The organism is Leifsonia aquatica H1aii, assembly GCF_000633535.1.
GTDB classification, from domain to species: domain Bacteria; phylum Actinomycetota; class Actinomycetes; order Actinomycetales; family Microbacteriaceae; genus Leifsonia; species Leifsonia aquatica_A.
The window spans coordinates 230,687-286,783 of sequence record NZ_AYMR01000001.1; the positions used below are offsets into that span (position 1 = coordinate 230,687).

Consider the following 56,097-nt stretch of genomic DNA (forward strand, 5'->3'; position numbering starts at 1 on the left):
AAGTCGACTGGTGATGCCCATGATGTCAGGGAGTCTAACAACCGTCCTGTCAGACGTTCCGCAGACGATAGCCAGGAATGACCAGGGTAAACTGTCGAGCGCTCATGACTACTCCTACACCCACAGACCGCGAGGCACGCGAGGCGCGATACGCCGCGCTCAGAACGGCTCCCCTGCAGACCGTCGGGTCCTCCGGCCCTTCGTTCAGTTCCTCGTGGGGCTCATTGCGCGAGATCTGGTCGCAGAGGCAGATGCTCGACCTGCTGATCCGGCGCGACCTGAAGGCTCGCTACAAGGACAGCGCCCTCGGCTTCCTGTGGTCGCTGGTCCGGCCGCTCACGCAGTTGCTGATCTACTACGTGGTCATGGGGCAGTTCCTCGGGGCGGCGCGCGGTATTCCGGACTTCGCGATTTACATCTTCTCCGGCCTGACCGCCTACACACTGTTCAGCGAGATCGTCAACGGGTCGACGGGGTCGATCGTCGGCAACTCGGGTCTGATCAAGAAGATCTATCTGCCGCGAGAGATCTTCCCCCTGGCGAGCGTCGGGTCCGCGCTGTTCAACTTCGCGATCCAGTTCGGAATCCTGGTCGCCGCGACGATCGTCCTCGGCAAGTTCCCTCTCGGACCGGGCCTCATCTATCTGATCCCCTCATTCCTCGTCCTCCTGGTGTACGCGGTGGCGTTCGGGCTGCTGCTCGCCGCTCTCAATGTGTACATGCGCGACATCCAGTACCTCGTCGATGTCGCGCTGATGGTACTGATGTGGGCGTCGCCCATCGTCTACTCATGGACGATGGTCAAGAGCGTGATCCACTCTCCGATCCTCCTCGAGATCTATACGAACAATCCGCTGACGTTGGCTGTTCTCGGCTTCCAGCGGTCGTTGTGGATCGGCGGTCAGGGCACGGCCGAGTACCCGGGTGAGCTGATGCTCAGGCTCGGAATCGCCGGCGTCGTGGGACTCGTGCTCATCGCCCTCTTCCACCGGGTCTTCACCCGACTTCAAGGAAATTTCGCCCAGGCACTATGACGAACCGAATCAATGCGGACGAGGAATCGATGTTCCCTCAACTCACGAGCCCGCCCGATGCGCGGCCCGACGTCATCGTCCTGGACGATGTCACCAAGCGATTCGTCATCCGAAAGGACAACTCGCTGAAGGAACGCCTGGTCACGTTCGGGCGGGCCGGTCGCAAGCACCGTGAAGACTTCTGGGCTCTGCGAGGTGTGACCGCGACGATCAAAGCGGGCACGACGATCGGTCTCATCGGTCACAACGGCTCCGGCAAGAGCACGTTGCTCAAGGTGATCGGCGGCATCATCGACCCGACCAGCGGATCCGTCTCCCGCCGCGGACGGATCGCTGCACTTCTCGAGCTCGGCGCGGGGTTCCACCCCGACCTGACAGGCCGGGAGAACGTTTTCCTCAATGCGGCGATCCTCGGACTGAGCCGCAAGGAGACGGAGGAACGCTTCGACGATATCGCTGAGTTCTCCGGAATCGGCGACTTCATCGACACCCAGGTGAAGTTCTACTCCTCGGGAATGTACGTCCGGCTCGCGTTCGCGGTCGCGGTGCACACCGACCCGGACATCCTCCTGGTCGACGAGGTGCTCGCCGTCGGCGACGAAGCATTCCAGCGCAAATGCCTCGACAAGATCCGCACCTTCCAGCAGGAAGGCAGGACGATCATCCTGGTCACCCATTCTCTGGCTCAAGTCATGGAGCTCTGCGACAAAGCCATCTTGCTGAACCGAGGCGAGGTCGTCTACAACGGCGAATCGCACGAGGCCGTGGCCCGTTTCCGAGACATCCTCGAAGAACGCCGAATCGACGACCTCGCCAAGCATGCCGACCCCGAGCAGGACCTGGTGGTGCCGCGCATCCTCGAGACGACCATCCACGCCGCCGGTCGTGCGGAGGGAGACCGGGTGGAGCACGGCGACGACCTCATCATCCGGACGACCTTCGAGTACCCGAGCCTCAGCCCGGAATGGGTGGCCGCCATCCAGATGGACAACGCGCACGGACAAGTGGTCTACGGTACCCGCAGCGATCTGATCGGCCACGACCTCGAACCGTTCGAGGGCCGCCGGACGGTGGAATTCCGCCTCAACAACGTGCAGCTCGGCACGGGGAAGTACTTCATCAACGTATCGCTGCTCGACCGGTCGAATCGCCATCTCGCCGACCACCCACAAGCTGTCGCATTCAACGTGGCGTATTATCCGAAGGCCACGGGGACGTCCTATCTGGAGCCGGAATTCAGCGATCTCGGTTCCGAGCAAGGCCCACTCGCAACACGATGACTGCGAGCATCCGCGTCGTCACGGTGACGTACAACTCCTCTGACGTGCTCGGGGAATTCCTCGACTCGTTGAAGGGAGCCTCGTCTTCGTCGCTCGAGACGACGGTCGTGGACAACGCGTCGGACGATGCGGAAGCGTCGCGGTCGATCGCAGAGAGCCGAGGAGCCCGGTTCATCGCGCTCACAGACAACATCGGATACGGGTCGGCGATGAATCGCGGTGTGCACGAGGGGCACACGTCCGATTTCCTTCTGCTGACGAATCCGGACCTCACTCTCGCGACCGGTGCCGTCGACGCGCTGCTCGAGACAGCGGAAGCCAACCCGCGAAGCGGAGCCCTCGGACCGGCCATACACAATCTGGACGGGTCGTTGTACCCCTCAGGGCGCCCTCTCCCATCGCTGAGAACCGGTGTGGGGCATGCACTCTTCTCGCGGAGCTGGCCGACCAATCCGTGGACGCGCGCCTACCGCACGACACTCGGAGCAGGACGGCCGACTCCGGTCGGCTGGCTTTCGGGCGCGTGCTTGTTCGTTCGCGGAGATGTCTATGCAGAGCTGGACGGGTTCGACGAACGTTATTTCATGTATTTCGAGGATGTCGACCTCGGCCGTCGCATCGGCCTGGCCGGCTACCAGAATGTGTATGTACCGCAGGCGAACGCCACCCACCACGGCGGCCACTCGACCTCATCCGCTGCGGGTCCCATGGAACAGGCGCACCACGAGAGCGCCTACCGCTATCTGGCCGAGGTGTATTCCGGCCCGTTCTTCCTGCCCCTTCGTGCTGCCCTTCGCGCCGGGCTTCGGCTGCGTGCGCGCGGCCCCCTTCGGCATCCGCGCTAGGAGGCCGCCCCGCGTACGATGGGATCAACCCTGCTCACCCCCGAACAGAAAACTCACACGTGAGACTAGCCATGACTCTGATGGTCCGCGACGAGGCGGACATCATCAGACCGATGATCGAGCACTCCCTCGCCCAGGGAGCAGACATCCTCATCGTCACAGACAACGGCTCCACCGACGGGACGACCGAGATCCTCGAGTCTTTCGGAGACCGGATCGACCTGCGCCACGACCCCGTGCACCACAAGCAGCAGCACAGTGTCGTCACGCGCATGGCCCGGGACGCTCACGACCGTTACGCCGCCGACTGGGTGATCAACGCCGATGCGGATGAGTTCTGGATGCCTGTCGCAGGAGGCGCTACGGTCAAGGACGTCCTCGCAGAGGTTCCCGCATCCCTCCGCGCGTTCACCGTGCCGGTGATCGACATGACCGGCGCACCCGCCCTCCGTGGCACAGGATTCGAACGCCTCCGATTCCGGGACAACCGACCCGTCGAGCAACTGCAGCGGATAGGCCTGCGCGCGCATTCCACGCCCGACGCCGTCCATGTGGGCGATCCCGACATCGAGGTCGCACAGGGCAACCACTTCGTCAGTCTGCCGACGGGCGAACTCCCCGTGGGACTAGAGCTGGAGGTCTTGCATCTCCCGTGGCGATCCTGGGAGCAGTTCGAAGGCAAGGTGGTCAAGTCCGGCCGCGCATACGAATCCAACCCCGACCTCGCCCCGAGTCCGAATCACCATGGGATGCGCGAGTACTGGCGCTGGACGTTCGGAGCGCTGCTTCCGTACTACGTGCTCCGGCACCCGAGTGCGGACGATCTCGCAACCGGTCTCGCAAACGGCACCTTCGTCGAAGACACCCGACTCAAGGCGATCGTTCCCGGGGTGGATGATGTGCTCTTGGATCAACGGGTCGAGGCCGAGGCGCGATACGCCGGTCCCATCATCGCCGCGATCGAGGATGCTCTGCGAACCGACGTCGCGGTGGAGCATGAGCGGTACGCCGTCGCCGTGCGTGCGGTCGAGGATGGACGAGGCCAGATCGAAGACCTGCGATCGCTCCTTCGTCAGGCAGAGGAGGCACGTGACGAGCTAGAGGCGCGTCTCGCCACCACTCAACAGAGTCTCGACGAGATCTCAGCGCGGCGCATCGTCCGCGCGACCGATGCCCTCACTCGCGGAATCAAGCGGCGCTGAGTTCACCGGACGGTCTCGAGGAGCACCGCCCGATCTGACCCGCCTGCGCGGCGGAACGAAGCCCCGCCCCACGAGCGCTCAGTCCACGCCGTGGCCACCGCCTGCTCGTCTGGGCGGTCGATGTCGTCCAAGACGACGAGGGCTCCGGCAGCAAGTCTGGCCGCGAGAAGAGGGACAGCCGGGAAACGCATCTGCGGGCCGAAGTGCGCAGGCGGCCCGTCGACGAACAGGAGAGTGATCCCGGAGAGGTCGGTGACGGCCTCCGGGGAGTACCAGAGCGCGTCCGCATCTCCGACGGGCACGCTCGTGAGAGGTGCGTATCGCACGTCCACCCAATCGGACAGGCCGAGGCGGGAGAGGGCAGCACGTGTAGCGGCTGCATAGTCGGGGTCGTTCTCCAGTGAGACGAGCCGTCCTGCACCGCGTGAACGAAGAGCCAGCGCGATCCACACCGTGGAGGTTCCGCTCCCGCACTCGACGACGAGCGGCGCCGTCTCGGCGGCCAATACTCGATCGACGAGCAGTAGAAGGGTGTCGGGGGTCGCCGCCCATCCACCGGGTGCCGGCACAGCTCCGGTCGGCGGCGCGATGCGATTCAGGACAAGCAGCGCCGACACGTCGCGTTGAACATCCCGCCGAAGCAGATCGAGCGGCTCTCCCGGCTCATAGCGGAGGACCTGGGGTTGCGCGCCCGCCGATGTCGCTCGCTCGGCGAGTGCGTTGACCTGATTGTGTGCGGACCGCGCAGCGACGACGGTGACGACCAGCACGACGACGACCAGGCCGCCCAGCGCCCACCCGATGTCGTGGGCTATGACAGCGACCGCCACCCCGCAGACGACCGCGATGGCGGCCACCGCGACGGAGAGGACACGAACTCGGAGACCTACGACTGGCCAGCGCATTCGCTCACGCTATCGGAAAGTGCCCTGATCGTGCAGATCCGCTCAGAGGAGTCCGGTGAGGTACCGGCCGTACCCGCTCTTCACCAGCGGACGCGCGAGCTCGGCGAGATGAGCGTCATCGATCCAACCCGCGCGCCAGGCGATCTCCTCGATGCACCCGATCTTGAAACCCTGCCGGTCTTCGATGACGCGCACGTACTCCGACGCCTGCATCATCGATTCGAACGTGCCCGTATCGAGCCAGGCGGTGCCACGATCGAGGACCTGCACCTGAAGTGTCCCCGCCTCGAGGTAGCGCTCGTTGACCGTGCTGATCTCCAGCTCTCCTCGGGCGCTCGGAGTGATCGTCTTCGCGATCTCGACGACGTCGTTGTCATAGAAGTACAGGCCAGGCACGGCGAAGTTGCTTTTCGGCTCCTGCGGCTTTTCTTCGATCGAGAGCGCCTTGAAATCGTCGTCGAACTCGACGACGCCATAGGCCGTCGGATCGCTCACCTCGTATGCGAAGATGAGCGCACCGTCGATGTCGCTGTGCGTCCGTAGAGCGGATCCCAGTCCCGTGCCGTGGAAGATGTTGTCTCCGAGCACCAGGGCCACCGATTCGTCGCCGATGAACTCCTCGCCGATGATGAAGGCCTGCGCGAGGCCGTCCGGCGACGGCTGCACGGCGTACTCGAGACGGATTCCCAGTTGGGAGCCGTCGCCGAGCAGGGCGCGGAACTGGTCGTTGTACTCCGGCGTCGTGATGATCAGGATCTCGTTGATCCCCGCCATCATCAGCGTGGACAGCGGATAGTAGATCATCGGCTTGTCGTAGATCGGCATGAGCTGCTTCGAGATGCCCTTGGTGATGGGCCACAGCCGCGTGCCGGAGCCGCCGGCGAGGATGATTCCGCGCATGTCTTGTCGTTCCTTACTTCTCGTCGAGCGACGCGTAGAAAGCGCGCGCAGCGTCCCAGGTCGGCAGGAGTCCGCTGTCGCGGGCCTCCAGCAGGCCGGGGGCCTCGGTGTCCTTCGGCGACAGCAGGGGTTCTCCCGCCTCCGGGGGGAAGACCAGCGCGATGTCGGGGTCGAGCGGGTTGATCCCGTGCTCGCGCGACGGGTTGTACGTGTCCGTGACCAGGTAGCTCACCGTCGCGCCCTCGGTGAGCGCCACGAAGCAGTGCCCGAGGCCCTCGGCCACGTAGACGGCGCGACGATCGACATCGTCGAGCAGGACGGTGTCCCACTGCCCGAACGTCGGCGAGCCGACACGGATGTCGATGATGAAATCGAGGACGGCACCGTGCGGAGCCATGACGTACTTGGCCTGGCTCGGCGGGATGTCGGCGAAGTGGATGCCGCGGACCGAGCCGCGCTTGGAGACGGAGAGGTTGCCCTGTCTCAGATCGAGCCGGTGGCCGACCGCCTCCTCGAGACGGTCGAATCGATACCACTCGGTGAACATGCCGCGGTCGTCGGCGTGCTGCTTCGGAGTGATCTCGTAGGCGTCGGGGATGGAGAGTTCGCGGATCTGCACCCCGGGAGTCTACCAATCAGGCTCGCACGGTAGACTCCTGCACGGTTCATCGACAGAAAGCACCCATTTCTCCCATGAAGATTCTCGTCACCGGCGGCGCCGGATTCATCGGCTCCAACTTCGTCCGCCGCACCCTGCAGGACGCGTACCCGGGCCTGGAAGGCGCAGAGGTCGTCGTGCTCGACGCCCTCACTTACTCCGGCAACCTTGCCAACCTCGCCCCGGTCGCGGATTCACCGCGCTACGCCTTCATCAAGGGCGACATTCGCGACGGCGCGCTCCTGGACCAGCTCTTCCCCACCGTGGACGCGGTCGTGCACTTCGCTGCCGAGTCGCACGTCGACCGCTCGGTGCGCGACGCGTCGATCTTCGTCGAGACCAATGTGCTCGGAACGCAGCAGCTGCTCGACGCCGCGTTGCGCAACGACCTCAAGCGCTTCGTGCACGTCTCGACCGACGAGGTCTACGGCTCGATCGCCGAGGGCTCCTGGACCGAGGACCGCCCGCTCGAGCCGAACTCCCCCTACTCCGCGTCGAAGGCCGGCAGCGACCTCCTCGCGCGCAGCTACTTCCGCACCCACGGCCTCAACCTGTCGATCACACGCTGCTCGAACAACTATGGCCCGTACCACTTCCCCGAGAAGGTCATCCCGCTGTTCGTCACGAACCTCATCGACGACAAGCACGTGCCCCTCTACGGCGAAGGCAACAACATCCGAGACTGGCTGCACGTCGACGACCACACCCGCGGCATCGCGATGGTGCTCGTGAACGGCCGCGCGGGCGAGATCTACAACATCGGCGGCGGAACCGAGCTCACGAACAAGGAGCTCACCCAGTTGCTGCTCGACGCGACCGGCACGGACTGGTCGTACGTCGACCGCGTCGCCGACCGCCTCGGCCACGATCTGCGCTACTCGGTGGACATCTCCAAGATCCGTAGCGAGCTCGGCTACGAGCCGCAGATGCCGTTCGAGCAGGGTCTCGCGGATGTCGTGCAGTGGTACCGCGACAACCGCGAGTGGTGGGAGCCGCTCAAGGCCCGCGCCGCGCTGGACGCGTGAGCACGGTCACAGTGACGCGCTATCTGATCGCCGGTGCGGCCGGCCAGCTCGGACAGGACCTCCAGCGGGCGCTCGCCGGTCGCGATGTCACCGCATTGAGCCGGAACGACCTCGACGTGACCGACCGCGACGCCGTCCTCGCGGCCGCCTCCGGGCACGACGTGGTGATCAACGCCTCGGCGTATACCAAGGTCGACGACGCCGAGACCCACGAAGACGACGCCTTCGCGATCAACGCGATCGGGACCGAGAACCTCGCGATCGCCGCAGCGCAGAACGGCGCAAAATACGTCACCGTCTCGACCGACTACGTCTTCGACGGGTTCGCGACCGAGCCGTACGCCGAGGACACGACGCGCGATCCGATCAACGCGTACGGCCGCACCAAGGCCGCCGGCGAGGAGCTCGCTCTCGCCGCTCATCCAGAAGGCACCTACGTCGTGCGCACTGCGTGGCTCTACGGTGCCGGCGGAGCGAACTTCGCGAAGACGATGGTGAAGCTCGCCGCGACCCACGAAACCGTCAGCGTCGTGTCGGACCAGATCGGCCAGCCGACCTGGACGGGCGACCTGGCGCGCCAGATCGTCGCCCTGCTCGACGCCGACGCCCCCGCCGGTGTCTACCACGGCACGAACGCAGGTCGTGCGAGCTGGTTCGAATTCGCGCAGGCGGTCTTCAGCGAGGCTGGTTTGAACCCTGATAGGGTCACACCGACCGACAGCTCGACGTTCGTGCGGCCCGCACCGCGACCCGCATTCTCCGTGCTCGGTCACGAAGCCTGGCGCCGAGCCGGACTCGAACCCATGCGCGCATGGGAGGAAGCATTGGCCGACGCGGCGCGTCACGGAGTCCTGGAGCAGAATGACAACCCTCAGGGTGGTGATCGATGAACTGATCGGCGAGACTCCCGGCGGCGCGCGCCGCTACACCGAGGAGTTGACCCGTCAGCTGATCGCGACTGCGCCGCGAGGGTGCGACGTGGTCGGGATCGTCTCGGCCGTGCCCGATGAGGAGCTCGCGGCCCTCCGCGCTGCGCTTCCGGGGATCGCCGACATCACCCGCCTCCCGCTCGCCCACCGTGAACTCGCCGTCGCACTGCCCGGTGGGGTCCCGATGGGCTCGGTACGCGGGATGCTCCACGCCCCCTCGCTGTTCGCGCCGCTGCGCAAGCGTCGCGACGAGGGGGACCAGGTGGCCGTCACGATTCACGACACGCTCGCCTGGACGCACCCCGAGTCGCTCGGCTCCGCAGGCGCACGCTGGACCAAGGCGATGGCGAAACGCGCACGCAAGCACGCCGACGCGATCGTCGTCCCGACACACGCCGTCGCAGCCCGGCTCTCCGACGAGCTCGACTTCGGCGACCGTATCCGCGTGATCGGGGGCGCACCGGCGACGACGCTGCGGCTTCCCGCCGACGCCGACGAGCGGGCCGCCCGTCTCGAACTCCCGGACTCCTACGCGCTCTCGCTCGGATCCATCATGCCTCGCAAGGGAGTCGCCCCGCTGATCCGAGCGATCGCGCGGCCGGAGGCGCACGGAATCCCCCTGCTGATCGCAGGCCCCGACCGCTACGGCGACGGCAGTGCGACCGGCGTTGCGGCCGCGGCCGGCCTCCCGGAGGACCGGGTGCGGGCTCTCGGCCGTCTCGACGACGCCGATCTGGCGGTCCTCCTGAGCCGGGCGACTCTTTTCGTCTACCCGAGCCTCGCCGAGGGCTTCGGCCTTCCCATCGTAGAGGCGTTCAAGTTCGGTCTCCCCGTCATCCACTCCGACGATCCCGCGCTGGTGGAGGTGGCAGGCGGCGCAAGCCTCGTGGTCGAGCGGGTCGCCTCGCCCGCCGACGACGCCGCGTATTCGGAGCGTCTCGCCGCCGCCATCGGCCGGGTACTCGACGATGACGCACTGCGCGAGCGACTGGGTGTGCTCGCCTCGGACCGGGCCCGCGCGTTCAGCTGGCGAGACTCCGCCGAGCGGGTCTGGCAGCTGCACGCCGACCTGTAGGGGTCGCCTCGCCGCAGTCAGCGGCGACCGGCGCCCTCACGCTCTCGCTCGACCTCGACACCCGCTGCCAGGGCGGGCGGCCCGGACTGCGCCGTCTCTTCCCGACCGAACCAGGCACGGTAGCGCTCAGACGCCCACGCCCCGGCCTTCTTCGACCAGCCGTGACTCCGCTTCTCGATCAGCCAGGTGAAGGCGACCGACACGGCGACCGAGACCGGGATTCCGAACAGCAGCGCGACGTACCAGGGCTCGTCGGCGAGAAGGTACGTGCTGAAGATCAGGATCGGCACGTGCACCAGGTACAGGCTGAACGAGATCGTTCCGGCGAACTGGAACGGCCGCGACTCGAACACGGTACGCAGCGGCTTCCAGCCGAGCACGGCGACGACGAGGCCGGCGGCGGCGAGCGGGACGAGACCCTTGAGCACATGCTGCAACTCCGGCATCGCGGTGATGCCGGGGCCGAACAGCCACGGGGCGATGAGGAGCAGGCCGCTGCCCACCGCGAGCCCGGCCCACAGCGGATGGCGGTACCAGCGGGCGTTGATGCGGTCCGCGACGTTGCGCACGGCATCCAGGCGAACGGCGATCACCGCGCCGACGAAGAAGGCGGGAAGGTACTCCAGCTCCCCCGAACCGGCGCGGGCGCCCAGCCAGGTGAGCGCGCAGGCGGCGGCGAGCCCACCGATCCACCACTTGCGGACGGCGATCGCGGCGATGGCGAACACCGGGAGCGCGAGTGAGAAGAGGAGCTCCCAGCGCAGCGACCACAGCGGGTTGTTGATCTGCCCGTCACCGCCGAGCAGGTCGATCGCTTTGACGATGTACTCCCAGCTGAAATTCGGCGTCGAAGAGTTGCTCAACCACGTGCCCGCGGCCTGAGTCGAGATCTGCGGGATCGCGGCCACCCAGACCGCCGCCAGGAGCACGGAGGCCGTCACCGGCACCATGAGCCGCACCACACGACGCGGAAAATAGGCGACCCAGTCGAAACCCCGATGGCGCACGACCGGCAGAGTCACCACGAGCCCCGACAGCACGAAGAAGACGATCACGGATTCCACGCCGGCCGTGAGGAACTTGAGCGGTGTGTAGCTGATCCACCACATCGCGGAGCCGACGGGTGCGTCGCCACCCCCGGGGGCACCGGGGAAGTCGGGGTTGGTGTACAGCGCATGGTGGAACACGACGATCACCGCCGCGAGGCCGCGGAGCCCGTCCAGCGCCGTCAGCCGGCCCATCGCCGGTCGTCGTGTCGTCGTCTCAGCCATTCGTCCAGCAGTACCCGTCATAGGCGGGCGACGCTACGGGTGGGGCCTGTGCAGTGCCTGTGACCCGTTCAGGGGTCAGCTGAATGCGGTCCGGGTCACTTCCCCGGCTTCGACGTGGCGGGCGCGACCGCCTGCTGCACGAGCTGGTGGATCTGGGAGTAGTCGGGCTTCGTCGGATCGATCGTGGGCGGGACGAGCTCGAGCTGGTCGACGGTCAGCTTCCTGGTCTTCATCCCCAGGTCGACGAAGTAGCCGAGCATGGACTGCGGGATGTCGGTCTTCATCACCTGGGAGCCGGCCTGGGCGATGCCCTCGAACTTGCTGACGACGTTCACCGGATTGACCTGCTTGAGGATGGCGTCCTGCAACTGCCGTTGCCGCGCCATCCGGTCGTAGTCGGTCGCCCCGTGGCGGGAGCGGGCATACCACTGGGCGTGATAGCCGTCCATGTGGTGCAGCCCGGGCTCGATCCACTCCGCCACACCGTTCAGCTGCTCGTCGCCGCCGATCGGGACCCGGTCGGTCACGGTGATGTCGACACCCCCCAGGGCGTCGACGAGATCGGAGAAGCCCTGCATGTCGATGAGGACGTAGTACTGGATGGTCAGCCCCGTCGCCCCCTCGAGGGCGTCCCGCATCGCCTCGATGCCCGGCTCGCTCTTGTTCTTCGTCGCGTTCGGATAGAGGTCCTTCTTGTAGACCTCGACCTCGGTGTAGATGGAGTTCAGCTGGCAGACGTCGACGTCGCATCGGTCCTCATAGCCGTATCCGTCCGGGTAGAGCGCGTGCAGCGGCGACGTCTCCCGGAAGGGCACCGGGTCCAGATCGCGCGGCAGGCCGATCGTGACGGCCTTGCCCGTCGAGGCGTCGATGCTGACGACGGACATGCTGTCGGGCCGGAGGCCCTCGCGGTCGGGTCCCGCATCGCCGCCGAGCAGCATGATGTTGTACCGGCCGTCGACCGGAGGCTCCGACGGTCCCGCCGAGAAGATGTCCCCGAGAGCGCCGCGCGCGGATCCGGCGACGACGGAGGCGTAACCGGCCGTGCCGGTGAGCCCGACGAGCACGAGCACCGCGAAGGCCGCGATCCAGCCCCGGGCGTTCGGTTTCGTCCGCACCAGGCGAACGAGACGGAGGGTGTCGAGGGTCAGGACCACCCAGAGCACCGCGTACGCGATGAGCAGGATCTGCAGCACGGTCAGGCTGCCGGCCTGCGTGAAGAAGGTGTAGATCGCGCTGGGAGCGACCAGGTAAGTGATCAGGACGACGATCGCACCGAGCCACAGAAGGCCGGTCGCGACGAGACCGACGCGCCCCAGTCGGCGATTGCCCGCAACGAGTTGCACCGAACCCGGCAGCAGGACGTTCAGGAGGACGAGCCACCAGGCCCGCCTGGTCATGACGGGCGCGGACGACGCGTCCGGGTGGCGCAGCGGGCTCGCGGAGTTCATAGCTTCGCGTGCAGTGCGGCGTTCTTCTCCTCGACGCTCGCCTCCAGGTCGGCGGCGAAGCGCTCGAGCGCCGCCGCCAGGGCCGGGTCGGCGGTGGCGAGGATCTTGACGGCGAGCAGGCCCGCGTTGCGGGCACCGCCGATGGACACCGTCGCCACGGGCACTCCGGCGGGCATCTGGACGATGGACAGCAGCGAGTCGAGCCCGTCGAGACGCGCGAGCGGGACAGGCACGCCGACGACCGGAAGGGTGGTCACGGCCGCGAGCATGCCGGGCAGGTGGGCGGCGCCCCCCGCGCCTGCGATGATCACACGGACGCCCCGGCCGGCGGCCGCTTTCCCGAAGTCGATCATCTTGACCGGCGTGCGGTGCGCAGAGACGACCTCCACCTCGTGATCGACGCCGAACTCGGTGAGCAGCCGCGATGCCTCCTGCATCACCGACCAGTCCGAGTCGGACCCCATCACCACGGACACCAGGGGTTGCGAGTTCTCGGGCATGCCCACCATCGTAAAGGCGGCCGTCCCGCGTACGGTTCGCGGCACGCGGGACGGGTCACACCCCGGCAATCAGCCCTCGAAGTACGCTGCCGCAGCGCGGGCGCGGTACACCACGTCGTCGAGGTCGTCGCCGCCGACCGTCACGTGGCCGACCTTGCGCCCCGGCCGCGGATCCTTCCCGTAGCCGTGGAACTTGGCCTCGGGATGGGCGGCGAGCGCAGCGGGGTATCGGTCCTGGAGCGTCCCCTCGGCCGGGCCGCCCAGGATGTTGACCATCACGGACCACTCGTCGCGCGGACGCGTCTCCCCCAGCGGCAGGTCGAGCACGGCGCGGAGGTGCTGTTCGAACTGGCTGGTCACCGCGCCCTCGATCGACCAGTGGCCGCTGTTGTGCGGGCGCATCGCGAGCTCGTTGATCAGGATGCGGCCGTCCGTGGTCTCGAACAGCTCGACGGCGAGCACACCCGTGACTCCGAGCCCGTCGGCGATCCGGACGGCGATGTCGGCTGCAGCCTCGGCCACCCGCCCGGCCGCGCCGGGCGCCGGAGCGATCACCTCGGCACAGACGCCGTCGCGCTGCACCGTCTCCACCACCGGCCAGGCGACCGACTCGCCGGACGGCCGACGTGCCACCAGCTGCGCGAGCTCTCGGCGGAACGAGACCAGCTCCTCCACCAGCAGGGCGCCGCCGCGGCCGTCCTCCGCGAGCGCGAGGAACCAGTCATCCACCCCGTTCGCCTCGGACACCATGCGGACGCCCTTGCCGTCGTACCCGCCGCGAGCGGTCTTCACGACAGCGCGGCCGCCGTGATCCGCCAAGAACCTCCCCAGCTCGTCCGCCGACTCCACCGCCGCCCAGTCCGGCACCGGCAGACCGAGCTCGCTGAGCTTGGCGCGCATCTGGAGCTTGTCCTGCGCGTACAGGAGGGCGTCCGGGCCGGGATGCACCGGGATCCCCCGCGCCACCAGCTCCCGCAGGATGGCCGGAGGAACGTGCTCGTGGTCGAAGGTGATCACGTCGACGGTCTCGGCGAACGCGAGCACCGTCTCGAGGTCCCGATAGTCGCCGACACCCGTCGCGGCGATCTCTGCGCTCATGCCCGCGGCCTCTTCGAGCACGCGGATGTCGATGCCGAGCTCCACCGCCGGGGGGATCATCATCCGTGCCAGCTGGCCGCCGCCGATCACTCCGACTGTCCTTCGCATCATGGCAGTCTACCCGGGGCGTCGCCACGGAGCGGCCGATACCGACCTATACTGTTCGACGGCCGGCCGACCGGCCGCCGACCCCTCTCCGCTCCCGGGAAGAAATGACGTTCCTCTCCACTCTGTACGAACGACTCGTGCGCTATGCACTGAAGTTCGGCGTCGTCGGCATCGTCGGCTACTTCGTCGATGTCGGGATCTTCAATCTGCTTCGTCTCGGCGCTGCGGGGAGCGACCATTTCTGGCAGTCACCGCTCGGGGCCAAGATCGTGTCCGTCACCGTCTCCACCCTGGTCACCTGGTTCGGCAACCGCTATTGGACGTTCCGCGAGCATCGCCGAAAGAACGTCGCGCTGGAGTTGCTCGAATTCGCCGTCATCGCGGTGGCGGGCCTGGGGATCAGCCTGCTCTGCCTCTACGTCTCGCACTACGTTCTCGGCTTCACCTCGCTGCTGGCGGACAACATCTCGACGAACGTCATCGGACTCCTCCTGGCGACGGCGTTCCGCTTCCTTCTGTATCGCTACTGGGTCTACGGGCATCATCGCAAGGATGGTCTGACTGCGAGGAGAAACGCGGAGGCCGAAGCCGCCGCCCTGTCGATCTTCGAGGACGACTCAACCGCGAGCGAAGACGCTGCCTCCCTGGACTCCCGGCGACACACGGGGACGGAAGCCGGCTGAGCGCGTTCTCACTGTGAGCCCCACCCGCACATTCTTTTGACAACCCGGTCGAGTATGGTGCGGGGCATGGCGCAGAGATCGACATCGCCCGAGCAACCGAACGCCGGGGCGCGCAAGGCGCGACTGCTTCCTCAGCTGATCAAATTCGGCGCGGTGGGTGCAGTCGGGTTCGTCGTAAACCTCGCGGTGTTCAACGGGCTGATGCTCACCGTGCTCTCGAGCGTTCCCCACAAGACGCTCATCGCCACCGCGATCGCCACCCTCGTCGCTATCGGCACGAACTGGGTGGGCAACCGGTATTGGGCGTTCGCCAACAACCGGCAGGACAACACCGCTCGCGAAGGCGCCGAGTTCTTCATCGTCAGCCTGGCCGGGATGGCGATTCCGCTGCTCTGCGTCTGGGTCTCGCACTACCTACTCGGCTTCACGACGCTGCTGGCGGACAACATCGCGAACAACGTCGTCGGCCTCGCGCTGGGCATGGTGTTCCGCTTCGCGTTCTACCGCTGGTGGGTCTTCTCACCGGAGCGCGCTGAACGGCGAACGGACCGCCACACGAACCGCACGATCAACGGTGATCAACCCGTCGATGCCGCAGCACTCACCGGTTCGACGCTAGCGGCTGCCCCAGACGGTGGTCTCGTCGGAGACTGATTCCGACTGCTGCCGCCGCACGGCGACGACGTTCTGGGCGTGCTCCATCAGCTCGCCGAGGGCGCGCTGCACCTGATCCGCCTTGGGAACGTCCTTCAGCACGACGGGACGATCGAGGCCCGCGTTGATCCGCACGTCGCCGGACCGGAAAGCGCTCTGCAGCCAGTTGCGTGTGACGCTCACGTCATAGCCACGGCTATGCAGCAGCTCCTGGCGCACCCGGACGAAGAAGCCGTGCCGGATGACGATGCGCCGGGTGGTGATCGTGTAGCGACGGCTCAGCCACGCCGCCAGCGGCAGCAGGAACAGCAGGAGCACCGCGACCGCGGCCGCGGACCAGAGGAGGACGATCTCCCAGACCTCGTCGACGCGGCCGGCGAAGAACCCGACGGCTCCGCTCGCGGCGATCAGGGCGAGGCTGGGCCAGAACAGCACGCGGGCGTTGCGGCGCAGGCGCGCGACCACCCGCTCCGGGGGCTGGCCGGGCACCCCGTCCGTCGTGTTGCTCATGCTTCCCATTAATACCGCAGGTGCGTCACGTCACCGGCTGCGACAGCCGTGCGTCCGGTTTCCGACTCCACGATCAGCCGGCCGTCGCGATCGAGCCCGACCGCGGTGCCGAGCAGCGCGCCCCCTCCGGGAAGCTCCACACGCACCGGGCGGCCGATGGTGTGGCAGGCCTCGACGACCTCGTCCCGCAGCGCACTGCGCACCGGATCGCCGCCCGCCGTCAGATACTCCCGGTAGAGGGCGGTGAGGTGGGTCAGGTACGACGCGAGCACTGCGTCGGCATCCGGGGCATCGGCTCCCGCCACCACGAGGGAGGTGGAGGTGTCGGTCGGCAGCTCTTCGCGCTCCTGGAAGAGATTCACGCCGACCCCGATCACCAGTCCGGACAGGTCCGGCAGCAGCTCGGAGAGGGTCCCGCTGACCTTCGCGCCGTCGATGAGCACGTCGTTGGGCCACTTCACCGCGACGGAGCCGGGTACCAGGGGTGCGATCGCCCGGCTCATCGCCAAACCGGCGAGCAGCGGGAACCATCCGAACGCCTCCGGAGCGAGCCCGTCCGGCTTGAGCAGGACCGAGATGGCGAGCGTCCGGCCCGGCGGGGCGACCCACACTCGGCCGAGCCGCCCCCGGCCGCCCGTCTGGTTCATGGTCACGATCGCGGAGAGGTCGCCGAGCTCCGGCGCGCGCGCCGTGAGCACGTCGTTGGTCGACCCGGCCTCGGGGAGCACATCGAGTGCGGGGACGACGGCACGGCTCCGCCGGAAGTCCACGGGATCGCTCTGCTGCATTGGCCCAGTCTGCCAGTGAAGCGGCCCGGATTTGTAGGATCCCGTCAACGGCATCGCCTCTGCACTGGCAGGTAGAGTGAACGGCGTGACCGACACCGAAGCACGTCAGACCCCCGATCTCTCCACCACCGCGGGCAAGCTCGCGGACCTGAAGGAGCGGTTCCACGAGGCCGTGACCGCCAGTGGACAGGCCGCGATCGAGAAGCAGCACGCCAAGGGCAAGCTCACCGCTCGCGAGCGCATCGACCTCCTGCTCGACCAGGGCTCGTTCGTCGAGTTCGACGAGTTCGTCCGCCACCGCACGCACGCGTTCGGCATGGAGGCCAAGCGCCCCTACGGCGACGCTGTCGTCACCGGCGTCGGAACCATCCACGGCCGCAACGTGGCCGTCTTCAGCCAGGACTTCACGATCTTCGGCGGGTCGCTCGGCGAGGTGGCCGGCGAGAAGATCATCAAGGTGATGGACCACGCCCTCAAGACCGGTGTCCCGATGATCGGCATCCTCGACTCGGGCGGCGCCCGCATCCAGGAGGGCGTCGTCGCCCTGGGCAAGTACGGCGAGATCTTCCGCCGCAACACCGCCGCCTCGGGCGTCATCCCTCAGATCTCGATCGTCATGGGCCCGGCGGCCGGTGGAGCCGTCTACTCCCCCGCCCTCACCGACTTCGTCATCATGGTCGACAAGTCCAGCCATATGTTCGTCACCGGTCCCGACGTCATCAAGACCGTCACCGGCGAGGACGTCGGCTTCGAGGAGCTCGGCGGCGCGCTCACCCACAACAAGGTCTCCGGCGTCTCGCACTACCTCGCGAGCGACGAGGAGGACGCCCTCGACTACGCGCGCAACCTGCTCAGCTACCTGCCGCAGAACAACCTCGCCGAGCTTCCCGAGTACGAGTCGGAGCCGGAGCTCGAGACGACGGACGCCGATCGGCGCCTCAACACCGTCATCCCGGACTCCCCGAACCAGCCGTATGACGTGAAGTCCATCATCGAAGGTGTCGTCGACGACGGCGAGTTCCTCGAGGTGCAGCCGCTGTTCGCTCCCAACATCGTCATCGGCTTCGCCCGGGTGGACGGCCGCTCCGTCGGCATCGTCGCCAACCAGCCGAGCGCGATGGCCGGCACCCTCAACATCGACGCCGGCGAGAAGGCGTCGCGGTTCGTCCGCTTCTGCGACGCGTTCGGCATCCCGATCCTCACCCTCGTCGACGTGCCGGGGTATCTGCCGGGCACGGACCAGGAGTGGACGGGTGTCATCCGCCGCGGCGCGAAGCTGCTGTACGCGTACGCGGAGGCCACGGTCCCGCTGGTGACGATCATCACCCGCAAGGCCTACGGCGGCGCCTACATCGTGATGGGCTCCAAGCAGCTCGGCGCCGACATCAACCTGGCCTGGCCGACCGCGGAGATCGCGGTCATGGGCGGCCAGGGCGCGGTCAACATCCTCTATCGCGGCGAGATCAAGCGGGCGGAGGAGGCGGGCGAGGACGTCGCCGCCGTGCGCACCAAGCTCGCCAACGAGTACACCTACAACGTCGCGAGCCCCTTCCTCGCCGCGGAGCGCGGCGAGTTGGACGGCGTCATCGAGCCCGCGGCGACGCGCGTCTCGGTCATCAAGGCCCTGCGGTCGCTGCGCACCAAGCGCGCGACGATGCCGCCGAAGAAGCACGGGAACATCCCGCTGTGAGCACCGAGCTCGACCCGTCGCAGATCCGTTTCGTCACGCGCGGCGTGACGGCCGAGGAGATCGCGGCCGTCACCGCCGTGCTGACGGCCGCAGCGGCCGAGCAGGCCGCCGCGGCTGCCGCCGCCCGCCCCGTCGCCGGACCGGATGCCTGGGTACGGAGCCAGCGCCGACTGCGCACTCCACTGAACCCGGGCCCGGGTGCGTGGCGGTCGTTCTCGGGCTGACCCATCCGCCGCTACGCTTCGGCGTCGTCCCCCGATTTGTACCCCGCCCACGACGTCCCCCACATGCGGGACAGCCTGGATTCGGGGCGATGCCACTCAGTGAGGACACCGAGTGTCCCCCGGTGTCCTCCAAAATGACGACTATGTAATCTCTGGGAATGTCGTCAATATAGTTATTGCTAGGTGTCTCTCCTCGTGAGTCACACCGCCGAATCACTCGTCGACTAGGGTAAGCAGGCGAGTGCTTTGGGGGCGAGTCAGGGCGATATTCGGGTTGTCGCCCTGACTCGGGGTTTGAAAAGGGGCCGACAATTCGGGTGTCGGCCCCTTTCTCCTATTAACCGGCCGGTCTCATCTCGCAAGCCATGCGATCGCCGTTCGGGAGCCACAGGCGGACGAGGCCTCAGCCACGGGCGGATACGATGGGAGGGCTCCAGCAGCGCTCTAAGAAACGGAGAACCAACCGAATGACCCGCGCTCTCATCACCGGCATCACCGGACAGGACGGCCTCTATCTCGCGGAACTCCTCGTCTCCAAGGGCTATGAGGTCTTCGGCCTCATCCGCGGCCAGAACAACCCCAAGTACGACCTCGTTCGGTCCACCGTTCCCGAGGTGACCCTCTTGACCGGCGATCTCACGGACGTGTCCGGCCTCGTGCGGGTGCTGGGGATCGCGCAACCAGACGAGGTGTACAACCTGGGCGCGATCTCGTACGTCGCATATTCCTGGGAGAACGCAGCGCTGACGTCCGACGTCACCGGCAAGGGCGTCCTGAACATCATCGAGGCCACGCGTCTGTACGCCGGCGACGACATCTCGAAAGTGCGCTTCTATCAGGCGTCCTCGTCCGAGATGTTCGGCAAGGTGCAGGAGGTCCCGCAACGTGAGTCAACCCTCCTCTGGCCGCGTTCTCCCTATGGCGTCGCAAAGGTCTTCGGTCACTACATGACCATCAACTATCGCGAGTCGTACGGCATGCACGCTTCCAGCGGCATCCTCTTCAACCACGAATCCCCACGTCGCGGACCTGAGTTCGTGACGCGCAAGATCAGCCAGTCCGTCGCCCGAATCAAGCTGGGGCTGCAGGACCAGCTGATCCTGGGCAACCTCGAGGCCAAACGGGACTGGGGGTTCGCCGGGGACTATGTCGATGCGATGTGGCGCATGCTCCAGCAGCCAGTCGGTGACGACTACGTCGTGGCGACGGGAGAGACGCACTCCATCCGAGAGGCACTCGACGTGGCTTTCCGCACCATCGGTGTGGACGACTGGAGTTCCTACGTCGGTCAGGATCCTCGTTACATGCGACCGGCCGAGGTAGACCTTCTCATCGGCGATGCGAGCAAGGCGAAGGAGGTTCTCGGGTGGACGCCTCGTGTCGGCTTTGAAGAGCTGATGACGATGATGGTCGAGAACGATCTGCGCGAGCAGACCGACCTTTCTCGCTGATCGTGGCTGCTGCCCAGCGAATCCTCCTCACCGGCGCAACCGGCCAGGACGGCAGCTACCTCGTCGACCAGCTCTCGGGCGAGGGGCACGAGATCCATGCCCTCGTTCGGCAGGCCGATCGTCCCCCCGCCGACGAGCGGGTGCAGTGGATACTCGGAGATCTGGCCGACCCTCCGAGTCTCACTCGCGTAGTGGACGAAGTCGAGCCGGACGTAGTCTTCAACCTCGCTGGAATCAGTTCGGTCGCGTTCTCGTGGGACCAGCCGCTGGCGACAGTCGAGGTGTCCGGCACCGCAGTGGCGGCTCTCGTCGACGCATCGTGGCGATTGCAGGAGCGTACGGGACGCATCGTCCGCTTCGTCCAAGCATCGAGTTCCGAGATCTTCGGATCCGCCATCGAATCGCCGCAGACCGAGATGACACCGTTGCGACCCGCCAGCCCCTACGGAGCAGCAAAGGCTCTCGGACACAACTTGATGGGGATCTACCGGAGCCGCGGCATGCAAGCGAGCTCGGCCATCCTGTACAACCACGAGTCGCCACGCCGTCCAGAGACATTCGTGACCCGAAAGATCACGGCTCGAGTTGCCCGGATCGCGACAGGCCTCGAAGAGACGCTGCAGCTCGGAAACCTCGAATCCCGCCGGGATTGGGGATGGGCGCCCGACTACGTCGACGCCATGGTTCGAATGTCGCGCGCAGCCAGCGCCGATGACTACGTCATCGCAACCGGACGTACCCATTCGGTTCGCGACTTCGCCGAAGCCGCGTTCGTACGCGCCGGAGTGTTCGATTGGCAGGATCGTCTCCAGGTCGATGACCGGTTCAAGCGTCCAGCCGACGTTGCGGAGATGCGCGGAGACCCGCATCGCGCAGGAACGAACCTCGGATGGTCGCCCACTCGGACCTTCGAGGATGTCGTCGGCGCGATGGTGGACCACGATCTGGCATTGATCCGCGCCGCGATGTAAGTCGCGGCGATATCGCGAGAACTACGCCGCGGGCTCAACCGGCCGCGGGATCTCCAGCCAGAGATCGACCTCGTCGTCATCGGACTCGGCACCGAGCGCATTGGCCGCACCGTCGTCCGACATGCGCAGACCCACCACGGTCACGGCGGTCTTCGACGACCGCGGCACCGTACGCACGATCAGCTTGTCCGTGGTCGTCCCACGGATCGCCTCGGCGAGGCGATGCAGCACCGTCTCCAAGCCGCGCTGGTCGATGTCGTCGATGCCGCCCTCGTCCAGCAGGCTGACGACCACGCCGCGCCGCCGGGCGTCCATGACCTCCCGCCGGACGTCGTCATTGAGCAGACGGCGCCCGCGGATCTCGTCGCGGATCGCGCCCTCCAGATACCGGCACTCGCGGCGCTCGGCCTCGGTGAGGTCCCCGCCCCGCCGCACGATCTCCGCGAGCATCGGAGCGGCCACGCGGTAGGTCTGCCGCAGTCGCAGCTGACGCTCCATGACGTGCGCCTCCTGGGCCGCCTGCCACTCGGTGGCCTCCCGCTCCGCGCGGGCGAACTGGAGTGCGTCGCGTCCAGCCTTGGCGAGCGAGCCGGCGATCACGACGGCGACGCCGACCCACACGACCGAACCGATCACGCCGAGGCCGGCCAGCGCCCCGGGGCCGGCCCAGAACACCGTCTGCACGGCGAGGAAGCCGACGCCGAGCCAGGCGAAGATCGACTGCCTGCGCACGGCGCAGATGGTCATCAGCGTGCCGACAGCGGCCACGTACCAGGTGCCGTAGCCGTTGTCCTTGGCCGGGTCGAGCTGGCTGGTGACCAGGATCGGGATGACGACGCAGACCGCGAGATCGAAGGCCGCCAGCCAGAGCGGCATCTTGGTCGGGCTGGTCGGCCAGAGGCTCAGCACGGTCGCGATCCCGTACAGCACCATCGCCGCCACCGGCGGCCCCGGATTGGCGGGGATGGACAGCGAGGAGAGCGCGAGGAACAGGTGGTACGCCGAGAACAGGGCGCCGAGGCCCAGGAAGAGGACGCGGTTGAGGGTGATCACTCGACGACCTCCGAATCCCGGTCCGACGACGGCCACAGGATGACGACGGTGGTCCCGCGCCCCGGCTCCGACTCGATCCGGGCGCGACCGCCCACCTTGGCGAGACGGTCCCGGATGCTCACGCGCAGCCCCAGCCGCTCCGCGGGGACCTCCTCGGCAGCGAACCCGCGCCCCTCGTCGCGCACGACGATGTGGACCGTTGCCGCCGGACTCCCGCCGCGGATGCTGATGCTGCGCTCGATCTCGGGGCCGCCGGCGTGCTGCATGCTGTTCACCATCGCCTGCACGCTCGCGGAGTAGACGGCCTCGGCCACGTTGACCGGGAGGCTGTGCACCTCCACGTCCTGCACCTCGATGGCGAACGGGGAGGAGAAGGCATTGGCGGCGGTGACCAGGCGGTCGCTCAGCCGGTCGAGCCCGACCAGGGACTGGTCCTCGGGCACGGAGGCCTCCGCCGCGTGCAGATGGCCGATCGCGTCGGCCGCCATCGTGGCCGCGAGCTCCTTCTGCTCCGGCGTACGCGCACTGGCCGCCGACAGCAGCGTGGTCAGCACGCTGTCGTGCACGATCGCGTCGACCTGCACGCGCTCCACCTCGGTGGCGTGCTGGCGGACGGCATTGGCGTACCGCGCGAGCGCCTGGCTCTGCGCGACATCGACGCCGGAGGACGCCTGACGCATCATGGCGATGATCGCCAGGATCGCGCCGCCCAGGATGATCGCATAGACCGCATCGAGTCCGGCGAGCTCGGCACCGACGCCGCCACCGGCCGGGAGCGCACGGATCACGCCGTACGCGATCGGGGCGACGAGCGTGTAGACGACGGCGAGCCACAGCGGATACGCCACGGCGGCGAACGCGGTGAACACGTTGCAGAGGAACCAGATCCACGGCTTGTCGGCCGTGAAGGCAGCCGGGTCGGAGACGACGAACGGCCAGGTCACGATCGCGACCAGGTAGAGCACAGCGAGGATCGCCATCGCGCCCTTGACCCAGCGCTGCAGGACGGCCAGCAGGACCGTCACGACGATCCCGCCGAAGATGACGGCCGTCATGACCAGACCCCACGGCTGCACCAGGATGGACTGCTGCGCGATGGCGGTCGGGATGGTCTGCAGACCGAAGACCACGCCGAAAGCGGCGACCGTGCGGTCGGCGATGCGCTCGATGCGCGCCCGGCTCAGCGGGTTGCGAGGCTTCGACGACTCGCGTGGAGCTCCCGGGACACTCGCGGGACGCGCCAGGTCAGGCGCGCTCATTGCCCGTGTCGGGATCGAGACCCGGCAGGATGCCGTCTTCCACCGCGCGCCGGAGCAGGTCGACCTTGGTCGGAGCCGGACGGCCGACCTCCACATACTTGACCCGGATGCGGTCGAGGTACTCGCGTGCGGTCGAGTTCGCGATCCCGAGCTGGGCGGCCACGGCCTTCAGCGGGAGTCCCGACGCGTACAGGTGCAGCACGTCGCGCTCGCGCCGCCCGAGCTGGGCCTTCGCGAAGTCGCTGTCCGCGTCGATCGCGGTCGCCCACTCGAGGTTGTTGAGCACATCCCCGCGGGCCACCGTCGCGATGGCGTTCATCACGGTGGTCGTCGGCGACGACTTCGGGATGACCCCGGCCGCGCCGGCGGCGAGCGCCTCCCGGACACTGGCGACCCGGTCGGCGATGCTGTGCACCAGCACCGCCGCGCCCGTCGCCTGCGCCCGCTTGACGTTGTCGGTCACCTTCGACCCGTCGCCCAGGGAGAGATCGAGCACGACGACGTCGCACTCCTGACCGCCGAGAGCGGCGACGAAGTCGTCGACCGTCGCGGCGGTGATGACGACCTCGTAGCCGGCGTCCTGACAGGCCGCCTTCAGCCCCAGACGCACCGACTCGTGATCGTCGACGATAGAAACCCGCACCATGTGGTTCATCGTAGTGGTGACAGGGCCCGTGTCCCCCATCAGGGCGCCAGCGTGGCGACCGCTTCGACGTGGTGGGTGTTCGGGAACAGGTCGAATGCCCGCAGTGAGCGCAGCGGGTAGCCGCGCTCGGCGAAGAACGCCAGGTCGCGGGCCAGGGCGACCGGGTCGCAGGCGACGTAGACGATCTGCGCGGGGCGCAGCGAAGCGATGGACTCGACCACGGCGCGCCCCGCCCCCGAGCGCGGCGGGTCGAGCACCACCGTGGCGGCCCGCAGCCGTGCCCGGTCCGCCGCGCTCGCCCCGGCGGCGAGGTCGGCGGCGAAGTGCTCGACGCGCGCCGTCACGGCGGCGGCGCCCACCCACTCGGCCAGGTTCTCGGCTGCATCGTCGGTCGCCGCCTCGTCGCTCTCGACCGAGGTGATCCGGAGCGTGGAGCCGAACTTGTCCCCCAGCGCCGCAGCGAGGAGCCCGACGCCGCCGTAGAGGTCGAGGTTCGCCGCGCGCGGGTCGAAGAGCGCCTCGTCCACGGCGTCCTGCACGGCTGCCGTGAGGGTCGCCGCGGCGCCGCGATGGACCTGCCAGAAACCGCGCGCATCCAGCCGGAACTCGCGGTCTCCGACGCGCTCGCGGATGGGCACGGGTCGCCGGCGCGGGCGTGCCAGCCGTTTGCCCGTGCGGACCGGCGCGTCGTTGACGAGCAGGTGTGCGGCACCGGCTCCGGTGGCGACGATGTCGACCGACTCCGCCCCCGGGAACGTCTGGCCGAACGGTGCCGTCTCCTGGACCAGCTCGGTCGCGAGAGGGAGGGTGCGCACCGGGACGATCGTGTGGGTGCGCGCCGCATACGGCCCGACCCGGCCGTCCTCGCCGACCTGCAGCCGCACCCGGGTGCGCCACCCGGTGCCGTCCGGGGACTCGCCCGCGATCGGCTCCACCTCGACCCGGCCTCCGCTCGGGCCGACCGACGCGATCGTGTCGGCGTCGAAACGCGCCGTGCGCTGCAGGGCGTCCTCGATGACCCGGCGCTTCAGCTCGCGCTGGTGGTCGAGCCGGATGTGCCCGAACTCCGCTCCGCCGGCTCGCTGCCCGGGCGCGCGGTCGATGGAGGCCGCCTCCCACACGTGATCCTGCCGCTCCGGGGCCGGCTCGACGACCGCCACCGCCTCCCCCCGCCAGAAGCGATCATGGGTCCGGTCGGAGATCCGCGCGCGGATTCGCTCGCCCGGAAGGGTGTCGGGCACGAAGACGACCCGCCCTTCGTGGCGTGCGACGAACACGCCGCCGTGGGCGACGTTGGTAATGTCGAGGTCGACCTCATCGTTCTGGGGCATCCTTCGAGCATCCCACAGGTGACCATGCGCCTCTACCTCGCCTCCACCTCCCCCGCCCGGCTCGCGCTGCTGCGCGCCGCCGGTGTCGAGCCCATCGTCGTGCCGTCGCACGTCGACGAGCCGGCCGCCGTCGCCGCGGCCGAGGCCGAGCACGGCCCGCTCGGGCCGGCCGCGATGGTGCAGCTCCTCGCCCGGCTCAAGGCCGAGGCCGTCCGCGGCACCCTCGACGGGGAGCCGATCGACGGCTTGATCCTGGGCGGCGACTCCGCCTTCGCGATCGACGGCCTGATCCACGGCAAGCCCCATCGTCCCGACATCGCGCGGGAGCGTTGGCTCGCCCAGCGCGGCCGCACCGGCGTGCTGCACTCCGGTCACTGGCTGATCGACCATCGCGGCGGTCGCGAGAACCGCTCGGTCGGGGCGACCGCAGCGGCCGCGGTCAGCTTCGCCGACGTCACCGAGACCGAGATCGACGCCTACGTCGCCAGCGGCGAACCGCTGGAGGTCGCCGGGGCGTTCACCATCGACAGCCTGGGCGGGCCGTTCATCACTCGCGTCGAGGGCGACCCGAGCACCGTGGTGGGGCTCTCGCTCGCCACACTGCGCGACCTCGTCCGCGAGCTCGGCGTCGAGTGGACGTCGCTCTGGAACCGCTTGTAGACCCTCCAACCATCCGCAGTGCCATTTTTGTGAGGATCGTCCAAAACCAGGGGTGCCCGGCGGCATAGGCTAGAGAACTGTGCCAGCCATCACCAAGGTCCTCATCGCAAACAGGGGCGAGATCGCCGTCCGCGTCATCCGTGCAGCTCAGGACAGTGGAGTCGGCTCCGTCGCCGTCTACGCCGACCAGGACCGCGACGCCCTCCATGTGAGGCTGGCCGACGAGGCCTACGCCCTCGAGGGCACCACGAGCGCCGAGACGTACCTCGTCATCGACAAGCTGCTCTCCATCGCCCGCCGGTCCGGCGCCGACGCCGTGCACCCGGGGTACGGCTTCCTCGCGGAGAACGCCGAGTTCGCCCGCGCCGTCATCGCCGCCGGCCTGACCTGGATCGGCCCCTCCCCCGAGGCGATCGAGCGCCTGGGAGACAAGGTCTCCGCACGCCACGTCGCCGAGAAGGTCGGTGCCCCGCTCGCACCGGGGACCCTCAACCCGGTCGCCGACGCCGCCGAGGTCCTCGAGTTCGTCGACCAGTACGGCCTCCCGGTCGCCATCAAGGCGGCCTTCGGCGGCGGCGGACGCGGACTCAAGGTCGCCCGCGAGCGCGACGAGGTCGCCGAACTGTTCGAGTCGGCCACCCGCGAGGCCATCGCCGCCTTCGGTCGCGGCGAGTGCTTCGTGGAGAAGTACCTGGACCAGCCGCGTCACGTCGAGACCCAGTGCCTCGCCGACGCCTACGGCAACGTCGTCGTCGTCTCCACCCGCGACTGCTCGCTTCAGCGCCGCCACCAGAAGCTCGTCGAGGAGGCACCCGCGCCGTTCCTCACGGCCGAGCAGACCGAGCAGCTCTACAGCGCGTCCAAGGCCATCCTCAAGGAGGTCGGCTACCAGGGAGCGGGCACCTGCGAGTTCCTCATCGGCAAGGACGGGACGGTGTCGTTCCTCGAGGTGAACACGCGCCTCCAGGTGGAGCACCCCGTCTCTGAGGAGGTCACCGGGATCGACCTGGTGCGCGAGCAGTTCCGGCTCGCCGAGGGCGGCGTGCTCGACTACGACGACCCGGCTCCGCGCGGCCACTCGTTCGAGTTCCGCATCAACGGCGAGGACGCCGGCCGCGGCTTCATCCCCTCGCCCGGGCCTGTGCACGTGTTCAAGCCCGCCGGCGGCCCCGGCGTGCGCGTCGACAGCGGCATCCAGGCGGGCGACGAGATCAGCGGCGCGTTCGACTCCATGCTCGCCAAGCTCATCGTCACCGGCTCCAGCCGCGAGGAGGCTCTCGAGCGCTCCCGCCGCGCCCTCGACGAGTTCGAGGTCGCCGGGCTCCCGACCGTCATCCCGTTCCACCGCGCCATCGTGCGCGACCCGGCCTTCGCCCCGCAGGACGGCGAGCCGTTCTCGATCTACACCCGCTGGATCGAGACCGAGTGGGTCAACGAGGTCGCGCCGTGGTCCGGCGAGCTGGGCGACCAGACGCCCGCCGAGCGCCGCAGCAGCGTCGTGGTCGAGGTCGAGGGCAAGCGCATCGAGGTGTCGCTCCCCGCGAAGCTCCTGACCGGCGCCGGCACGTCCGGCGCCCCGACCGCCCCCGCCCCGCGCCGGCGCAGCGGAGCCGGCGCCGTCGACACCGCGACCGGCGACTCGCTGACCGCTCCGATGCAGGCGACGATCGTCAAGGTCGCGGTCGCGGACGGCGACGAGGTCGTCAAGGGCGACCTGGTGCTCGTGCTCGAAGCCATGAAGATGGAGCAGCCCCTCACCGCCCACAAGGACGGCACGATCACCGGCATCAACGCCGCCGTCGGCGAGACCGTCTCGTCCGGCCACCTCCTCCTCAACATCGTCTAGCCGCGCGCGCCGGACGTGAACCGCTGGCAACGGAGGAGATCCGGCCCGAACCACCCCTGATCTCCTCCGTTTCCTGCACCTGCCGTCAGAACCGAGACGAGATTCCTCCGTTGCCGACAGCGGCTTCCACGGTGGAGACAACCGCATCGGCATCGTCCAGGACCTGGCGCGCCGTGAATCGGAGTCGACGGAGGCCCTGAAGCTCGAGCGCGGTGTCACGGAGACGATCTCGCTCGAACGAGGCCGGATCGGAATGGTAGGCGTAGCCGTCCACTTCGACGTACAGCACACCGTCGATCCGGAAATCCACCCGGCCGACGCCGGGCACACCCACCTGCTGCTCGACGAGATGCTCCCGCGCCGCCAACCGTTGGCGCAGAATGGACTCGACACCGGAATCCGAACCCGGGCGTGCCATCGACGCGACGCGCCGTGATTCGGCCGGCTCAGCGCTGAAGATCTGCACCAGGCCAGGCAGAGTGGCCATGCCGGAGCCGAGGGCGGTGTCGAGCACGGCGATCGCCGTCTCCTCGTCGGAACAGCGCGCGACCGTACGGAGGCTGTCCGCCAACGACGTGCGCCACAGCTCCGCATTCGGCTCGCTCGCGCCCCAGTGACGCACGCCCCCATCACCCGCCCGTCCTGCGTGCGGAGGAACTCGCAGGTGGAGCCGCGGGTCCGTACCTCCCCACAGCCCATAGCTGCGCGCCGCCGAGACGCACGACAGCCGACCGCCGTTGCGCAGGGCGGTCAGCGCAGTCGGGAGGATCCCGGGCAACGCGTACACGCCTCGTCGAGGTCGGACGAGGCGCCCGGCTGCGACCGCGTCGCTGACTGCGCGTTCACCGGCCCCGGCGATCCGGAGCTGGCGAGTGGTCGCGGCACCACCGACGGAATGGAGGAAGGACATCCACGGCATGGTTCATGGTCGCGCCTGAGCCGGCACCCGTGCCGCCGCGTAGGAAATCTGTGGATAAGCCACTCGTTGGGAACGGAGGCGATCGTTGGCTATACCCTGGCGGGTCGCAGGGAAGGGAGGAGATAGGCCGCCGGAACGGCCGGGATCTCCTCCGTTGGCGGCAGGCGCGAGAGAGGGAGGGGAGGGGAGGCGCGGCAGGGCGCGGTCAGTTCTCGGGGGGTGAGACCTTGAGGGAGATGCTGATCTCGTCGGCGTCGAGGTTGGTGAGAGCCGCGGCGAGCACATCGGCGTCGAAGGTGCCGTCGTCGCGCGCGTCGAGCAGGGCGGTGCGCTGCGCGTGGAGGCGGTCGAGCGCGAACTTCTTCATGACCTCCATGTTCTCGGGGGTGCGCTCCCGCGACTCGGGAAGCGGGATGTGGCGGGCCGCGTCGTGGAGCATGGCCGACACGCGCTTGCGCTCGGCGGTCTCGCTCTCGGGGTCGACCTGCGCCGGCTTGAGCCACCTGAGCACCCAGCCGATCGTCCCGCCCTGGATGAGCAGCGAGCCGGCGGCGACGAGGAACGCGATGAGGACGAGCACCTGCCGGCCAGGGGTGCCGGTCGGCAGGGTCTGCGCCGCCGCGACCGTGACCGCGCCACGCATCCCCGCCCACACGACCACCGCGCCCTCGCGCCAGCCGAGGGGCGCGCCGGTGAAGTAGTCGATGTCCGCGAGCGTGCGCCGGATGCGCGTGGTGAAGCGACCGACGTCCTTCTCGGACGGCACGCGCCCCTTGCTGGGGCCGCCCTGCCGCACGAGTGCCGACGGATCGTTGTCGGCGTCGGCGATCCGCTGCTGCATGGTCTCCAGCCGCGGCTTCATCGCGGCGGTGCGCCGATGTCGGCGTCCGAGCGAGCGCAGCAGGGGCGCGACGTACGCCGCACGCACGACGATGGTCAGCAGCAGCGCGCCGGCCGCGACGAGGGCCGCCGGGCCGACGCCCTCATGCACCTCTTCGACCTCTTGGAGGATGCCGAACAGCTGGAGCCCCATCGTCAGGAACACGAGTCCCTCGAGCACCAGCTCGACCGTCTTCCAGTTCTGCGCGTCGGAGAGCCGGTGCTGCGGGGAGAGGACGCGCGGCGCGCGGCTGCCGGTGACGAGGCCCGCGACCACCGCGGCGACAAGACCGGACGCGCCGAGGGCCTCCGCCGGCAGGGAGGCGACGAACGGGACGGTGAACGAGATCACCGTGTTGACGGTGGCGTCCTTCACCCGCGCGCGCACGATGAGGTTGAGCCGCCCGACGGCCCAGCCCAACGCGACGGCGACGGCGACGGAGTAGGTGAAGGTCCAGATCACGGTGCCGACCGCGAACGACGCCGCCGCGGCCGCGATCGCCGCGCGCAGCAGCACCAGGGCCGTCGCATCGTTGAGCAGGCTCTCGCCTTCCAGGATGGCGACCACGCGCGGCGAGACGCCGCTGCGCTTGACGATGGAGGTCGCCACGGCGTCCGTGGGGCTGACGATGGCGCCGAGCGCGATCCCCCACGCCAGGCCGAGGCCCGGGATCGCCCACGAGAAGAACAGTCCGAGGATCACGGCGCTGAGAACGACCAGCAGCACGGAGAGCCCCCCGATGGCGGTGAACTCCCGTCGGAAGTTCATCGACGGCATCGACACCGACGCCGAATAGAGCAGGGGCGGGAGGATGCCCGCCAGGATCCACTCCGGCTCGATGTGCAGCGCGGGGACGAACGGCAGCAGGCTGACCAGGATGCCGACGACGACCAGGATCAGCGGGGAGGCGACCCCGAACTTGGGTCCGATCGTCGTCGCGGCGGCGATCGCCAGCACGGCGAGGACACCGACGAGGACTCCCATCTCCATGCCGTGGACCTTACCCTCAGAGGACGATGTGCATGGCGCGCGCGGCGTCGGAGATCGAGCCGGAGAGCGACGGGTAGACGGTGAAGGCGCGGGCGACCTGGTCGACCGTGAGACGGTGCTCCACGGCGAGCGCGAGCGGGAAGATCAGCTCGGACGCGCGCGGCGCGACGATGACCCCGCCGATCACGGTGCCGGACCCGGTGCGGGCGAAGAGCTTCACGAACCCGTCGCGCAGGCCGAGCATCTTGGCCCGCGGGTTCGATTTGAGGGGCAGCTTGTAGATGTCGCCCTGGGCGATGCCGTCCTCGATCTGCTTCTGGTTCCAGCCGACCGTGGCGATCTCGGGCTGGGTGAAGATGTTCGAGGTCACATTGCGCAGCTCGATCGGGTTGACCGCGTCTCCCATCGCGTGGAAGACGGCCGTGCGCCCCTGCATGGAGGCGACGGAGGCGAGCGGGAGCAGGTCGGAGCAGTCGCCGGCCGCGTAGATGTTCGGGATCGACGTGCGGGCGACCCGGTTGACGCGGATGTGCCCGGACGGCGCGAGCTGCACCCCGGCCTCCTCGAGCCCGATGCCGGCCGTGTTCGGCACGGATCCGACGGCCATGAGGCAGTGGCTGCCCTCGACCGTGCGTCCGTCCGACAGAGTGGCGACGACGCCGTTCTCGGTGCGCACCACCGAGTCGGCCCGGGACTTGGAGAGCACGTGCATGCCATTGCGCTTGAACACGTTCTCGATGACGCGGGCGGCGTCGGCGTCCTCCCCGGGGAGCACCTGGTCGCGTGACGAGATCAAGGTCACCTTCGAGCCGAGCGCCGTGTAGGCGGAGGCGAACTCCGCCCCGGTGACGCCGGAGCCGACCACGATGAGGTGCTCGGGCACGGCGGGGAGGTCGTAGAGCTGCGTCCAGGTGAGGATGCGCTCCCCGTCCGGGACGGCAGAGGGCAGCACGCGTGGGCTGGCGCCGACGGCGATGACGATCGTGTCGGCCTCCACCCGGTCGAAGTCGGTGCCGGTGCCGCCGCGGGCGGTGGAGACGATGAGCGCGCCGTCGCCGTCCAGGCGGCCCTCGCCGCTGACGATGTTGACGCCCGAGCGCACGAGCTCGGCCCGCATGTCCTCCGACTGCTGCCGGGCGAGCCCCATCAGCCGCTTGTTGACGGCGGCCAGGTTCACCGTGAGGTCGGGGCGGACGGGCTTGCCGTGCGCGCCGCGGGTGTAGAACTGCACACCCAGGTCGGCGGCCTCGGCGATGGCGTTGGTGGCCTCGGCCGTGGCGATCAGGCTCTTCGAGGGGACGACGTCGGTGATGACGGCCGAACCGCCCACACCCGAGCGCTCGACCAGGGTCACGTCGGCTCCGAGCTGGGCGCCCGCGATCGCGGCTTCGTAGCCGCCCGGTCCGCCGCCGAGCACGGCGATGCGCTGTTTGCGCTCGAATTCAAAGGCCATGGGCACTATTCTTCCGCATCCGGACGCGCCGATGCGCATCCTGCCCGACCTGGACGGGATCACGGTGCTCAGTAGAGTTGGCTCATGCTCGAAACGAACACGAACCCGCTCGACGACCCGCAGGCCGACCCGTTCGAGGTCGCCCGCCAGGCAGCGGAGCAGCTGGCTGAGAAGACCGGCGTCGAGAAGCACGACATCGCCCTCACCCTGGGCAGCGGATGGGGCAAGGCGGCCGATCTCATCGGCGAGACGACGGCGACCATCCCGGCCACCGAGATCCTCGGCTTCGGCAAGCCGGCGCTGGAGGGCCACGTCGGCACCCTGCGCTCGGTGCTTCTGCCGAGCGGCAAGCGCGCGCTCGTCATCGGCGCCCGCACGCACTATTACGAGGGCCACGGCGTCCGCCGGGTCGTGCACAGCGTGCGGACCGCCGCCGCCGCCGGTGCGACCACGATGATCCTGACCAACGGCGCGGGAGGCATCAAGGAGCACTGGAAGCCCGGCACCCCCGTGCTCATCAGCGACCACCTCAATCTGACGGCCGACTCCCCGCTCGAGGGCGCGACCTTCATCGACCTGACCGATCTGTACTCGAGCCGCCTGCGCGAGCTGGCGAAGTCGATCGACCCCTCCCTCGACGAGGGCGTGTACACGCAGTTCCGCGGACCGCACTACGAGACCCCGGCCGAGGTGCAGATGGCGAAGGCCATCGGCGGCCACATCGTCGGCATGTCGACCGCGCTCGAGGCGATCGCCGCCCGGCAGGCCGGTATGGAGATCCTGGGCATGTCCCTGATCACCAATCTGGCCGCCGGCATCCAGAAGACCCCGCTGAGCCACGCCGAGGTCATCGAGGCCGGCCAGGCCGCCGAGCCGGTGATCAGCGCCCTGCTCGCCCGGATCGTGGCGGCGCTGTGAGCCCCGCGCTCGACACTGCGGACCTGCTCGCTGCGGCGCGCTCCTGGCAGGAGCAGGATCCGGACCCCGAGACGCGGGACGAGCTGGATGCCCTGATCGCTGCCGCGACCGACGGCTCGGCCGACGCCGTGGCCGACCTCCACTCGCGCTTCGACACCCGCCTCGCGTTCGGCACGGCCGGCCTCCGCGGCGAGATCGCGGCCGGCCCGAACCGGATGAACCGCGTGCTGGTCTCGCAGGCCGCCGCCGGCTTCGCCCGCTGGCTGCTCGAGAACACGGAGGGCGGCTCGCCCTCCGTCGTGATCGGCTACGACGGACGCAAGAATTCGGACGTCTTCGCCCGCGACACCGCCGAGCTGATGGCCGGTGCGGGTGTGCGCGCCATCCTGCTGCCGCGGCTGCTGCCGACCCCCGTCCTCGCCTTCGCGGTGCGTCATCTCGACGTCAGCGCCGGGGTGATGGTCACCGCCAGCCACAACCCGCCGAACGACAACGGGTACAAGGTCTACCTCGGCGGCACGGACCACGGTTCGCAGATCGTCTCCCCGACGGATGTCGAGATCGCGGCGAAGATCCTCGAGGTCGCCGCCGGCAGTGTGCTCGACCTCCCGCGCTCGGAGCAGTACGAGATCGCCTCCGAGGACGTCGAGCGGGCGTACATCGACGCCACCGCGGCCGTCGCGACCTCGACCGCACCCCGCGACGCCGTCTCGTTCGCGTACACGGCCATGCACGGCGTCGGCTGGCGCACGGCGCGCGACGTGTTCGCGGCCGCCGGATTCGCCGAGCCGCAGGTCGTGGCCGCGCAGATCGATCCCGACCCCGCCTTCCCCACGGTCTCGTTCCCGAACCCCGAGGAGCCGGGAGCGATGGATCTCGCATTCGAGACCGCGCGTGCGGCCGGCGTGGATCTCGTCATCGCGAACGACCCGGACGCGGACCGGCTGGCGGTCGCCGTGCCCGACCTCTCCGAGGAGCAGGGCTACCGGAGGCTGAGCGGCAACGAGGTCGGAGCTCTGCTCGGCTGGCGCGCCGCCGAGCTGGCCCAGGCCGCCGCCGGCGATGGCGGCGCTGACGGGGTGCTCGCGTGCTCGATCGTCTCCTCCCCCGCGCTGGCTGCGGTGGCGAGCGCCTACCGCCTCGACTTCGTGGACACCCTCACCGGGTTCAAGTGGGTCTCGCGCGCACCGGGGCTGATCTTTGGGTTCGAGGAGGCGCTCGGCTACCTCGTCAACCCGGAGACGGTCCGCGACAAGGACGGCATCTCCGCCGCCACCGCGCTGCTCGACCTGGCGGCGGCGCTGGCCGCCGACGGGCAGACCATCGCGGATCGGCTGGATGCGTTCGCCGAACGGTTCGGCTTCTTCGCCAGCGACCAGATCTCGCTGCGGGTGACCGATCTCTCGCGCATCGGCGAGATCATGGCCGCCCTGCGCGCGACGCCGCCGAGCCACCTCGGCGAGGTGCGGGTGGAGCGGATCGACGACCTGCGCGACGGTTTCGAGGGCCTTCCGCCCAGCGATGTGCTGCGCATCCTGCTGGCGGACGGCTCGCGCGTCATGGTCCGCCCGAGCGGTACCGAGCCGAAGCTGAAGATCTACATCGACGCGTCGAGCGATGAGGGCACCGTCGCCGAGCGCCGGGCGACCGCGACCGCGCGGGTCGACGCTCTCGGCGCGGCGATGCGCGCGCTCACGGCGTAGGGACGGAGCGCGATCGGGTGGTGGCGCGGGCGGCGTAGCTGAGCAGGAACGCCGCCAGCGCCACCACGGTCACGACGGACCCGGCGAACGGGACAGCCTCGGCTCCTCCGGCTCCCAATGCGAGCGTCCCGAGCGGGGGCGCGATCGCGATCCCGACGTACATCGCGGTCGAGTACCAGGAGAGGGCGAGCGCGGACGTCTCCGGATCCACGTGGACCAGCCGGTGCTGGACGGGGATCGCGATGGCGAACGCTGCGACGCCCCACAGTGCGAACACGACCAGGGACGCGGCGAACGACGCCTCGACGAACGGCAGCACTGCGAGGGCGATCACCTGGCCGAGCAGGGCGACGGCCGCGACCGTGCGACTGCCGAAGCGGTCGGTCAGCGGTCCGGCGACGACGTTGCCGACCACTCCGGCCGCGCCGTAGGCCAGCAGGAGCACGGCGAGCAGCGAGCCGGAGCCGCCGGTGGAGGCGCGCGTGACCGCCGCCGAGAAGATGTAGACGATGTTGAATCCGGCGATCATGAACACGGTGGTCGCCAGCAGCGCGAGCACGCGCAGGTCTGCCAGCGTGGCGAGCCTCCGCCGCAGTGTCGCGGGCGGGGCCAGTGGGACCCGACGCACCAGCAGCGGGATGAGCGCAGCCAGCACCGCACCGAGCACCACCACGCACCACAGCGCGAACCGCCAGCCGGCGATGCCGCCGAGGGCCGTGCCGAGCGGCGAGCCGACCGCGGTGGCGAGGGTGAACCCGGCGCCGACCAGCGCGAGCGCCCGCCCGCGCTTCTCGGGCGCGGAGAGGGCGGCGGCCGCGGCGGTCGCGGTCGGCACGAGGGCGGCGCCACCGATCCCGGAGAACGTGCGCCCGGCGATGAACCAGCCGAGGTCGGGCGCCAGCGCCGCGACCGCGGTGCCGATCGCGAAGAGGCCGAGTCCGACGCCCATCAGGGCCGATCGCGGCACCCGCGGGAGCAGGATCGAGACGGCCGGGGCCGCGACGGCGACGACGAGCGAATAGGTGGTGATCGAGACGCTGACGGCCGACGGGGTCGTGCCGAGGGTGCTCGCGATCTGCGGCAGGAGGCCGGCGATGACGAAGGCGTTGGTGCCGACGACGAAGAGGCCGAGGGCGAGGACCACGAGGGCCGGCGTGGCCTTGCGGTACGATTGTTCGATGATCGTCATACGGTTAGCGTAGGGCGATAGTTCGATGATTGTCAAACAATTGGACCCCGCATGACCGAGTACCCCTCACCGTCGATGGACGAGGTCGAACTGATGGACCTGCTGAGAGCGGTCGCCGACCCCGTCCGACTGCAGATGGTCCGCGTCCTCGCCGACGGCGAGCCGCATCCCAAGGCGCTGACCGAATGGGGCTGCGACGTGCAGAAGTCGACCATGGCGCACCATTTCAAGACGTTGCGCGAGGCCGGCCTCACGAACACGATCGTGAACGGCCGCACGCACGACATCCAGCTGCGCCGCGCCGAGCTCGACGCCCGCTTCCCCGGGCTGATCGATGCTCTGCTGACGGACTAGCCGAGCGCCTCGTCGAGCTTGCGCTCCAGCTCGTCGAGGTCGAAGTAGTTCTTGACGACGATGACGTCGGCGTTGGTCCGGCCGATCCGCTCCACCAGCTCGGGCGACGACAGGATGACCTGGGCGTCCGCGGCCTCGGCAGCGAGGCTGCCGACATCGGTCGCCGTCACGTCGGCGTCGATGCCGAGTCGGTCGAGCACGCGCTCGGCGTTGACCTTGAGGATGCCGGAGGTGCCGAGTCCCACGCCGCAGATCGCGACGATCTTCATCCGGCACCCTCCTCGGAATGCGCAAGCACTCGCTGCACCTCGTCGACATCCTGGGCCGCGGCCAGCGCCGGGATCGCCGCGGGGTCGTTGAAGACGTTGGCCAGCTCCGCCACGCTCGTCACGTGCGCCTCCGGCGTCGAGACGGCGAGGCCGAGCACCACCGAGACCGGGTCATTGTGCGGGTGGCCGAACACCACCGGCTCGTCGAGCGTCACGACCGAGAGCCCGTCGAAATTCACGTCGGGGCCGGGGCGCGCGTGGGCCAGCGCGAGGCCCGGCGCGATCACGATGTACGCGCCGAACTCCTCGATCACCTGGATCATGCGGTCCCCGTAGCCCTGCTCGGTGGCCCCCGACCGGGTCAGCGCCTCGCCCGCCAGCCGCACGGCGTCACGCCAGTCGGATGCGTGCGCTCCGACGGTGACGGCGGACTCGGGCAACGGTGGCAGCGGCATGGTCCCAGCGTAGCCGCCGCCGCGTCAGGAACCCTCGAAACCCGCTGTGATGATGTCGGCCAGCTCCTCACGTTCCTCGAGCGGGAGGAACGCGCCGGCGGCCGCGTTGAGCTGGAAGATCTCCAGGTCGGTGCGGTCGTAGGCGAAGGCGTCGGCCAGGATGCTCAGCTCGCGGGTCAGCGTCGTGCCGCTCATCAGGCGGTTGTCGGTGTTCACCGTGACGCGGAAGCCCAGCTGGTAGAGCAGGTCGAAGGGGTGGTCGAGGATGTCGGTGCCCCAGGCGGCGATCGCTCCGGTCTGCAGGTTCGAGGTCGGGCTGGTCTCCAGCGCGATCTCACGGTCCTTGACCCACTGCGAGAGCGTGCCGAGCGTCACGTAGGTGTTCTCGTCGTCCTGACGCTCGATCGAGATGTCCTCGGCCAGGCGCACGCCGTGACCGAGGCGCAGGGCACGGCCGTCCAGCAGGGCGCCGCGGATGCTGTCGAGGCCGTCCGCCTCCCCCGCGTGGATCGTGGCCGGGAAGAAGTTCTCTGCCAGGTAGTCGAACGCAGCACGGTGGTTGGCGGGCGGGAAGCCCGCCTCCGGGCCGGCGATGTCGAAGCCGACCACGCCGTTGTCGCGGTGCCGCACCGCCAGCTGCGCGATCTCGAGGCCGCGGTCGAGGTGGCGCATGGCCGAGACCAGCTGGCCGACGCGGATGCGCTTGCCCGTGTCGCGGACGTCCTGGATGCCCGCCTCGATGCCCTCCTGCACGGCCTCCACGGTCTCGTCCAGGCTGAGGCCGCGGGTCAGGTGCTGCTCCGGCGCCCAGCGGATCTCACCGTAGACGACGCCGTCGGCGCCGAGGTCCTGGACGAACTCACGGGCGACCCGGATGAGACCCTCCCGGGTCTGCATGACGGCCGTGGTCAGGTCGAACGTCTTGAGGTACTCCACCAGCGAGCCCGAGTTGGACTTCTCACCGAACCAGCGCGCCAGCTCAACGGGGTCGGTGGTGGGCAGGTCGAGCCCGATCGTGTCGCCCAGCTCGATCACGGTCGAGGGGCGCAGGCCGCCGTCGAGGTGGTCGTGGAGCGACACCTTCGGCAGTGCGCGGATGTCGGTCCCGTCGGCGAGCGTGTACCCGGCGTTCTGTTCGGTCATGTCCTTCAATCTATCGGTCGGCGGCCGCCACCGCCGAGTCCTCACTCGGCGGTGGGGCGGTCGCTCAGGAGATGCGGTCGGCGATGAGTGGGCCGCGGGTGTACGGCGTGCCGAGCGGAGCGATGCGGTACGCCCCCTCCACGGCCTCCAGAGCGCGCTCGAAGCGCGCGGGCTCGTCCGCGGAGAGGGTGAACAGCGGGTCGCCCTTCCTGACCGTGTCGCCGGGCTTCGCGTGCAGGTCGATGCCCGCCGCGTGCTGCACCGGGTCCTGCTTGCGGGCACGACCGGCGCCCAGGCGCCAGGCGGCGATACCGAACGGCAGCGCCTCCTGCTCGACCAGGATGCCGTCGGACTCGGCGACGACGGTGTGGGTCTCCTTCGCCACCGGGAGCGGAGCCTCCGGGTCGCCGCCCTGGGCGCGGATGACCTCGCGCCACTTGTCCATGGCGCGGCCGTCCTTCAGTGCTGCCTCCACGTCCTCGTCCGGGCGGCCGGCGAGCGCGAGCATCTCACGCGCCAGCGCCACGGTGAGCTCCACGATGTCGGCCGGACCGCCTCCGGCGAGCACCTCGACCGACTCGCGCACCTCGTTGGCGTTTCCGATGGCGAGACCCAGCGGCACGTTCATGTCGGTCAGCAGAGCCGACGTCGCGACACCGGCGTCCTTCCCGAGCTCGACCATGGTCCGGGCGAGCTCGCGGGACTTCTCGATGTCCTTGAGGAACGCGCCCGAGCCGAACTTCACGTCGAGCACCAGGGCGCCCGTGCCCTCGGCGATCTTCTTCGACATGATCGAGGACGCGATCAGCGGGATGGCCTCCACCGTGCCCGTGATGTCGCGCAGCGCATAGAGCTTGCCGTCGGCGGGCGCGAGGCCCGAGCCGGCGGCGCAGATGACGCCGCCCTCGTTCTGCAGCTGGGCGAACATCTCCTCGTTGCTGAGGTTCGCGCGCCAGCCCGGGATGCTCTCGAGCTTGTCGAGGGTGCCGCCGGTGTGCCCGAGCCCGCGACCCGAGAGCTGCGGGACGGCGACACCGAAGGTCGCGACGAGCGGCATGAGCGGGAGCGTGATCTTGTCGCCGACGCCGCCGGTGGAGTGCTTGTCCGTGGTCGGCTTGCCGAGTCCCGAGAAGTCCATCCGCTCACCGGAGGCGATCATCGCCAGCGTGAGGTCCTTGATCTCGCGACGGGTCATCCCGTTGAGGAAGATCGCCATGATCATGGCCGACATCTGCTCGTCGCCGACGTAGCCGCGGGTGTAGGCGTCGATCAGCCAGTCGACCTCGGCGGTGCCGAGCTCTCCACGGTCGCGCTTGGTCCTGATCAGGTCGACGGCGTCGAACGCCTCGACCGCTCCTGCAGTCTGGGTCACGAGGATCTGTTTCCTAATCGTTGTTGCGGTACTCGTCGAGCTGGCGCGGCCCGAACGCGTCGGGCAGCACCTCGTCGATCGTGCGGATGCCGGAGACGGTCTCCAGCAGCATCCCTTCGGCCGAGTGCTCGTAGAGCAGCTGCCGGCACCGGCCGCACGGCATGAGGGTGTCGCCGTCGCCGTTCACACAGGTGAACGCGACGAGCCGGCCGCCGCCGGTCATGGCGAGCGAGGACACCAGCCCGCACTCGGCGCAGAGGGTCACGCCGTAGCTGGCGTTCTCCACGTTGCAGCCGCTGACGATGCGGCCGTCGTCGACGAGCGCCGCCGCTCCCACGGGGAACGCCGAGTACGGGACGTACGCGTGCTCCTTCGCGGTGTTCGCCGCAGCGCGCAGGGCGGCCCAGTCGATCTGCGGCGCGGTCATGACTTGATGTAGGGCTTGCCGTCGGCGGCGGGCGCCCGCGACATCCCGACGAGCCCGGCGACCGCGAAGATCGTCACCACGTACGGCAGCATCAGCATGAACTCGCTCGGGACGGGCGAGCCGATGATCCCCAGCACGTTCTGCAGGTTCGACGCGAAGCCGAAGAGCAGAGCGGCGAGCGTGGCGCGGATCGGATCCCAGCGGCCGAAGATCACGGCGGCGAGGGCGATGAAGCCCTGACCCGCTGTCATCTCCTTGGAGAAGGCGCCCACCGAGCCGAGGGTGAAGTACGCGCCGCCGAGGCCGGCGACCGCGCCCGCGAGGGACACGTTCCAGAACCGGGTGCTGTTGACCTTGATGCCCACCGTGTCGGCGGCCTCGGGGTGCTCGCCGACCGAGCGGAGGCGCAGGCCCCAGCGGGTCTTGAACAGACCGAACCAGACGACGAAGATCGCGATGTACATCAGGTACTCGATGATCGTCTGGTCGAACAGGACCTTGCCGATGATCGGGATGTCGCTCAGGATCGGGATCGGCCAGTCCGGCAGACGCGGCGGGTGGTTCAACACCGTCGGGTCGGCGGCGAGCACCTTCGAGTAGAGGAAGCTCGTCAGTCCGGTGACCAGCACGTTGAGCACGACGCCGACGATGACCTGGTCGACCAGGTACTTGATCGCGAAGGCGGCGAGCACGAACGACACCAGGACGCCGGCGACCATCGCGGCGAGCAGGCCGACGACCCAGCTGCCGGTGAGGGTCGCGGTCATGGCCGAGACGAAGGCGCCGGCGAGCAGCTGGCCCTCGATCGCGACGTTGACGACGCCGCCGCGCTCGGAGATCACACCGCCGAGGGCACCGAAGACCAGGGGCACCGACAGGCTGATCGTGCCGAGGAGCAGACCGGTGACGGGCACCGGCAGCTCGCCGGAGCCCGCCCAGGAGAGGAACCCGAACATGAACACGAGGGCGAACACGACGACCAGCCAGATCGGCGTCTTGCGCGCATTCCAGGACAGCCAGGCGCTGTAGGCGGTGACGATCGCCAACAGCACGATCACGACGATCGTCGTCGAGAACGTGTCGACGACGAGGTTCGGCAGCTTGACGGCGTCGGACGACTCGGAGAACCGGAAGGTGCTCTGACCGTGGCGCGAGAAGCCGAGGAACAGGACGAGGCTGATGACCACGAATACGGCGAAGGCGATCGGGGCCTTCCAGGAACGGATCTCGGCCTTCTCCAGCGCGATGGGCGCGGAGTCGGGGACGACGGGGGCCGTGGTGGTCACTTGGCCGCCACCTCCTTCGTGACGATGGGACGCTGACGACGGGGAGTGCTCCCCGGGGTCGGGAGGCGGAAGATCGCACGCACCAGCGGCGGAGCGGCGACGAAGAGCACGATGAGCGACTGCACCACGAGGACGATGTCGATCGGGATGTCGTTGGCCGCCTGGATCGTGTAGCCGCCGGCCTTCAGGGCACCGAAGAGCAGACCGGCGATGAACACGCCCCACGGCCGGGAGCGACCCAGCAACGCGACGGTGATGGCGTCGAAGCCGATCCCGGCGTCCACTCCCGAGCTGATGCCGGAGGGGAAGACGCCGAGCGCCTGGCTCGCGCCAGCGATCCCGACGAGACCACCGGCAATGAGCATCGCGTAGAGGTAGACGTTCTTGACGTTGATGCCGGCGACGCGTGCCGCGTTGGGGTTCTCGCCGACCGCGCGGAAACGGAAGCCGAGGCTCGACCGGTTGATCAGCCACCACACGAAGACCGTCGCCGCGATCACGACGATGAACGCCCAGGTGAGGTTGTACTGCTCGCCGAAGAGCGGCGGGAACACCGCGTTCGCGTGGATCGCTGGAGCCTTCGGGTTGTTCGACCCGGGTGCCTGCAGCAGGCCCTGGGTCCGCAGCATGTAGGAGATCAGGTAGAACGCGATGTAGTTGAGCATGATCGTCACGATCACCTCGTGTGCGCCCGTCCTGGCCTTCAGCACACCGACGATCCCGGCCCAGATGGCGCCGCCCGCGATGCCCGCGACGACGGCGAGCACGAGGTGGATGACCGGCGGGAGGTTCCACGAGAAGCCGACCCAGGCCGAGGCGGCGGCCGCGATGAGGATCTGTCCCTGGCCGCCGATGTTGAACAGGCCGACGCGGAACGCGAGAGCGACGCCGAGACCGCTGACGATCAGCGGGGTGGCGAAGGTCAGGGTCTCGGTGAGCGGGCGGATGCCGGCCTCGAAGCTCGGTCGGCGGAAGTTGTAGATCGAGCCCTGGAACATCGACACGTAGGCGCTGGACACCGAGTCCCAGATCGCCTTGAACGTGTCGCCCGGGCGGGCGAAGAAGTATCCGGCCGCCTTCTGCACCTCGGGGTCGGTGGCCGCGATCAGGATCGCGCCGACGATGAGGGCGAGCACCACGGCGAGGATCGAGATGATCACCGGTCCGCCCATGATGTCGCGGACGGCCTTGTTCCAGCGGTCGTCGTTCTCCGGCTTCCCGGCGGGCCCGCCCGGCTGCGCCGGCTGCGCCGACGTCACGGGCTGGCTGGGGGTGGGGGTCCCCGTCATGCTGCTGCTCCTGCCTGCTCCGGCGACTCGCCGGCCATCATGAGGCCGAGGACGTCGCGCGACGTGTCCCCCGGCACGATTCCAACGATTCCCCCGCGGTACATCACCGCGATGCGGTCGGCCAGCGCGGCGACCTCGTCGAGCTCTGTCGAGACCACGATCACCGGCACGCCGGAGTCCCGCGTCTCGACGATCCGCTTGTGCACGAACTCGATCGATCCGACGTCGAGCCCACGGGTGGGCTGCGCCGCCACGAAGAGCCGCAGCTCGCGGCTGAGCTCACGGGCCAGCACGACCTTCTGCGCGTTGCCGCCGGAGAGGCGGCCGACGGCGGTGTCGATCGACTGGGTGCGCACGTCGAACTCGCGCACCTTCTCCTCGGCGAACTGCTTGAGGTACGAGAACTGGATGTTGCCGCCCTTCACGAAGGGCTCCCCGGTCGAACGGTCCAGCATCAGGTTCTCCTGGATGCTGAACTCGCCGACGAGTCCGTCTTCGTTGCGGTCCTCCGGGACGAAGCCGACGCCGGCGTCGAGCACCTTGCGCGGGCTCTGCCCCTGGATCTCCTTGCCGTCGAGGACGATGGCGCCCTCGACGCGCGGCTGGAGGCCGAGGATCGCCTCGGTCAGCTCGGTCTGGCCGTTGCCCTGCACGCCCGCGATGGCGAGGATCTCGCCGGCGCGGACCTCGAAGCTGACCCGGTTGACCACGAGCTGGCCGATCGGATCGATCACCGAGAGGTCCTTCACGACGAGGGCCGCGTCGCCGGGCGTCGCGGGCTTCTTCTCCACGGTGAGCGAGACCGCACGGCCGACCATCATCGACGCCATCTCGGCGTTCGTCGCCGTGGGCTCGGCCTCGCCGACGACCTTGCCGAGGCGGATGACCGTGATCCGGTCGGCGACCTCGCGCACCTCGCGCAGCTTGTGGGTGATGAAGATGATCGCCGTGCCCTGCTCCTTGAGCTGGCGCATGATGCCCATCAGCTCGTCGGTCTCCTGCGGGGTCAGCACAGCGGTGGGCTCGTCGAAGACGAGGACCTTGGCGTTCTGGGACAGCGCCTTGATGATCTCGACGCGCTGCTGGACGCCGACCGGCAGATCCTCGACCAGGGCGTCGGGGTCGACGTCGAAACCGAACCGGGCCGAGATCTCGCGCACCTTCGCGCGGGCCGCGGCCAGGTCGAGACGACCGCCGAACTTCGTCTGCTCGTGGCCGAGCATGACGTTCTCGGCGACGGTGAAGACCGGGATGAGCATGAAGTGCTGGTGCACCATGCCGATGCCGGCCTTCATGGCGTCGCCGGGTCCTGCGAAGTGCTGGACGACGTCGTCCAGCAGGATGTCGCCCTCCTCGGCCTGGTACAGGCCGTAGAGGACGTTCATGAGAGTCGACTTGCCTGCGCCGTTCTCGCCGAGCAGGCAGTGGATCTCGCCGGGTTCGACCGTGAGGTCGATGTGGTCGTTCGCGACCAGGGCACCGAACCGTTTGGTGATGCCGCGGAGTTCGAGCTTCATTCGGGTGGGTTTCCTTCTCTACTCGCCCGTGGTGAGCACAGAGATGCTGAGCGGTGGCACGCGACAACGCCGGTGGCCTCGTTGCGCCTCTTCAATCTACCGTCTGCGCAAATGTCAGTCTGTGCTCAGATGAGCAATTCTGCCACGCGCACGACAACGGGGAGGCCAGCTGCGCTGACCTCCCCGTCGAGTGTGGTGCTGTCGTTACCGCGTCACTGCTTGGGCGACGAGGGAGACGTGACCTTGATCGAGCCGTCGATGATGCCGGCCTTGATCTTGTCCAGCTCGCCCTGCAGGCCCGAGTCGACCTTCGAGGCGAAGTCGTGGAACGGCGCGAGGCCCACACCGTCGTTCTTCAGCGTGCCCACGTACGGGGTGCTGTCGAACTTGCCGTCGGCCGCCTGGGTCACGACGTCGTTGGTGGCGGGCTTCATGCCCTTCATGACCGAGGTGAGAAGCAGGTCCTTGACGCTCGGGTCCGACTCGTAGACATCGGCGTCGACGCCGACCATGGCGATCGCCTTGCCGGAGTCCTTGATCGCCTGTGCGGCCGACTGGTAGATCGGGCCGCCGACGGGCATGATCACATCGGCGTTCTGGTCGATGATGCCCTGCGCCGTGTTCTTCGCGGTCTCGTTGGCGTCGAAGCCACCGGTGAAGGAGCCGTTCTGCGCGTCGACGTCCCAGCCGACGACCTTGACCGACTTGCCCTTCTGCTGGTTGAAGTACTTCACGCCGTCCGCGTAGCCGTCCATGAAGATGGTGACGGTCGGGATCTGCATGCCGCCGAAGGTGCCGACGATGCCGGTCTTCGAGTAGCTCGCGGCCGCGTAGCCGGCGAGGAACGCCGCCTGAGCGGTGTCGAAGATGATCGGCTTGACGTTCTTGGCCTGGATCGAGTTGTCGTCGATGATGGCGAAGTTGACGTCGGGGTTGGCCGCCGCCGCCTTCTTCGTCGCGTCGGCGAGCAGGAAGCCGACAGTGACGATGACGTTGCAGTTCGCGTCGACCATGCTCTGGATGTTCGGAGCGAAGTCGTTCTCGCTCTTCGACTCGGCCGACTTCGGGGTGACGCCGAGCGTCTTCGCCGCCTCGGTCAGGCCCTCGTAGCCGAGCTGGTTGAACGAGTGGTCGTCGAATCCGCCCGAGTCGGAGACCATGCAGGGCAGGAAGTCGCTCTTCGCGGCGCCGGTCGACGAACTGTCGGACGGTGCGGCGGAACACGCGGCGAGCAGCGCGATGACGCCGGTCGCCGCCAGACCGACGAGGCCGGCCTTACGAGCTGTGATTGTCAAGGTTGTCCTCCAAGATGCGTGGCCGGCGCAGGTGCCCGCCGGCCAGGGTATGCACTGACGTTACCGAATGTGACGAACCGCTCCGTCCGAAAACCCGGCTTCTTCATGCAAGCGTTACAAACGCGCGCCTGGTTGGCGACTGCTCATTTGAGCAACCGTCGACCAGGCGCGCGAACGGGCCGGCGCTACATCCATCCGCGCTTCTTGAACAGCACGTAGAGCAGAGTGCTCAGCCCCAGCATCGCGACGATCGCGAGCGGGTAGCCGAACTGCCATGCCAGTTCGGGCATGTGCGTGAAGTTCATGCCGTAGACGCCGGCGATCAGCGAGGGGGCGAAGAGGATGGCCGCCCAGGACGAGATCTTCTTGACCTGCTCCCCCTGCTCGTGCGTCGAGAGCGCGAGCCGGGTCATCTCCTCGTTCTGGCGTTCCGAGACGAGGGTGGAGTTGACCGTGAGGATGTCTCGCAGCAGGTAGCGGAAGCCGTCCACGCGCTCATTGACCTGGGTGAGGTGGTCGGCGACGTCGCGGAGCCGGCGCTCGAGCTCCTGGGTGACCCCGTACTTCGCCGAGCCGCGTTCGAGGGCGACCATCACCGCCGACAGCGGATGGGTCGCGCGCTGGAAGTCGATGACCTCGCGGGACAGCTCGTAGATGCGTCGGGAGACCAGCGCGTCCCCGCCGAAGACCTGGGTCTCGATCTCGTCGATGTCGTTGGCGAGACCGGCGACGACCGGGCTGTAGGCGTCCACCACGGCGTCGATGATCGCATAGAGCACCGCCTGCGGTCCCAGTGAGAGCAGCTCGGGCTCGGCCTCCATCCTGTGTCGGACGGTCGACAGGTCGGGTGACTCGCTGTGGCGCACCGTGATCACGAAGTTCGGGCCGACGAAGAGGTGCAGCTCGCCGAAGTCGACCTCCTCGGGCACGTCGAGGTAGTTGGCCGCCTTGAGCACGACGAAGAGGACGGTGTCGTACCGCTCCAGCTTGGGTCGCTGGTGCGCGACGATGGCGTCCTCGATGGCGAGCGGGTGGAGGTTGAACTCCTCCGCCAACGACATCAGTTCGCGCTCGCTCGGCCGGTAGAGGCCGATCCAGGCGACACCGTGCGGGGTGGCGTCGAGTGCGCGGTACGTCTCGGCCAGCGAGGTGGGCGACGCCACGCGCACGCCGTCGCGGTACACGGCGCTGTCCACCATGCTCGACCGGGTGGGCGTACCGTCCGACGGCTCCGGGGCGACGATGGCGCTGGGAGGGTCACCCCTGCGCGTTCGGGAAACGAAGGGCATGGGAATGCCGCGTCGGTTGATGTTCGCCATCGTTCACCTCCAGGGAGCATGCGGAAGAGTGGACGGCCGCCCGGGGGCGGCCACCTAACTGTACGCGCGCTGCCTGCCGACGGGCTGGACGCCGCTCCCCTCCGCCTCTGCACAAGCGCTCAGGATGGCTCGCTCGTAGTGCCCGATCAGCTCGCCGCAGAGCACGTCCCAGCCGCGGCCCAGCACCGCCCGGCGCCCGGCCTCCCCCATCCGCAGGCGCAGGCCGGTGTCGCCGACGATCATCCCGACGGCCGCGCGCAACGCCCGCTCGTCCGCGGGCGGGAAGAGCAGGCCGTCCACCCCGTGCTCGACCAGGTCGACCGGACCTCCGGCCCGCGGGGCGATCACGGGCAGGCCGGAGGCGTGGGCCTCCTGGACGGTCTGGCCGAAGGTCTCCTCCGAGCCGGTGTGCACGAAGATGTCGAAGGCGGCGTAGGCCGCGGCGAGGTCCTCGCCGCCGAGGCGGCCGAGCCAGGTGACAGGAACGCCCCGCAGTTCGCGCGCCACCGCGTCTCGGGCCGGTCCGTCGCCGACGATGGCGACCGAGAGACCGGGGATGCCGCGCAGTGCCCGCAGCCGCTCCACCTGCTTCTCGGGCGCGATACGGCCGACGTAGCCGACGACGACCTCGCCGTCCGGCGAGAGCCGGTCGCGGAGGGCGACGGCCGCCCGGGTGCGACGCTTATTGGGGTGGTACCGCTCGAGGTCGACGCCGCGGCCCCAGCGCCCGATGCGCGAGACCCCGGCCTCGCGCAGGTCGTACTCCGAGGCGGCGGAGGGCGCGAGCGTCAGGTCGGCGCCCTCGTGCACCCAGCGCACGTACTTCCAGGCGATCGATGAGGTGAGGCCGAGTCCGTTGCGGCGGGCGAAGCCGGCGACGTCGGTCTGGTAGATCGCGACGGACGGCACGCCCAGCCGGTTGGCGGCGGCGATCGCCTGAGCGCCGAGGAAGAACGGGGACGCCGCGTGCAGCACATCCGGCGCGAACCGGGCGAGGATGCGCTGCACCTGCGGGCTCGGCAGCCCGACCGGGAACTGCCGGTAGGCGATGGACGGGACCTGGTGGATGCGGAACCCGGCGTACTCGGCGGGCGCCCCCGCGTCCGGGCAGATCACGATCGCCTCGTGCCCGGCCGCGGCCAGGTGGTCGAGGACACGCAGCACGCTGTTCGTGACCCCGTTGACGGTGGGGAGGAAGCTCTCGCTGACGACGGCTACCCGCATGACCCTCACGCTAAGCGGCGGGGGTTGCCCGCCCCTTGCCCCTCCGTGAACGGTGGATGTCCAGCGCTGATCGGTATCCTGTCCAGCATGACCCGCACCTCCGCACTCGACCGCTTCTACAGTGTGATCCCCGCCGGCGGCGTCGGATCCCGGCTGTGGCCCCTGTCGCGTGCCGACGCGCCCAAGTTCCTCCACGACCTGACCGGCTCCGGTCAGACGCTGCTGCGCAGCACCTGGGATCGCCTCACTCCTCTGTCCGGCGATCAACGGATCATGGTCGTCACCGGTCGTGCGCACCGCGCGGCCGTCGAGGCCCAGCTGCCCGACCTCATCGACGCCAACGTCGTGCTCGAGAGCGAAGGGCGGGACTCGACCGCCGCCATCGGCCTGGCGGCCGCCATCCTGGAACGTCGCGAGCCCGGCGTGATCATCGGCTCGTTCGCGGCCGACCACGTCATCCGCGACCAGGTCCGTTTCCGGCAGGCCGTGCGAGAGGCCGTGCATTCCGCCGATTCCGGCTACATCACCACCATCGGCATCCAGCCCACCGAGCCGGCGGTCGGATTCGGCTACATCCACTGCGCCGACGACTCCGCCGAGATCGCCGGCGCCCCATCGGCGCGGCTGGTCGACTCCTTCGTCGAGAAGCCGGACCTGTCCACGGCCGAAGGCTACGTGGCCGACGGCTCCTACCTCTGGAATGCGGGCATGTTCATCGCTCGAGCCGATCTGCTCCTCGCGGAGATCGGTCGCAACAAGCCGGAGCTGCTCGCCGGCATCCTCGAGCTCGCCGCCGCATGGGACGACCCGGCGACCCGCGGACCGGCGGTCGACCGGATCTGGCCGCGGCTGGAGAAGATCGCGATCGACTACACCGTCGCCGAGCCCGCGGCCGAGGCCGGTCGGCTCGCCGTCATCCCCGGCTACTTCGACTGGGACGACGTAGGGGACTTCGCCTCGCTGGCGAAGCTGAACTCGGGCGGCCGCAAGTCCGACCTGGCGATCCTGGGCGAGAACGCCCGCGTGCTCGCCGATTCGTCGAGCGGCATCGTCGTGAGCCAGAGCAACCGCGTCATCAGCCTGATCGGCGTCAAGGACATCGTCGTCGTCGACACTCCGGACGCCCTCCTGGTCACCACCAGCGAGCACGCGCAGCGGGTGAAGTCCGTCGTCGACGCCCTCAAGGTCACCGGCTCCACCGACGTCCTGTAGTCGGGCCCTCCGAGGGCGCGCCGGCGCGCGGCCAGTCGACGGACGACGAGTCAGTCGACGACCGACGGGCCGTTCTGCACGTCGGCGGCGATGCGGGAGATCTCCGCGTCGTCGAGCGGGATGCCTGCCTCCTCGAGACGCTGTCGCAGCAGCTTCTCGCTGTCCTCTCGGGGGCGCAGCTGCATGTCCGCGCGCATCTGCTCCACGATCCCGGCGACCTTCTCGCCGGTGCCGGCATCGGTGCTTCCGTCCATGACGGGCTCATCCTGGGTCATGTCTCGGAGGCTACGCCGACGGCCGCCCGAAGCAAGGGGGTGCACGCCGCTCGCACGGGGTTCACAGCACGCGTTCCCCGGCGAGCGCTTCACAAGCCGCGCAGCTCGGGCAGGAGCGCCTTCGCGATCAAGAAGTAGATCACCAGGCCGGTGCCGTCGACGATCGTCGCGATCATCGGGCCGGAAACGACCGCGGGGTCGACACGTGTCCGTGTGAGCAGCAGCGGGAGCACTGAGGCGACCAGTGCGGACCACATCACGATGGCGGCCAGGGTGAGCGAGACGACCAGCACGATCTCCCACCCCACGTCGAGGGTGAACGCGCGCACCAGCCCGGCCCCGGCCATGGCCACCGCGATCAACCCTGCGGTCGACAGTTCGGTGACGAGCACGCGGCCGAGGTCCCTCAGCCGGATCTGCTGGAGCGAGACCGCTCGGACGATGGTCGTCGTGATCTGCGTCCCCGCGTTCCCACCGGTTCCGATCAGCAACGGGATGAAGAAGGCCAGGCTGACGACGGCCTCCAACTCGTGCTCGAAGATCTGCAGCACGGTTCCGGTGTAGGCCTCGGCGACGAACAGGACGAGCAGCCAGACGATGCGCTTGCGCCAAAGCAGCAGCGGCGACGCGCGCAGGTACGGCACATCGAGGGGTCGGGACGCCCCCTGCCGCTCGGCGTCGTCCGTCGCCTCGTCCTCGACGATGTCCGCGGCGGCGTCGGCTGTCAGGATTCCCAGGAGCCTCTGCCGCTGATCCACGACGGGGAGCGCGAGGAGCCGGTGGTCCAGCAGCAGACGGGCCGCCTTCTCCGCGTCGCCATCCTGATCGACGTACAGCGGCGACGAGGTCATGACGCCGGAGATCCGGGTTCCCGGCTGCGCGAGCACGAGCGCGCGAAAGGCGACCACACCGACCAGGCGACGGTCGTCGTCCACGACGTAGACGTATGCGCCGGTCTGGGAGTCAGCACCGCGTCCACCGAACCCGCGAGCCACACCGATCGCCTCCTCGGCCGATGCGCGCGCGGGCACCGAGAGCACTTCGGGGACCATGTGCGCGGCCGCGGTGTCGACGGCCCGCCCGAGCAGATCGCGCAGCACGGCCGCACGGTCGGCGGACAGTGCACCGAGGATGGCGTCGCGCGGACGGGCCGGCACCTCGCGGAGGATGTCGGTCGCCAGATCGGAATTCAGCGCCGGCAGCAACCGTGCCGCGGTCGTGGGCTCCCAACGGACCAGCAGCGACGCGGCCGCGTGGGTCTCGATCGACGACAGCAGCTCCTCAGCGCCGTCGTCGTCCAGGACGCGACCGAGAGCGTGAACACCGTCGTCGTCGAGGGCGTCGACCTGTTCGGCCCGCCTGACCGGATCGGTGACCGCCACGAGCCAGCGGTCGAAGCCAGTCCCCGGCCCTTCCCGCAGGATGCGCCCGAGCGCCTCGTGCGACAGGCGCTGGGGCGCTGCGGGTGACATGGCATCCTTTCGGCTCGGACGACAGCCGATCCACCGGAAGAATGCGCTCGGGTGCCGTCCTGCCGAAGACGGGGCAGCCGATATACGCGTGCCGTCGAGGTGAATTGGGTGGTGCGGGCGCACGGCCTGGGTATCGAGTTGTCTCGACGTCGAGATAACTGAGGGCACCCTAAGCAGCGCAGGGAAGACCCGCGGCATAGACTGGGCAACGCGCTCAGCGCGCCTCATGTAGCGACATGCAACCAGGGAGGGTTGTTCGTGCCAGACCAAGCGGCAGGGACTCTGCAGCCGACGAAGAACCGGCCGGGCGGCACGCTGTACCGCGGCCGCGAGGGTATGTGGTCGTGGGTGCTTCACCGCATCACCGGCGTCGCCATCTTCTTCTTCCTTCTCGTGCACATCCTCGACACCTCGCTCATCCGGGTCAGCCCGGAGGCGTACAACGCGGTGATCGGGACGTACAAGAACCCCATCATGGGACTCGGCGAGATCGCCCTCGTGGCGGCCATCGTCTTCCACGCCTTCAACGGCATCCGCATCATCCTGATCGACTTCTGGAGCAAGGGCGTCAAGTACCAGCGCGCCATGTTCTGGACGGTCATCGTGCTCTGGGTGGTGCTGATGGCGGGCTTCATCCCGGTGCAGCTGATGCACATCTTCGCGGAGGGGCACTGATTATGACGACCATCGAAGCACCCCGCACCCCGGCCCGGTCGCCGCGCTCGAAGGGCGTGAACTGGGAGAAGTGGGGCTGGATCTACATGCGGCTCTCGGGCCTCGTGCTGATCGTCCTGATCTTCGGCCACCTGCTGGTGAACATCGTGCTGGGCGACGGCGTCAAGCAGATCGACTTCGCCTTCGTCGCCGGCAAGTACGCGACGCCGTTCTGGCAGGTCTGGGATCTGCTCATGCTCTGGCTCGCGATGATCCACGGTGGCAACGGCATGCGCACGCTCGTCAACGACTACGCGCACAACAAGACGGTGAACCGCATCCTCCGCTGGGCGATCCTCGCCGCGGTGGTCGTGATGGTCGTGCTCGGCACCCTCGTGATCTTCACCTTCGACCCCTGCCCGGTGGGCGCCGCAGCCGATCAGCTGCCGTCCTTCTGCCCGGTCAAGTAACGGAAAACCGCACCTGTGACTACGACTGATTCTGAATCGACCGTCATCGACGGCGTCCACTACCACGAGTTCGACATCGTCATCGTCGGCGCCGGCGGCGCCGGGATGCGCGCGGCGATCGAGGCAGGACCGCACGCCAAGACGGCCGTCATCTCGAAGCTCTACCCCACCCGCTCCCACACCGGCGCGGCGCAGGGCGGCATGGCCGCGGCGCTCGCCAACGTGGAGGAGGACAGCTGGGAGTGGCACACCTTCGACACCGTCAAGGGCGGCGATTACCTCGTCGACCAGGACGCGGCCGAGATCCTCGCCAAAGAGGCCATCGACGCGGTCATCGACCTCGAGAACATGGGTCTGCCGTTCAACCGCACCCCCGAGGGCAAGATCGACCAGCGCCGCTTCGGCGGCCACACCCGCGACCACGGCAAGGCGCCCGTGCGCCGGGCCTGCTACGCGGCCGACCGCACGGGTCACATGATCCTGCAGACGCTGTTCCAGAACTGCGTCAAGCTCGGCATCAACTTCTTCAACGAGTTCTACGTCCTCGACGTGATCATGAACGAGGTGGACGGCGTCGACCAGCCCGCCGGCGTCGTCGCGTACGAGCTGGCGACCGGCGAGCTGCACGTCTTCCACTCGAAGGCGATCATCTTCGCGACCGGCGGCTTCGGCAAGATCTTCAAGACGACCTCCAACGCCCACACCCTCACCGGTGACGGCGTCGGCATCATCTGGCGCAAGAAGCTCCCGCTGGAGGACATGGAGTTCTTCCAGTTCCACCCGACCGGCCTGGCCGGCCTGGGCATCCTCCTCACCGAGGGCGCCCGCGGCGAGGGAGCGATCCTCCGCAACGCCTCCGGCGAGCGCTTCATGGAGCGGTACGCCCCGACCATCAAGGACCTCGCCCCGCGCGACATCGTCGCCCGCTGCATGGTCCAGGAGGTCGCGGAGGGCCGCGGCGCCGGGCCGCACAAGGACTACGTGCTGCTCGACTGCACCCACCTGGGCGCCGAGGTCCTCGAGACCAAGCTCCCGGACATCACCGAGTTCGCCCGCACGTATCTCGGCGTCGACCCCGTCGTCGAGCCGGTGCCGGTCATGCCGACGGCGCATTACGCGATGGGCGGCATCCCGACCAACAACAACGCCGAGGTGCTGCGCGACAACACGACCGTCGTGCCCGGTCTGTACGCCGCCGGCGAGTGCGCCTGCGTCTCGGTCCACGGCTCGAACCGCCTGGGCACCAACTCCCTGCTCGACATCAACGTCTTCGGCAAGCGCGCCGGCAACAACGCCGTCGAGTACGTCAAGACGGCGACGGCCGTCCCGCTGCCGGAGGACCCGGCCGCGTTCGTCCGCGGGCTCCTCGGCGACCTGCGCGCCGGCACCGGCACCGAGCGGATCGCCGCGATCCGCAAGGAGCTGCAGGACGAGATGGACAAGAACGCTCAGGTGTTCCGCACCGACGAGTCGCTCGAGAAGGTCACGGGCACCATCCACCGGCTCCGCGAGCGCTACAAAAACATCGTGGTGCAGGACAAGGGCAAGCGGTTCAACACCGACCTGCTCGAGGCCGTCGAGCTGGGCTTCCTGCTCGACCTCGCCGAGGTCGTCGTCTACTCGGCCCGCAACCGCAAGGAATCCCGCGGCGGCCACATGCGCGACGACTACCCGAAGCGCGACGACGAGAACTACATGCAGCACACGATGGCCTACCTGACCGGTGACCCGCACTCCGCCGACGCGGCGGACCACATCACCCTCGACTGGAAACCGGTCGTCGTGACGCGCTACGAGCCCATGGAGAGGAAGTACTGATGTCGACCGCCGTACTGGAGACTCCGCCCGCTCCGGAAGCCCCCGTCCTGTCGTTCACCGTGACGCTGATCATCCGCCGCTTCGACCCGGACGTGGACACCGAGCCGCGCTGGCAGGACTTCGACGTCGAGATGTTCCCGACGGACCGCATCCTGGACGCCCTGCACAAGATCAAGTGGGAGCAGGACGGGTCGCTGACCTTCCGTCGCTCCTGCGCGCACGGCATCTGCGGCTCCGACGCGATGCGCATCAACGGCCGCAACCGCCTCGCCTGCAAGACGCTGATCAAGGACCTGGACATCTCCAAGCCGATCTACGTCGAGGCGATCAAGGGCTTGCCGCTGGAGAAGGACCTCATCGTCGACATGGAGCCGTTCTTCGCGAGCTACCGCGAGGTGCAGCCCTTCCTGGTCGCGAACAGCAAGCCGGAGAAGGACAAGGAACGCATCCAGTCGGTCGCCGATCGTGCGCGCTTCGACGACACCACCAAGTGCATCCTGTGCGCCGCGTGCACGTCGTCCTGCCCCGTGTTCTGGACCGACGGTCAGTACTTCGGTCCGGCCGCGATCGTGAACGCCCACCGATTCATCTTCGACTCGCGCGACGACAACGCTCAGGTGCGACTCGACATCCTCAACGACAAGGAGGGCGTGTGGCGCTGCCGCACGACCTTCAACTGCACGGATGCGTGCCCCCGCGGGATCCAGGTCACCCAGGCCATCGCCGAGGTCAAGCAGGCCATCATGCGCGGCAAGCCGTAGCCCACGCCGCGCGCTCGCAGAGAACGCCCCTCCGCCCCGTGCGGAGGGGCGTTCTCTGCTTAATTCGGGCCGACGGACTACGGGGAGTTCGATCAGTGGGCCAGCGGGATTCCCAAATCGTTTGTCCCCCGGTAGAGTGACATGCCGGGCCCGACCGGAGCCCGACAACCCGACTCACTCAAGGAATCGCCATGGCGTCCGCCCACGACTTCTTCCTGCTCGGCGACCACGAGGCCGCCAAGCAGCTCGTCATCTCCGCCCTCGCCTCCGAGGGCTTCACCGTCACGACCACGCCGAACGGCGGCCTCCTCGCCAAGCGCGGCAGCACCGCCGCGACGATCTGGCTCGGCGCCATGGCCGGCAAGAACTTCCAGATGACCTTCATGGTCGACTTCATGGTCGACCCGCAGGGCCGTCTGGTCGCGCGCCTCAATCGCAACATGACCGGAGGCGCGCTGAAGGGCGGCGCGATCGGCGCCGCCAAGACCGACACGGCGTTCCAGCAGACCGCCAACGCGATCGCCGCAGTCCTGCACCCGGCGGGCATCCTCGCCGACAGCGTCTCGCAGAAGTAGCACCCCGAAACACCGCACACCGACCCCGCACTCATACGGAGCCAGAACACCATGACCGACCAGAACCCGAATTCCTACCCCGCCGCCCCGCCCGCGCCCGCCGCCCCGTACGCGCCGTACCCGGCGCAGAAGAGCGGGACGAACGTTCTCGCCATCATCGCGCTCGTCGGCGCCTTCGTCTTCCCGCTCGCCGGCGTGATCTGCGGGCACATCGCCCTCAGCCAGATCAAGCGCACCGGCGAGAGCGGCCGCGGCCTCGCGATCGCCGGCCTGATCATCGGCTACGTCTACATCGCGTTCATCGTGCTCGCGATCATCCTGACCATCGTCGGCACGCTGCTCGCCGCCTCGACCGGCTACTCGAGCTACTCCTACTGAGCCGAGACGCCCTCGGGCGTCTTCACCGGAGCCCCGGCGCTCCCGCCATCGCGCGGAGCGTCGGGGCTCTTCGCCGTGTGCGGACGTGCTCAGGCCCGGGCGAGGTAGGCGTCCTCCGCCGCGTAGTCGAAATCGGACGCGACGACGTCGTCCGCCCAGGGCGGCACCCGGCCGAAGGAGGCGGCCCACTCGACCGCGGCGCGCGCCGTCTGCGCGTAGCCGCCGACCGGGCGATAGCCGAGCGCAGCCGCGACGGTGAGATCGAGCTCGATCCCCGGCACGACGTCCCACGGGTGCCGGCCGGGCTCCTCCCCCTCCACCAGGACCTCGTCCCACCGGTGCCCGAGGGTGTGCGCGACGAGCCGGGCGATGTCGAGCCCGGTCGGGACGTCCGGATCGGCCGCGTTCACGATGCGGGCGCCGGGGCGGGCGG

56 protein-coding genes and 1 pseudogene (1 of these 57 running past the window's edge) are annotated in these 56,097 nt (G+C 68.7%); 25 read left to right on the forward strand and 32 right to left on the reverse strand.

Features of this window, described 5'->3' with window-relative positions:
- The first annotated feature begins 104 nt into the window (after nt 1-104).
- The 4 genes from U870_RS0101005 to U870_RS0101020 all read left to right on the forward strand — a co-directional run bounded on the left by U870_RS0101005 (nt 105) and on the right by U870_RS0101020 (nt 4,361).
- On the forward strand, nt 105-1,034 hold the full coding sequence (locus U870_RS0101005; RefSeq protein ID WP_025155556.1) for an ABC transporter permease: 930 nt from the start codon (nt 105-107) through the stop codon (nt 1,032-1,034).
- Nucleotides 1,035-1,063: 29 nt separating this feature from the next.
- Nucleotides 1,064-2,314, forward strand: a complete 1,251-nt coding sequence (locus U870_RS0101010; protein ID WP_043709125.1) for an ABC transporter ATP-binding protein — start codon at nt 1,064-1,066, stop codon at nt 2,312-2,314.
- Nucleotides 2,311-3,159 carry a glycosyltransferase family 2 protein gene (locus U870_RS0101015; protein WP_025155558.1) on the forward strand — a complete coding sequence of 283 codons (849 nt, stop codon included), beginning with the start codon at nt 2,311-2,313 and terminating at the stop codon, nt 3,157-3,159. Before U870_RS0101010 ends, U870_RS0101015 begins: the two co-directional genes overlap by 4 nt.
- 80 nt (nt 3,160-3,239) lie before the next feature.
- Nucleotides 3,240-4,361 (forward strand): glycosyltransferase family 2 protein, encoded by a 1,122-nt coding sequence (locus U870_RS0101020; protein WP_240183600.1) that lies wholly within the window; start codon nt 3,240-3,242, stop codon nt 4,359-4,361.
- Nucleotides 4,362-4,363: 2 nt separating this feature from the next.
- Here U870_RS0101020 and U870_RS22985 read toward each other — a convergent pair whose 3' ends face one another.
- From U870_RS22985 to U870_RS0101035, 3 genes are all read right to left on the reverse strand, one after another.
- Complete coding sequence (locus U870_RS22985) at nt 4,364-5,218, reverse strand: class I SAM-dependent methyltransferase (RefSeq protein ID WP_025155560.1); 855 nt, start codon at nt 5,216-5,218, stop codon at nt 4,364-4,366.
- 90 nt (nt 5,219-5,308) lie between these two features.
- Nucleotides 5,309-6,166, reverse strand: coding sequence for a glucose-1-phosphate thymidylyltransferase RfbA (gene rfbA, locus U870_RS0101030; protein ID WP_029947038.1), 858 nt, complete (start codon nt 6,164-6,166; stop codon nt 5,309-5,311).
- Nucleotides 6,167-6,179: 13 nt separating this feature from the next.
- Nucleotides 6,180-6,785 (reverse strand): dTDP-4-dehydrorhamnose 3,5-epimerase family protein, encoded by a 606-nt coding sequence (locus tag U870_RS0101035; protein WP_025155561.1) that lies wholly within the window; start codon nt 6,783-6,785, stop codon nt 6,180-6,182.
- A gap of 74 nt (nt 6,786-6,859) precedes the next feature.
- Between U870_RS0101035 and rfbB the strand changes: the two genes are divergently transcribed.
- Genes rfbB through U870_RS0101050 form a run of 3 tightly spaced genes read left to right on the forward strand, consistent with a single transcriptional unit; the run spans nt 6,860 to nt 9,853 of the window.
- Nucleotides 6,860-7,849 (forward strand): dTDP-glucose 4,6-dehydratase, encoded by a 990-nt coding sequence (gene rfbB / locus U870_RS0101040; protein ID WP_025155562.1) that lies wholly within the window; start codon nt 6,860-6,862, stop codon nt 7,847-7,849.
- Nucleotides 7,850-7,860: 11 nt separating this feature from the next.
- On the forward strand, nt 7,861-8,739 hold the full coding sequence (gene rfbD / locus U870_RS0101045) for a dTDP-4-dehydrorhamnose reductase (RefSeq protein ID WP_025155563.1): 879 nt from the start codon (nt 7,861-7,863) through the stop codon (nt 8,737-8,739).
- The gene (locus tag U870_RS0101050; RefSeq protein ID WP_025155564.1) at nt 8,711-9,853 is read left to right on the forward strand and encodes a glycosyltransferase family 4 protein; all 1,143 of its coding nucleotides are present in this window, start codon (nt 8,711-8,713) and stop codon (nt 9,851-9,853) included. Before rfbD ends, U870_RS0101050 begins: the two co-directional genes overlap by 29 nt.
- A gap of 17 nt (nt 9,854-9,870) precedes the next feature.
- Here the strand turns inward: U870_RS0101050 and U870_RS0101055 are convergent, their stop codons facing one another.
- The 4 genes from U870_RS0101055 to U870_RS0101070 form a co-directional block, all read right to left on the reverse strand.
- Nucleotides 9,871-11,124, reverse strand: coding sequence for an acyltransferase family protein (locus tag U870_RS0101055; protein WP_240183601.1), 1,254 nt, complete (start codon nt 11,122-11,124; stop codon nt 9,871-9,873).
- 95 nt (nt 11,125-11,219) lie between these two features.
- Nucleotides 11,220-12,575 (reverse strand): LCP family protein, encoded by a 1,356-nt coding sequence (locus U870_RS0101060; RefSeq protein WP_025155566.1) that lies wholly within the window; start codon nt 12,573-12,575, stop codon nt 11,220-11,222.
- On the reverse strand, nt 12,572-13,075 hold the full coding sequence (gene purE / locus U870_RS0101065) for a 5-(carboxyamino)imidazole ribonucleotide mutase (protein ID WP_025155567.1): 504 nt from the start codon (nt 13,073-13,075) through the stop codon (nt 12,572-12,574). The genes U870_RS0101060 and purE overlap by 4 nt, the downstream gene beginning before the upstream one ends.
- A 69-nt stretch (nt 13,076-13,144) precedes the next feature.
- A complete protein-coding gene (locus U870_RS0101070; protein ID WP_025155568.1) occupies nt 13,145-14,281 on the reverse strand; it encodes a 5-(carboxyamino)imidazole ribonucleotide synthase in 1,137 nt (378 codons plus the stop codon).
- Between the two features lie 137 nt (nt 14,282-14,418).
- Between U870_RS0101070 and U870_RS0101075 the strand changes: the two genes are divergently transcribed.
- Complete coding sequence (locus U870_RS0101075) at nt 14,419-14,964, forward strand: GtrA family protein (protein WP_240183602.1); 546 nt, start codon at nt 14,419-14,421, stop codon at nt 14,962-14,964.
- 66 nt (nt 14,965-15,030) lie between these two features.
- Entirely contained in the window at nt 15,031-15,618 is a 588-nt protein-coding gene (locus tag U870_RS0101080) for a GtrA family protein (RefSeq protein ID WP_025155570.1), read from the forward strand.
- Here the strand turns inward: U870_RS0101080 and U870_RS0101085 are convergent.
- Nucleotides 15,580-16,128, reverse strand: a complete 549-nt coding sequence (locus U870_RS0101085) for a PH domain-containing protein (protein WP_025155571.1) — start codon at nt 16,126-16,128, stop codon at nt 15,580-15,582. The two genes, U870_RS0101080 and U870_RS0101085, sit on opposite strands and share 39 nt — an antisense overlap.
- Nucleotides 16,129-16,136: 8 nt before the next feature.
- Nucleotides 16,137-16,916, reverse strand: coding sequence for a biotin--[acetyl-CoA-carboxylase] ligase (locus tag U870_RS0101090; RefSeq protein ID WP_240183603.1), 780 nt, complete (start codon nt 16,914-16,916; stop codon nt 16,137-16,139).
- A 76-nt stretch (nt 16,917-16,992) separates the two neighbouring features.
- Between U870_RS0101090 and U870_RS0101095 the strand changes: the two genes are divergently transcribed.
- From U870_RS0101095 to U870_RS0101110, 4 genes are all read left to right on the forward strand, one after another.
- Nucleotides 16,993-18,606, forward strand: a complete 1,614-nt coding sequence (locus U870_RS0101095) for an acyl-CoA carboxylase subunit beta (protein ID WP_025155573.1) — start codon at nt 16,993-16,995, stop codon at nt 18,604-18,606.
- Nucleotides 18,603-18,830 carry an acyl-CoA carboxylase epsilon subunit gene (locus U870_RS0101100; protein ID WP_025155574.1) on the forward strand — a complete coding sequence of 76 codons (228 nt, stop codon included), beginning with the start codon at nt 18,603-18,605 and terminating at the stop codon, nt 18,828-18,830. The genes U870_RS0101095 and U870_RS0101100 overlap by 4 nt, the downstream gene beginning before the upstream one ends.
- Nucleotides 18,831-19,297: 467 nt before the next feature.
- Nucleotides 19,298-20,281, forward strand: a complete 984-nt coding sequence (locus U870_RS0101105; protein ID WP_025155575.1) for a GDP-mannose 4,6-dehydratase — start codon at nt 19,298-19,300, stop codon at nt 20,279-20,281.
- A gap of 2 nt (nt 20,282-20,283) precedes the next feature.
- Nucleotides 20,284-21,252, forward strand: coding sequence for a GDP-mannose 4,6-dehydratase (locus U870_RS0101110; RefSeq protein ID WP_025155576.1), 969 nt, complete (start codon nt 20,284-20,286; stop codon nt 21,250-21,252).
- Nucleotides 21,253-21,273: 21 nt separating this feature from the next.
- Here U870_RS0101110 and U870_RS0101115 read toward each other — a convergent pair whose 3' ends face one another.
- Genes U870_RS0101115 through U870_RS0101130 form a run of 4 tightly spaced genes read right to left on the reverse strand, consistent with a single transcriptional unit; the run spans nt 21,274 to nt 25,541 of the window.
- Complete coding sequence (locus tag U870_RS0101115) at nt 21,274-22,305, reverse strand: hypothetical protein (RefSeq protein WP_025155577.1); 1,032 nt, start codon at nt 22,303-22,305, stop codon at nt 21,274-21,276.
- Complete coding sequence (locus U870_RS0101120) at nt 22,302-23,564, reverse strand: ATP-binding protein (protein WP_025155578.1); 1,263 nt, start codon at nt 23,562-23,564, stop codon at nt 22,302-22,304. Before U870_RS0101120 ends, U870_RS0101115 begins: the two co-directional genes overlap by 4 nt.
- On the reverse strand, nt 23,551-24,210 hold the full coding sequence (locus U870_RS0101125; RefSeq protein WP_025155579.1) for a response regulator transcription factor: 660 nt from the start codon (nt 24,208-24,210) through the stop codon (nt 23,551-23,553). The genes U870_RS0101120 and U870_RS0101125 overlap by 14 nt, the downstream gene beginning before the upstream one ends.
- 38 nt (nt 24,211-24,248) lie before the next feature.
- Nucleotides 24,249-25,541 carry a class I SAM-dependent RNA methyltransferase gene (locus U870_RS0101130; protein WP_025155580.1) on the reverse strand — a complete coding sequence of 431 codons (1,293 nt, stop codon included), beginning with the start codon at nt 25,539-25,541 and terminating at the stop codon, nt 24,249-24,251.
- Nucleotides 25,542-25,565: 24 nt separating this feature from the next.
- Between U870_RS0101130 and U870_RS0101135 the strand changes: the two genes are divergently transcribed.
- Entirely contained in the window at nt 25,566-26,201 is a 636-nt protein-coding gene (locus U870_RS0101135) for a Maf family protein (RefSeq protein ID WP_029947042.1), read from the forward strand.
- Between the two features lie 79 nt (nt 26,202-26,280).
- On the forward strand, nt 26,281-28,047 hold the full coding sequence (locus tag U870_RS0101140; RefSeq protein WP_025155582.1) for an acetyl/propionyl/methylcrotonyl-CoA carboxylase subunit alpha: 1,767 nt from the start codon (nt 26,281-26,283) through the stop codon (nt 28,045-28,047).
- Between the two features lie 85 nt (nt 28,048-28,132).
- Here U870_RS0101140 and U870_RS24760 read toward each other — a convergent pair whose 3' ends face one another.
- From U870_RS24760 to U870_RS0101155, 4 genes and pseudogenes are all read right to left on the reverse strand, one after another.
- On the reverse strand, nt 28,133-28,669 hold the full coding sequence (locus U870_RS24760; RefSeq protein ID WP_240183607.1) for an endonuclease domain-containing protein: 537 nt from the start codon (nt 28,667-28,669) through the stop codon (nt 28,133-28,135).
- Between the two features lie 162 nt (nt 28,670-28,831).
- Nucleotides 28,832-28,966: pseudogene (locus U870_RS25015) on the reverse strand (type IV toxin-antitoxin system AbiEi family antitoxin domain-containing protein); the annotation flags it as partial.
- Between the two features lie 205 nt (nt 28,967-29,171).
- Nucleotides 29,172-30,836, reverse strand: a complete 1,665-nt coding sequence (locus U870_RS0101150; RefSeq protein WP_025155584.1) for a cation:proton antiporter — start codon at nt 30,834-30,836, stop codon at nt 29,172-29,174.
- Nucleotides 30,837-30,852: 16 nt separating this feature from the next.
- A complete protein-coding gene (locus U870_RS0101155; RefSeq protein WP_025155585.1) occupies nt 30,853-32,289 on the reverse strand; it encodes an NAD(P)H-quinone dehydrogenase in 1,437 nt (478 codons plus the stop codon).
- Between the two features lie 84 nt (nt 32,290-32,373).
- Here U870_RS0101155 and U870_RS0101160 point away from each other — a divergent pair, with 84 nt between their 5' ends.
- Both U870_RS0101160 and U870_RS0101165 read left to right on the forward strand, forming a co-directional pair.
- Nucleotides 32,374-33,207 (forward strand): purine-nucleoside phosphorylase, encoded by an 834-nt coding sequence (locus U870_RS0101160; protein WP_025155586.1) that lies wholly within the window; start codon nt 32,374-32,376, stop codon nt 33,205-33,207.
- A complete protein-coding gene (locus U870_RS0101165; protein WP_025155587.1) occupies nt 33,204-34,910 on the forward strand; it encodes a phospho-sugar mutase in 1,707 nt (568 codons plus the stop codon). The genes U870_RS0101160 and U870_RS0101165 overlap by 4 nt, the downstream gene beginning before the upstream one ends.
- Here the strand turns inward: U870_RS0101165 and U870_RS0101170 are convergent.
- Nucleotides 34,900-36,099, reverse strand: coding sequence for an MFS transporter (locus U870_RS0101170; protein WP_025155588.1), 1,200 nt, complete (start codon nt 36,097-36,099; stop codon nt 34,900-34,902). The genes U870_RS0101165 and U870_RS0101170 overlap by 11 nt on opposite strands.
- 51 nt (nt 36,100-36,150) lie before the next feature.
- On the opposite strand from U870_RS0101170, the gene U870_RS0101175 reads away from it, so the two are divergent.
- Nucleotides 36,151-36,453, forward strand: a complete 303-nt coding sequence (locus U870_RS0101175) for an ArsR/SmtB family transcription factor (protein WP_025155589.1) — start codon at nt 36,151-36,153, stop codon at nt 36,451-36,453.
- Here U870_RS0101175 and U870_RS0101180 read toward each other — a convergent pair.
- The 11 genes from U870_RS0101180 to U870_RS0101230 form a co-directional block, all read right to left on the reverse strand.
- Nucleotides 36,450-36,722: a PTS sugar transporter subunit IIB gene (locus U870_RS0101180; RefSeq protein WP_025155590.1), complete on the reverse strand. Its 273-nt coding sequence runs from the start codon at nt 36,720-36,722 to the stop codon at nt 36,450-36,452. The two genes, U870_RS0101175 and U870_RS0101180, sit on opposite strands and share 4 nt — an antisense overlap.
- Complete coding sequence (locus U870_RS0101185) at nt 36,719-37,177, reverse strand: PTS sugar transporter subunit IIA (protein ID WP_025155591.1); 459 nt, start codon at nt 37,175-37,177, stop codon at nt 36,719-36,721. The genes U870_RS0101180 and U870_RS0101185 overlap by 4 nt, the downstream gene beginning before the upstream one ends.
- 24 nt (nt 37,178-37,201) lie before the next feature.
- The gene (locus U870_RS0101190) at nt 37,202-38,320 is read right to left on the reverse strand and encodes an adenosine deaminase (RefSeq protein ID WP_025155592.1); all 1,119 of its coding nucleotides are present in this window, start codon (nt 38,318-38,320) and stop codon (nt 37,202-37,204) included.
- Between the two features lie 64 nt (nt 38,321-38,384).
- On the reverse strand, nt 38,385-39,692 hold the full coding sequence (locus tag U870_RS0101195; protein WP_025155593.1) for a thymidine phosphorylase: 1,308 nt from the start codon (nt 39,690-39,692) through the stop codon (nt 38,385-38,387).
- A gap of 13 nt (nt 39,693-39,705) precedes the next feature.
- Nucleotides 39,706-40,119 (reverse strand): cytidine deaminase, encoded by a 414-nt coding sequence (locus U870_RS0101200; RefSeq protein ID WP_025155594.1) that lies wholly within the window; start codon nt 40,117-40,119, stop codon nt 39,706-39,708.
- Entirely contained in the window at nt 40,116-41,405 is a 1,290-nt protein-coding gene (locus U870_RS0101205) for an ABC transporter permease (protein WP_025155595.1), read from the reverse strand. The genes U870_RS0101200 and U870_RS0101205 overlap by 4 nt, the downstream gene beginning before the upstream one ends.
- Nucleotides 41,402-42,694: an ABC transporter permease gene (locus U870_RS0101210; RefSeq protein ID WP_025155596.1), complete on the reverse strand. Its 1,293-nt coding sequence runs from the start codon at nt 42,692-42,694 to the stop codon at nt 41,402-41,404. The genes U870_RS0101205 and U870_RS0101210 overlap by 4 nt, the downstream gene beginning before the upstream one ends.
- Nucleotides 42,691-44,211, reverse strand: coding sequence for an ABC transporter ATP-binding protein (locus tag U870_RS0101215; RefSeq protein WP_025155597.1), 1,521 nt, complete (start codon nt 44,209-44,211; stop codon nt 42,691-42,693). The genes U870_RS0101210 and U870_RS0101215 overlap by 4 nt, the downstream gene beginning before the upstream one ends.
- A gap of 212 nt (nt 44,212-44,423) precedes the next feature.
- Complete coding sequence (locus U870_RS0101220; protein WP_025155598.1) at nt 44,424-45,506, reverse strand: BMP family lipoprotein; 1,083 nt, start codon at nt 45,504-45,506, stop codon at nt 44,424-44,426.
- A gap of 185 nt (nt 45,507-45,691) precedes the next feature.
- The gene (locus U870_RS0101225) at nt 45,692-46,825 is read right to left on the reverse strand and encodes a magnesium and cobalt transport protein CorA (RefSeq protein WP_025155599.1); all 1,134 of its coding nucleotides are present in this window, start codon (nt 46,823-46,825) and stop codon (nt 45,692-45,694) included.
- 54 nt (nt 46,826-46,879) lie between these two features.
- Entirely contained in the window at nt 46,880-48,049 is a 1,170-nt protein-coding gene (locus tag U870_RS0101230) for a glycosyltransferase family 4 protein (RefSeq protein ID WP_025155600.1), read from the reverse strand.
- Nucleotides 48,050-48,136: 87 nt separating this feature from the next.
- On the opposite strand from U870_RS0101230, the gene U870_RS0101235 reads away from it, so the two are divergent.
- A complete protein-coding gene (locus U870_RS0101235) occupies nt 48,137-49,261 on the forward strand; it encodes a mannose-1-phosphate guanylyltransferase (protein WP_025155601.1) in 1,125 nt (374 codons plus the stop codon).
- A 50-nt stretch (nt 49,262-49,311) separates the two neighbouring features.
- Here the strand turns inward: U870_RS0101235 and U870_RS0101240 are convergent, their stop codons facing one another.
- The gene (locus U870_RS0101240) at nt 49,312-49,536 is read right to left on the reverse strand and encodes a hypothetical protein (protein ID WP_025155602.1); all 225 of its coding nucleotides are present in this window, start codon (nt 49,534-49,536) and stop codon (nt 49,312-49,314) included.
- Between the two features lie 89 nt (nt 49,537-49,625).
- A complete protein-coding gene (gene mgtE, locus U870_RS0101245; RefSeq protein WP_025155603.1) occupies nt 49,626-51,008 on the reverse strand; it encodes a magnesium transporter in 1,383 nt (460 codons plus the stop codon).
- A 258-nt stretch (nt 51,009-51,266) separates the two neighbouring features.
- Between mgtE and sdhC the strand changes: the two genes are divergently transcribed.
- The 6 genes from sdhC to U870_RS0101275 all read left to right on the forward strand — a co-directional run bounded on the left by sdhC (nt 51,267) and on the right by U870_RS0101275 (nt 55,664).
- On the forward strand, nt 51,267-51,683 hold the full coding sequence (sdhC, locus tag U870_RS0101250; protein ID WP_081815133.1) for a succinate dehydrogenase, cytochrome b556 subunit: 417 nt from the start codon (nt 51,267-51,269) through the stop codon (nt 51,681-51,683).
- Nucleotides 51,684-51,685: 2 nt separating this feature from the next.
- A complete protein-coding gene (locus tag U870_RS0101255; RefSeq protein WP_025155605.1) occupies nt 51,686-52,132 on the forward strand; it encodes a succinate dehydrogenase hydrophobic membrane anchor subunit in 447 nt (148 codons plus the stop codon).
- 15 nt (nt 52,133-52,147) lie between these two features.
- Nucleotides 52,148-53,950 carry a succinate dehydrogenase flavoprotein subunit gene (sdhA, locus tag U870_RS0101260; RefSeq protein ID WP_025155606.1) on the forward strand — a complete coding sequence of 601 codons (1,803 nt, stop codon included), beginning with the start codon at nt 52,148-52,150 and terminating at the stop codon, nt 53,948-53,950.
- On the forward strand, nt 53,950-54,711 hold the full coding sequence (locus tag U870_RS0101265; RefSeq protein ID WP_025155607.1) for a succinate dehydrogenase iron-sulfur subunit: 762 nt from the start codon (nt 53,950-53,952) through the stop codon (nt 54,709-54,711). The genes sdhA and U870_RS0101265 overlap by 1 nt, the downstream gene beginning before the upstream one ends.
- 191 nt (nt 54,712-54,902) lie before the next feature.
- Nucleotides 54,903-55,286: a hypothetical protein gene (locus tag U870_RS0101270; protein WP_025155608.1), complete on the forward strand. Its 384-nt coding sequence runs from the start codon at nt 54,903-54,905 to the stop codon at nt 55,284-55,286.
- 51 nt (nt 55,287-55,337) lie between these two features.
- Nucleotides 55,338-55,664 (forward strand): DUF4190 domain-containing protein, encoded by a 327-nt coding sequence (locus U870_RS0101275; protein ID WP_025155609.1) that lies wholly within the window; start codon nt 55,338-55,340, stop codon nt 55,662-55,664.
- Between the two features lie 89 nt (nt 55,665-55,753).
- Here the strand turns inward: U870_RS0101275 and U870_RS0101280 are convergent, their stop codons facing one another.
- A protein-coding gene (locus tag U870_RS0101280; protein WP_025155610.1) for an NAD-dependent epimerase/dehydratase family protein crosses the window boundary here: on the reverse strand, nt 55,754-56,097 show its final stretch. The gene runs 661 nt beyond the window's last position; only the last 344 of its 1,005 coding nucleotides appear in the window; the start codon falls outside the window, past its right edge — the gene reads right to left on this strand; its stop codon occupies nt 55,754-55,756.

Excerpts from the sequence above, each read along its gene's own strand:
- U870_RS0101005 (WP_025155556.1), top strand. The coding sequence starts at position 105 with ATGACTACTCCTACACCCACAGACCGCGAGGCACGCGAGGCGCGATAC.
- U870_RS0101010 (WP_043709125.1), top strand. The coding sequence starts at position 1,064 with ATGTTCCCTCAACTCACGAGCCCGCCCGATGCGCGGCCCGACGTCATC.
- U870_RS0101015 (WP_025155558.1), top strand. The coding sequence starts at position 2,311 with ATGACTGCGAGCATCCGCGTCGTCACGGTGACGTACAACTCCTCTGAC.
- U870_RS0101020 (WP_240183600.1), top strand. The coding sequence starts at position 3,240 with ATGGTCCGCGACGAGGCGGACATCATCAGACCGATGATCGAGCACTCC.
- rfbA (WP_029947038.1), bottom strand. The coding sequence starts at position 6,166 with ATGCGCGGAATCATCCTCGCCGGCGGCTCCGGCACGCGGCTGTGGCCC.
- rfbB (WP_025155562.1), top strand. The coding sequence starts at position 6,860 with ATGAAGATTCTCGTCACCGGCGGCGCCGGATTCATCGGCTCCAACTTC.
- U870_RS0101050 (WP_025155564.1), top strand. The coding sequence starts at position 8,711 with ATGACAACCCTCAGGGTGGTGATCGATGAACTGATCGGCGAGACTCCC.
- U870_RS0101055 (WP_240183601.1), bottom strand. The coding sequence starts at position 11,124 with ATGGCTGAGACGACGACACGACGACCGGCGATGGGCCGGCTGACGGCG.
- U870_RS0101060 (WP_025155566.1), bottom strand. The coding sequence starts at position 12,575 with ATGAACTCCGCGAGCCCGCTGCGCCACCCGGACGCGTCGTCCGCGCCC.
- purE (WP_025155567.1), bottom strand. The coding sequence starts at position 13,075 with ATGCCCGAGAACTCGCAACCCCTGGTGTCCGTGGTGATGGGGTCCGAC.
- U870_RS0101070 (WP_025155568.1), bottom strand. The coding sequence starts at position 14,281 with ATGCGAAGGACAGTCGGAGTGATCGGCGGCGGCCAGCTGGCACGGATG.
- U870_RS0101080 (WP_025155570.1), top strand. The coding sequence starts at position 15,031 with ATGGCGCAGAGATCGACATCGCCCGAGCAACCGAACGCCGGGGCGCGC.
- U870_RS0101085 (WP_025155571.1), bottom strand. The coding sequence starts at position 16,128 with ATGAGCAACACGACGGACGGGGTGCCCGGCCAGCCCCCGGAGCGGGTG.
- U870_RS0101090 (WP_240183603.1), bottom strand. The coding sequence starts at position 16,916 with ATGCAGCAGAGCGATCCCGTGGACTTCCGGCGGAGCCGTGCCGTCGTC.
- U870_RS0101105 (WP_025155575.1), top strand. The coding sequence starts at position 19,298 with ATGACCCGCGCTCTCATCACCGGCATCACCGGACAGGACGGCCTCTAT.
- U870_RS0101120 (WP_025155578.1), bottom strand. The coding sequence starts at position 23,564 with ATGAGCGCGCCTGACCTGGCGCGTCCCGCGAGTGTCCCGGGAGCTCCA.
- U870_RS0101125 (WP_025155579.1), bottom strand. The coding sequence starts at position 24,210 with ATGGTGCGGGTTTCTATCGTCGACGATCACGAGTCGGTGCGTCTGGGG.
- U870_RS0101130 (WP_025155580.1), bottom strand. The coding sequence starts at position 25,541 with ATGCCCCAGAACGATGAGGTCGACCTCGACATTACCAACGTCGCCCAC.
- U870_RS0101135 (WP_029947042.1), top strand. The coding sequence starts at position 25,566 with ATGCGCCTCTACCTCGCCTCCACCTCCCCCGCCCGGCTCGCGCTGCTG.
- U870_RS0101150 (WP_025155584.1), bottom strand. The coding sequence starts at position 30,836 with ATGGAGATGGGAGTCCTCGTCGGTGTCCTCGCCGTGCTGGCGATCGCC.
- U870_RS0101155 (WP_025155585.1), bottom strand. The coding sequence starts at position 32,289 with ATGGCCTTTGAATTCGAGCGCAAACAGCGCATCGCCGTGCTCGGCGGC.
- U870_RS0101160 (WP_025155586.1), top strand. The coding sequence starts at position 32,374 with ATGCTCGAAACGAACACGAACCCGCTCGACGACCCGCAGGCCGACCCG.
- U870_RS0101170 (WP_025155588.1), bottom strand. The coding sequence starts at position 36,099 with ATGACGATCATCGAACAATCGTACCGCAAGGCCACGCCGGCCCTCGTG.
- U870_RS0101175 (WP_025155589.1), top strand. The coding sequence starts at position 36,151 with ATGACCGAGTACCCCTCACCGTCGATGGACGAGGTCGAACTGATGGAC.
- U870_RS0101180 (WP_025155590.1), bottom strand. The coding sequence starts at position 36,722 with ATGAAGATCGTCGCGATCTGCGGCGTGGGACTCGGCACCTCCGGCATC.
- U870_RS0101185 (WP_025155591.1), bottom strand. The coding sequence starts at position 37,177 with ATGCCGCTGCCACCGTTGCCCGAGTCCGCCGTCACCGTCGGAGCGCAC.
- U870_RS0101190 (WP_025155592.1), bottom strand. The coding sequence starts at position 38,320 with ATGACCGAACAGAACGCCGGGTACACGCTCGCCGACGGGACCGACATC.
- U870_RS0101200 (WP_025155594.1), bottom strand. The coding sequence starts at position 40,119 with ATGACCGCGCCGCAGATCGACTGGGCCGCCCTGCGCGCTGCGGCGAAC.
- U870_RS0101210 (WP_025155596.1), bottom strand. The coding sequence starts at position 42,694 with ATGACGGGGACCCCCACCCCCAGCCAGCCCGTGACGTCGGCGCAGCCG.
- U870_RS0101215 (WP_025155597.1), bottom strand. The coding sequence starts at position 44,211 with ATGAAGCTCGAACTCCGCGGCATCACCAAACGGTTCGGTGCCCTGGTC.
- U870_RS0101225 (WP_025155599.1), bottom strand. The coding sequence starts at position 46,825 with ATGGCGAACATCAACCGACGCGGCATTCCCATGCCCTTCGTTTCCCGA.
- U870_RS0101230 (WP_025155600.1), bottom strand. The coding sequence starts at position 48,049 with ATGCGGGTAGCCGTCGTCAGCGAGAGCTTCCTCCCCACCGTCAACGGG.
- U870_RS0101235 (WP_025155601.1), top strand. The coding sequence starts at position 48,137 with ATGACCCGCACCTCCGCACTCGACCGCTTCTACAGTGTGATCCCCGCC.
- U870_RS0101240 (WP_025155602.1), bottom strand. The coding sequence starts at position 49,536 with ATGACCCAGGATGAGCCCGTCATGGACGGAAGCACCGATGCCGGCACC.
- mgtE (WP_025155603.1), bottom strand. The coding sequence starts at position 51,008 with ATGTCACCCGCAGCGCCCCAGCGCCTGTCGCACGAGGCGCTCGGGCGC.
- U870_RS0101255 (WP_025155605.1), top strand. The coding sequence starts at position 51,686 with ATGACGACCATCGAAGCACCCCGCACCCCGGCCCGGTCGCCGCGCTCG.
- U870_RS0101265 (WP_025155607.1), top strand. The coding sequence starts at position 53,950 with ATGTCGACCGCCGTACTGGAGACTCCGCCCGCTCCGGAAGCCCCCGTC.
- U870_RS0101270 (WP_025155608.1), top strand. The coding sequence starts at position 54,903 with ATGGCGTCCGCCCACGACTTCTTCCTGCTCGGCGACCACGAGGCCGCC.
- U870_RS0101275 (WP_025155609.1), top strand. The coding sequence starts at position 55,338 with ATGACCGACCAGAACCCGAATTCCTACCCCGCCGCCCCGCCCGCGCCC.